The organism is Haloarcula limicola (assembly GCF_010119205.1).
GTDB lineage: Archaea > Halobacteriota > Halobacteria > Halobacteriales > Haloarculaceae > Haloarcula > Haloarcula limicola.
In genome coordinates this window covers 53,710-109,350 of sequence record NZ_WRXM01000004.1, presented here as the reverse complement: position 1 = coordinate 109,350, position 55,641 = coordinate 53,710, and the positions used below count along the sequence as shown (strand labels likewise).

Sequence of the window (55,641 nt, the reverse complement as noted above, 5' to 3'; positions counted from 1 at the left end):
CGGCTCGGGCGGGCCGGCCGACCAGTCCGAGTCGCCGACGGCGACTGACGCGACGAACGAAGCGAGCGACGATCCGGAGACCGGACGGAGATCCGGACCGGCGACCGGCGGGCCACCGGGATCGAAGGCGGCGGGTACCGACCAGGGAATCGCGGGTCCCGATGTGGAGAGACAGCGGTCGAATGCGGCGGCACAGCCGAACGAGCACGAGCAGGAGCAGACGGGCGAAGCCGAGGCGACCGAGACCGAGGGGTCGACGACCGGTGGCTCGATGGACTCGTCCGAGTCGGCACGGCAGTCCGCGCCGGAGACGGCCGAGACGACCGCGAGTGCAGAGCGAGCGTCCGGGCGGGACGCGCCCGCATCGCGGTCCTCGTCCGGCAGCGATTCGACGACGGCGGAACCGAGGGGGTCGACGGATCCGACGGAACCGCCACAGACGGCATTGGAGGCCGGTGAGACCGCTCAGTCGCCGACAGCGGCGAGCGGCACCGGTGGCGCGACCGGCGGCGCGCCCAGCGGCACGACGCCGATGGACCTCGAAACCCGGTCGATTCCCTCGCTGGACCCCGACCGCTCGACGGCTGCGAGCACCGAGACGGCAGCGACGGCGGCGACCGTTTCGAACGATGCCGAATCGATGACTACCCCCCAGGAGACGGGGACGGAGCGTTCGGCGGACGCGACGAGTTCGGCGGCACGGCCGCGGGCGACCGACGAACAGCGAGACCGGCCGGCCGCGGACCGGCAGCGCGAACGGGTCGAGGAAGTCGAGAGCGAGCTCGACGCCAAGGAGGCCGAGGTCGGTCGACTGCGCACCGAGCTGGACGACCTCTCGGCGACCAACGACGACCTCAGAGCCGAACGCGACCGGCTTCAGACCGAACTCGACGAGGCGAAGACGGAGATCCAACGGCTGGAGCGACGCCTCGGCGACGTGCAGGAGGACGCCCCGGACGCCGGCACGCGGCTGTCGCCGACCGAAGCCATCGACGGGACGAACCTCTTCGTCCGCTATCACTCGAAGGGCGAGGCGACCCTGGAGAAGGCTCACGCCGGCGACGCCGACCGCTCGCAGGTCGAGGAGAACCTCCGACTGGAGTACCACACGCAGTTCGACGGGGCCGACGCCGTCGTGGACGGCGAGGAGTTCGAGACGTTCCTCCAGGAGAGCATCCACTACCGGTTCGTCGACTGGCTCGTGCGGAACTTGCTGTACGAGATCAGAGACACCGGACACGCGAGCGCGATGCGCGACCTGTACGACGCGCTCCCCGAGATAGACCGCGCCGAACTCAACGGGAACGTCTCGATCACCTACACCGAGGACGGGAAGCAACACCGCTCACAGGAGCGCTTCGACGTGGTCGCTCGCGACCGAATGGGCAATCCGCTGGTAGTGGCGAACATCAACGACTCTCGCCAACCGGCGACGGACGGACAGATGACCGACATCGTCCGCGACGCCGAGCGAGTCGGCAACGCCTCGGAGTCGCTCGCGGCGGCGTTCCTGGTCACGAGCAGTTTCTTCGAACCCGGCGCGCTGGAGACCGCGGAAGAAGCGACTTCCAGCGGCCTGTTCAGCCGCGATAAGCGAAAGAGCTTCGTGAACCTCTCGCGGAAAGACGGCTACCACCTCTGTCTGCTCGAGGCGAGAAACCGGGAGTTCCACCTCGCGGTACCGGAGTTGTAGAGAACGGGGTTAGCCTTCTATCTCTGCCGCGTCTTCGATCTTCATTCCTTCGAGCTTCTCGATTATCTCGTCTATCTTTTCGTCCAGGTCGTCGACGAACTCGCCCGTCTGTTCGGTCGTGATGGCTCCTTGACTGGAGGGCTCGATGAGGTTCTCCTCTTCGAGGACGCGAAGCGAGTAGCGGACCTTGTGGTGGGGGTAGCCCGTCTCGTTGGACATCTTCACGATACCGATAGGCTCGTTCTCGATAACCATGCGAAGCACCTGCAAGTGGCGCTCCAGCATGTCGACTTCCTTCTCAAGCCTGTCTATCATGGCAATTGTTAACTTGTGTTTGGAGGGTTTAAAAGTTCCCCTCGGCTACCCGTCTTTGCCGGTTTCCGGCTTCGGAGAGCGGGGTATTAAAGCCGTCGTAACGTCTCACATGGGTGACGGTAGCGTTCTGATACTGGTTTCCAGCCGGCGAGGGACCGTAATCTGTTTATCACGGCCCCCGAAAGGTGCGGGCGATGACCGTAACCATCGTCGGCTCGCAGCTCGGCGACGAGGGGAAGGGCGGCATCGTCGACCTGTACGGCGACGACGCGGACGTCGTCGCGCGCTATCAGGGCGGCGACAACGCCGGCCACACCGTCGTCCACGAGGGCGAGGAGTACAAGCTCTCCCTGGTCCCGAGCGGAGCCATCCGCGGCAAGGTCGGCGTCCTCGGCAACGGGTGCGTCGTCAACCCGCGTACGCTGTTCGACGAGCTAGACACGCTGCAGGAGCGCGGCCTCGACCCCGACGTTCGCGTCGCGGAGCGCGCTCACGTCATTCTCCCCTATCACCGCGTGCTCGACGGCATCGAGGAGGAAGTCAAGAGCGAGTCCGGCGACGAAGTCGGGACGACCGGCCGCGGGATCGGCCCGACCTACGAGGACAAGGCCGGACGGCGCGGCGTTCGCGTCGGCGACCTACTTGACTCCGAGGTCCTCCGGGAGCGACTGGAGTACGTCGTCCCCCAGAAGCGCGCGCTCGCCGAGGACGTCTACGGCCTCGACGTCTCCGAGTTGGAGGACCCCGACGCCTTCGACGTCGACGCGCTCTACGAGGAGTTCCGCGAGGTCGGCCGCCGCTTCGAGGCGGAGGAGATGACCGTCAACGCGGGCGCGTTCCTCACCGACGCGATGGCCGACGGCCGGAACGTCATGTTCGAGGGCGCACAGGGGACCATCATCGACATCGACCACGGCAACTACCCCTACGTCACGTCCTCGAACCCGACGGCGGGCGGCGCGGCCGTCGGCACGGGCGTCAGCCCCGGCGTCGTCGGCGGCGGCGAAGTCATCGGCATCGTGAAGGGGTACCTCACGCGCGTGGGCAGCGGCCCGCTGCCGACCGAGCTCGGCGGCGTCGTCGGCGACACGCCCGGCTACGACGAGCAGGGCGAGGGCGACGACGAGGAACTGGCTCACTACATCCGCGAGGAGGGCGGCGAGTACGGCACCGTCACCGGCCGTCCGCGTCGAGTCGGCTGGCTGGACATGCCGATGCTCCGCCACGCGACCCGCGTCTCCGGCTTCACGGGGCTGGCGATAAACCACCTCGACGTGCTCGCCGGCCTCGACGAGGTGAGCGTCGGCCACACGTACACGCTCGACGGCGAGGAGCGCGAGTCGATGCCCGCGACGACGGAGCAGTGGGCGCGATGCGAGGCGAACCTTCGGACCTTCGACGGCTGGGAGGCGTTCGATCCCTCGGAAACCGCTGCGGAGGGGTACGAAGCGCTGCCCGAGAACGCGAGAGCGTACGTCGAGTACATCGAGGACGAACTCGATACGCCCGCCTACGCCATCGGCGTCGGACCGGGCCGCGGCGAGACGATCATCCGAGAACGTCCCTTCTGAGACGTGCGAGAGCGGCTTTTCCGAGCCGCCGACTCGGGGGACACGTGACTTCCGAGCGACGACTTGCAACCGACGGTACAACGCTCAAATGGCTCCGCCTCGAAGGGCGGGTTAGCCAGATGACCGCAGCACATACGCGCCGGGTGGTCCTCACGGGCATCGTCTTGCTCCTCGCGCTGGGGACGAGCGGCTGTCTCACGCTCCAACCGACGGTCGCGGGACCGAGCGACTCCGCCGTCTTCGACGACGTATCGACGAGCGAACCCTGGAGCAGCGGGCACGTGACCACGACGGTGACGCTCTCGGAGGCGGCGACGACCGACAAGGGCGTCACGAAGCTCACGGTCGTCGACGCGAGCGGCGACTCTTACGACACCGCGCTGCTCGACAGCGGACAGACCACGACGACGATGTTCTTCCCGACGAACCAGACCTCGACGCTGCTCGCGACGAACACCGTCAACGGTACCGTCGTCGAGAAGCGTCCGGTCACCGCCAGCGGGAACAAGCTCATCTGAAGTCGCTCGCGGAGCAGTCCGCCGCGGACCGTGGCGACGGTTGGCAGACAGTACGCTTTTAGGGACACCGGACCCACTCCCGGGTATGAAAGAGGACCTGATGGACATCATCTGCTGTCCGCTGGACAAGCACGACCTCGAACTGGAGGTCGAAGAGCGCGACGACGAGGATATCCTGTCCGGCCGACTGGTCTGTACGGAGTGCGGCGAGTCCTTCCCCATCGAGGACGGCATCCCGAACCTCCTCCCGCCGGACATGCGCGACGAAGCGCCGGCGTGACCCGGACGGACTCCTGAACCTTTTTCTCGGGTCCACGCGATTTCCGAACGTGCCCGACTCGTTGCCCGTCCACATCAACCGGAAGGAGCTCCACGGGCTGGAGGTCCCGGATACCTTCGAGACGAGCGATAGCTTCGACGTGCGCCTCATCAACCACGGCGAGTCGACGCACGTCCACTTGCACCTCGACGATTCGCTCTCGAAGCTGGCCGCCCTCGAAGCCACGAACTACCACGTCGACCGGGACAGCGAGCGGCGCGTCCGCGTGACGGTCGACGGCGACGGCGAGACCCGCGGGAACCTGAAGGTCGTCACGGCCTACGGGAGCACGACCCGCTACGTCGACGTTCGGATCGCTGAACCCGAACCCGAGGACGAACCCGTACAGGTCGACGAGGACCTCGCCAAGCCACAGCCGAAGCGCGACTCGAACACGGGGTTCGCGCTGGCCGACGTCCCCGACGAACAGGTTCTGGCGGTCGGCGGTGCCGTGCTGTTTTTCGCGGTGCTGGCCGCGTTCCTCTCACAGAACCTCCTCGTCGTCTTCCTCGCGCTACTGGTCGCCATCGGCACGCTCGTCGCCGTCTACGCGGCCGCCGCTCGGTGAGTCGCCTCGCTCGCGTCGTTCTCAGTCGTCGGTTTCGATCCCCGAGAGGTTGCCCTCGTCGTCGAACCGTTTCGCTCGGAGGAACCGCGTCCGATAGCGGTTCGCGCCGTCGTAGATGTCCGCCTCCCTGACGTCCGCCGTACGGCCGTCGGCCACGGCGTCGATGATCTCCTCGACCTGTTCCTTCTCGCTGGGCGTCAGTTCGAACTCGTAGGTCCGGGACTCCTCGCCTTCGAGTTTCGTCCACTTGCGCGCGGCGGAGATGACGAGCGAGCAGGGTTCGCGGCAGGGGAATTCGCCCTCGTCGGTCTGGTTGCCCCCGGGGTCGAGCGCCGTCTCCTCGTCGTACTCCCACTCGCGGCGCTTCAGGCACTGGGAGTCGTCACAGCAGGCCTCCGCGACCCAGTCGACGTGTTCGTGGCCCTCGCCGCGGTCCCACGTCTGTACCACGCCGTAGATGCCGGTCTGGCGCTCGACGGTCTCGTGCCAGTGGTTCACGTCGAACTCGCCCTCGCGCTCCCGATACCAGTTCTGGACCGTCGCCGGGTAGAAGGCGTGGACCGCCTCGACGAGGTCGGCTGGGCCGAGTGCGGCGAACTCCCATCCCGTCTGGAGGGTGGGCGCGGTCTTGAGCGGGCGGTACTGTCCGTCGTCGTCGTGCTTGGCGAGTTCGCGGGCGTCGAGCGGGTCCTCGTAGGTGTCGAGCGCGAGAGCTTCACCGCGGTCGATCTCGGCCTGGTCGTCCTCGTGACGGAGTTCGTAGACCCGGTCGCCGCCCCCGGTCAGCGAAACGGTGATCGCCAACTGACCCCACGTCGTCGTCAGCCCCTCCCGCAAGCGGTCGTATCGCTCGGGGACCGGCGTCGAGTCCGCCCCCTCGACCCACCGGAGGAACGCCCAGCGAGCCTGGGCCTGCGGAGCCGTCGCGTGCCAGAAGTACCAGTTCGTGACGTACTCGTCGTACTCCGCGGCCACGTCGGCGAACTCCTCGGTGGCGACGACCGTCGCCGACCCGTCGGCGGCCTCGACGGCGTAGCTGTCGCCCTCCACCCGCGCCTCGATGCCGTCGAACGCGACGCCGTCCGACGCGGCGTCGGCGAACGCCTCGACGTGAGACTCGTCCATGTCCGCGGGGTAGCAGTCGGAGCGCAAAAAGCCGCTCGTTCCGGCAGGACGGCGTGACAGCGGAGAATCCGAGTCGGATCAGTCGCCGCTCGCGACGCGCTCTCTGGTCTCCTCGCGGACTCGTTCGATGGCCGCGCGCACGTCGGCCCCGGCGTCGGCGGCCTGTTCGAGCAACACGTCGGCCATCAGCGGCTCGGTCCCGACGGCCCCCGAGTACCAGATGCGGTGGCCGTCGACCTCGGCGGGCGTCTCCCACCCGGTCCGGTAGTCGTCGGTGAGGCCCATGTCCTCGGGAATGTCTTCCTGCGTGTGGTAGCCGTCGGCGATGAACAGCGGGACGACGACGATATCGTCGCTCTCGAAGAACTCCGTCACGTCGTCGACCTCGGGGTCCTCGTCCATGAACAGCGCCTCCACCTCGTCGAAGCGGTCCATCCCGCGGATGCGGTCGGCGTGGTACTCGATGGCCTTCGCCGAGTTCTCGTTGCGCTCGGTGCCGTGGCCGACGACCGCGAGGCCGAACCCCTCGCCCACGTCGGGGTCGCCGGTGACCGACTCCGCCCGCTGGACGATGACGTCGCTCATCGAGTCGTGGGTACCGACCGGGCCGCAGTAGTGGACCGTCTGGCCGGTGTCCCCGGCGGTGAGCGTCGCGTGCGTGGCGCTGGTGCCGTCGGAGTCCCACAGCTCCGGGTCCCACTCCTCCAGGCGGAACTCCCGGGGGATGACCTGCTCGGTGAAGTACCCCTCCGAGACGAACAGCGGAACGAGATACACCTCCTCGGCGTCGACGGTGCGAAGCCCCTCGCGGAAGGACGGCTCCTCCTTCCAGAACGTCTCGCGGACCTCGTCGAACGCGCCCGTGGCGCGGATCGTGTCGGCGTGCGTGAACGTCGGCGCGCTCGACTCGGCGTTCAGATGCGAGCCGTGAGCCGCGATGACGAGTGCCTGTCTCATGCGATTCGCTTGGGACGACCCGCTCTTATGGGCTTCGCTGGCGGCGTCGGGTAGACTTTTGGTCCCGCGTCGCCCGCCACTTCGTATGTCACTCGCCGCCGCCACGCGCGACGCCGTCCGCGAGCGCCCGTTCCTCTACGACGCGCTCCGAGCGGGCGTCGTCAACTACACCGCCGCCGCTCGAACACTCGACGTGGCGGGGGAGACCGACGCCGTCGCCACCGCGTTGCGCCGCTTCGCCGAGGAGCTCCCCGACGACCCGGTTCACGACAGCGAGGCCCGCGTCGCGATGCGAAGCGGATTGGGACGAACTGACGACGCGGACGACGACGAGACCTCGCCGCTGCTCGTCGTCGGCGACGCGGCGTTCGCCGACGGAGCCGGGTCGCTGACGGGCATCGTCGCCAGCGGCGACCTCTCCCCGACCGCGCTGGCCGACGTTCTCGGGCGGCTGCGGGCCGCAGAGGTGCCCGTCGAGGCGGCCGCCGTCGGCGACGCCACGCTCGCCGTGGTCGTCGAACGCCGCCACGGTCCGGACGCGCTCAGAATCACCGAGGACGCCGTCGGTCGGTGAGCCGGTCCCAGCGGTCACGCGCCGGCTATCCGACGGCTTAAAGCGGCCAGGAGCAGTCCACTCCGACAATGACGCTGCGCGTGACGAACACGCTGACCGGCGAGACAGAGCCGTTCGAGCCGCGCGACCCCGACTCCGTCCTGCTCTACTACTGCGGCCTCACGACCTCTGACCCGCCGCATCTGGGCCACGCCCGCGGGTGGGTCCACGTCGACGTGATGTGTCGCTGGCTGGAGTGGCTGGGGTACGACGTCCACCACGTCGAGAACTTCACCGACGTCAACGAGAAGATCGTCGCCCGCGTCGGCGAGGACGGCGACAGCGAGGAGAGCGTCGCTCGACACTACGTCCGGCAGGTCATCGAGGACATGCGCTCGCTGAATCTCGACCGCGCGGAGGTCTACCCCCGCGTCTCTGAGCACATCCCCGAGATCATCGGCCTCGTCGAGCGACTCGTCGAGGGCGGCCACGCCTACGAGGCCGACGGCTCGGTGTACTTCGACGTGACGAGTTTCGAGGGGTACGGGAAGCTATCGAACCAGTCCGTCGACGAGATAGAGTCGCAGGGCGAAGACGCCGAATCGGAGAAGCGCCACCCCGCGGACTTCGCGCTCTGGAAGGGCGGCGGCGTCGCGCCGGAGGACATCGAGGAGCACCAGCACCCGGAGGCCGCGCCCGCCGAAGAGGCCTGCGAGACCGCTCAGACGTGGGACTCGCCGTGGGGCGAGGGCCGACCGGGCTGGCACATCGAGTGTTCGGCGATGTCGATGACGCACTTAGACGAGACCATCGACATTCACGTCGGCGGACAGGACCTCGTCTTCCCGCACCACGAGAACGAGGTGGCACAGAGCGAAGCGGCGACCGGCCAACGCTTCGCCGACTACTGGCTGCACGTTCGACTGCTGGAGACGAAAGGCGAGAAGATGTCCTCCTCGCTGGGGAACTTCTTCACCGTCGGCGCGGCCGTCGACGAGTTCGGTCCCGACGTGCTCCGGACCTTCCTCCTCTCGACGGCGTACACCTCGCGGGCGACCTACAGCGAGGAGACCATCGCCGAGGCCGAGGAGCGCTGGGACCGCCTCCGGCGCGGTTACGAGCGAGCGGTCGAGGCCTGCGACGACGTCGACGCCTACGCGAAAGTCGAAGACGAGGGGCTCCGCGACGCCGTCGACTCGGTCCGCGACGACTTCGAGGCGGCGATGAACGACGACTTCAACACGCGCGAGGCGACGACCGCGCTGCTGGACCTGACGAGCGCGGTCAACACGCACGTCGACGGGACCGACGAGTACGACTACCGCGCGCTTCGGGAGGCGATCGAGACGTTCGAGGAGTTCGGCGGGGGGATTCTCGGCCTCTCCTTCGGCGACGCGGGCGGGGAAAGCGACGTGACGCTCGCCGGCGATATCGTCGAACTCGTCCTCGACGTGCGCGAACGGGAACGGGACGCCGGCAACTACGAGCGGGCCGACGAGCTGCGCGACGAACTCGAAGCGCTCGGCGTGGAGGTACAGGACACCGACGACGGCCCGAGCTATCGACTCTGAGAGTAGCGGCGGCGGACTTATCACCCCCCACTCGTACAGTTCTCGTATGCGCAAACCGCTACTGGGTGTCCTCGTCGCCCTCCTCGTCGTCTCCTCCGGATGCGTCGGCCTCATCACGGGCGAGACCGTCGCGTTCGAGTCCGCGCCGACCAGCGTCGACGACAGCGTCCTGGAATCGACGGGGTACGAACTGACCAACTCGACCGAACAGAACGTCACTCGAACCGTCGAGTTCGCGGGACAGGAGCGGACGATCCGCGTCGTCAGCCACGTCGACCAGTACCGTCGCGGCATCGACTTCGGCCCGCTCGGGACGGTACAGCTATCCCGCTTTGTCGTCGTCTCGACGCCCAACGCCGAGGTGGCCGGGCAGAGCCTCAACCCCGCCGCTAGCTGGTCGAACCGAGAGGTCGTCGCACAGGTGGCCGCTCGCGCCGGCGGCGTCCGGGACATCCAGTTCGAGAGCAATCGCACTACGCAGTCGCTCGGCGAGGCCCGACAGGTCAGCACGTTCTCGGGAGTGATGACCGTCTTCGGGCAGGACGTCGACGTCCTGATGCACGCGGCCTCCTTCGAGCACGAGGGCGACGTCATCGTCGTGTTCGCGGTCCATCCAGACGAGATAGACGAGCAGGCCCGCGTCGATACGATGCTTCGGGGCCTGGAACACGAGGGGAACTGAGCCGGTCGGTCCGCGGCGTGGAGTACGCTTTTCATCCGTCACTGTGATTACCGCGCCATGAATTCCGTCTCCCTCGCGGGGGCGGCACTGACCGGTGCCGGTCTCGTGGGCTACGGCGCGGGCGTTCTCGTCCCCTATCCCGGCCGTGAGCTGTCGCTTCCGGCGCTCATGGTCGGACTGACAGCGGTCGCGGTCGGCCGGTCCGACGCGGAGGGACCGACGTGATCTCCGCGCTGGTCTACGCCGACCGGGAGGCCGTGGCCTACGACGACCTGACCGCCGCCCGCCGCGCCGTCGGGACGACGTGGGTCCACGTCGCCGACGCCGACGACGAGGAGATCGACGCCGTCGCCGCGGCCTTCGACCTCCACCGCCTCGCTATCGACGACCTCCGCAACGGCGTCAGGGCCAAGACCGAGGAGTTCGCCGACCACACGTTCGTCCTCCTCAAGAGCGTCACGCTCACGCCCGGCGAGACGACCTTCGAGAAGGAGGTCGCGACCAGCCCCGTCGGTATCTTCATCGGTCGGGACTGGGTCGTCACTCTCTCACCGGGCCGAGTCGCCGCGGTCCAGCGCGTGATGGACGCCGCCGAGCGCGGCGACGAACGCCTGCTCCATCGGGGGCCGGACTTCACCGCCTCCCGCGTCGCCGATGTCATCGTGGACGCTTACTTCGATCTACTCGACGACGTCGAGACCGACATCGAGGAGATAGAGGAGGAAGTGCTCGTCTCGACGGACATCGAGACGCTGGAGAAGATCAACGACGTGCGCCGGGACCTGCTCTCTTTCCGTAAGCAGGTCTGGCCGGCGCGCGAGGCCGTCGGGACCCTCGCTCGGGGGGACCCGCCACAGGTCCAGCAACAGACGGAGAAGTACTTCCGCGACATCCACGACCACCTCGTCCAGATCGTGGACCTGACCGAGACGTACCGCGATCTGGTCGCGGGCGCACGCGACATCTACCTCAACACGCTCTCGCAGTCGACCAACGAGGTGATGAAGGTCCTCACCGTCGTCGCCACGATATTCATCCCGCTGACCTTCGTCGTCGGCGTCTACGGGATGAACTTCGCCGGCGGTCCGTACAACATGCCGGAGTTGGGCTGGACGTACGCCTATCCGGCGACGATACTCGGGATGGCGCTGATGACCGCCCTCATGCTCGTTCACTTTCGCCGTCGGGGTTACCTATAAAGCGATGGGAACGAGGAGCACGCCCATCAGGGTCGCTCGCCGACAGCCAGAGCGCGGCGGCAGGTGACCGACGAGCGTCGCCGCGCCGAACGCGCCGACGCCGACCGCCCCGGCGAACACCGCCGAGAGGCAGACGAGGCCGGCGAGGACCGACACCGAGAGCCACGTCGGATCTAGCCGGCCGACCGTCCGCAGGTAGCGGTCACCGAGTACGGGCACCAGCAGTGCGCCGGCCACCCCCGCGACGGCGACGGCGGTCAACAACGAGGGGAGCGCGAGCGGGACCGCGGCGCGGTCCAGCGCGACCAGCACGCCCGTCCGAGGATCGCCGAAGGCGACCAGCGCGAACAGCGCGAACACCGCCGTCGCCGTGTTCACGCCGCTCGTGGTGACGACGAACGCTCGCGGCCCGCGACTGGTCGTCAGACCCAGCGCCAGCGTCGCCGCGACGGCGCTGGAGACGCCCGGGAGATAGCCGACGGCGGCCCCGCAGAGCGTCCCGACGGTGGCCAACAGCGCGATCGCCCGCGGTGGCGTCGTCACTCGCGCGTCGGCCTGCGGTGGCACGCCGTCGCCCTCGATCGCCGAGAGTAACACGGGCGCGCCGAACAACCCGGAGAACAGCGGGACGAGGACGTCCGAGACGGGCAACGCGCCCGACACCGGAGCGTCGAGCAGCGCGAGTCCGAGCGCACCGCTGGCCGCGAGCGAGAGCACCGCTCCGACCCGCCGCCCGAGTCCGCGTTCGGTGAGCACCAGTAGCGCCGCGATTCCGCCCAGCACCAGCGATAGGTTCGCCGAGACCAGCGGGTAGAGCCGCGTCATCACCGCGGTCACGGGAACGGCGAGTGGCACCGCCAGGAGGACCGCGCCGCCGCTCCCCAGCGCGGACAGGCGAAGCGCCTCGCGGCCGCGACCCTCGATGACCAATCGATGGCTCGGCAGCGCACCGGCGGCCATCGCCGGATCGGGGACGCCGAGCGCCAGCGCCGGAACCACGTCGAGAAACGTGTGTGTCACCCCGGCGGCGAGCATCGCCGCGCCGACGTAGAGGCGGGGACCGGGGACCTCTCCGGCTGTCGCCGCGAGCAACAGTGCGAGCGTGTTGGCGTGCAACCCCGGCACGAGCCCGCTCAGCGTGCCGAGGCAGACGCCGCCGACGACGGCGACCAGCAACCCGGCGACCGAGAGCGGGTCCGCCGTCAGCCTGACCGGGAGCATACGCCCGTTGGTCCCGTTCCGGTACTTGAACCTGCGGGCGACGGAGAGACAGCGCGGCGGCTACCCGGTCGCGCGAAAGAAAATGCGTATCTGAAGCGCCGAATTAGCCGAAGAGCTCGCCGAGGCCCTCGCCGCTGGCCTCGTCGTCCTCGTCGTCGTCGCCGTCGTCTTCGTCGGCGGCTTCCTCTTCTTCGGCCTCGTCGTCGGCCTCGTCGGCGTCCTCGTCGCCACCGGCAGGTGCGCCGCCGGCAGCGCCGCCAGCGGCGACGGGTGCGGCAGCGGCCTCCTCGACGGCCTCCTCGATGTCGACGTCCTCGAGGGCCGCGACGAGCGCCTTGACGCGGGACTCCTCGACGTCGACGCCGGCGGCGTCGAGCACGTCGGTGAGGTTGTCTTCGTTGATCTCTTCGCCCGATTCGTTCAGGATGAGTGCAGCGTAAACGTATTCCATTGGTCTGTCGTGTGAGTTGTGTTAGAACATCGCTCCGAGCGCGTCGCCGGCGTCTTCGTCGTCGTCATCGTCGTCCTCGGCCTCGTCGGCTTCGGACTCGGAATCGGCTTCGGCGTCGTCCTCAGAAGCGGTGTCGTCGTGGTCATCAGCCTGTTCTTCCGTCGCCGGGGCGGTCTCCAGCTCCTGGAGTTCCTCCGGCAGGGCCTCCTCGTCGTCGATCTGTGCGGCGAGCGCACGGACCTGCGCGTCGGCCTTGCTCACGAGGTCGGGGACGACCTCGGGGTCCTCGATGGCGGCCGCGAGCGCGAGGCTCTTGGCTTCGCCACGGGCCGTCTGCAGCATGGTCGTGACGGTCGTCGACGTGGGGTACTCGGCGTTGACCGAGAGGTTGAACGCCCCGCTGACGGCCGCCTTGATGTCGCTCTCGTACTCCTCGACGTCGAGTTCCAGTTCGTCCGGCTCGAAGCGGACGCCGTCGGCGTAGACGGCGCGCAGGTCGAGACCGACCTCCTTGGGTTCGATGCCCAGCTCGTTGAGGACGTTGGCGAGGTCCTGCGAGACCTCTTCGCCCGTCTCGAGGACGGTCGAATCGGAGAGGACCTGAATCGAGCCCTCCTGGATCCGAGCGTCCGCGCCGATGCTCTGGAGCTCGCCGACGAACGGGCCCGGGTCCACGCCGGTGTCACCCTCGGGGATGACGATGTCGTTCGGGGCGACCTCACCGGCACCGATGGGTGCGGGCGTCTTCGACGCTTCGAGTTCCTGGTACAGCGAGAACGGGTTGCTGTCCGTCCCGATGAGACCGACCTGTCCGGTGACGTACTCGGTCAGCTCTTCGAGGCCGTCGTCGACCTCCTCGAGCGCGCGCACGAGCAGCGTGTTTCGGGAGACGCGGAGCTCCGCGGTGCCGTGGAGGTCACGGCGCATGTCCTGGAGCTGTCGCGAGGGAATTCCGGTGATGTCGACGACGCCGACGCTCTCGTAGGACTCGAGCATCTCGGCGATCGCGTCGACTTCCTCTTCCTTCCACTGCGGGATGGTCTCGGTCTTTCGTTCGCTCTCGGCACTCATATCAGGCCACCTCCATGGCGGGGCCCATCGTCGTCTTCACGAAGACGGAGTCGATGTTGAGCGGCCCCTTCTCGAGGTCGGCGTGCAAGCGCCGCAGGATGACGTCGATGTTGTCGGCGATGTCCTCGGCCGACATGTCCTCGGCACCGACGCGGGTGTGGAACGTCCGTCGCTCCCCGCTGCGGAGCTGTACGGTGTTTTTCATGCGGTTGACGACCTCGACGACGTCGTCGTCGGGGTCGAGCGGTTCCGGCATCTTCCCGCGCGGTCCCAGCACGGTGCCGAGGTAGCGACCGATGTCCTGCATCAGGTCTGTCTCCGCGATGAAGAAGTCGGTGTCATCGGCGAGGTCCTTGGCGGCGTCGTCGTCGCCACCCAGTTCCTCGAGGTCGTTCTGGTCGAGTACGTCGTCTGCGACCTCCTCGGCACGGAGGGCGGTCTCGCCCTCTGCGAAGACCACGATGGTGGTCTCCTGTCCGGTGCCGGAAGGAAGGACGACAGACTCGTCGACACGATTCGACGGGTTGTTGAGGTCAAGGTCGCGCAAGTTGATAGCGAGGTCGACCGTCTCGCGGAAGTTCCGCTCAGGTGCGTCCTCGAGTGCGCGAGAGACTGCGTTCTCTATTTCCTGGTCTGCCATTGTTCACCTCCGTAGTGCGCCAAACGGCTTCTACGGGTCAGTGAAACAGGCGGATGCCTGTCTCGTACGGTGAGAGGCCAATGCGACACTTAAAGCCGTCGAACCGTCTTCCCACCGTTTCTTACACGGCGCTGTCGCTGTCACGCAGTCTCAAACAGGCGGGCGTGAGAAAGAAAGACCGCCGTCGAGAGAGTCAGATAACGCTCGTGCCGTCCGCTGGCACACCGCCAGAGCGACATCGAAAACTCGCTTCACTCGTTTCCGAGCCGTCGCCTCGTCAGTCGCTATGCTGCGGCTCTCTCGGCGAAGACAGCGACTCGCTCGCAAAACTCGCGTGTCGAGCGTTCGCGAAGCGTCCTCGCTACGCTGCGGCTTCTTCAGCAAACACGTCGTCGTACTCGCCCTCGTCGATTCGCTTCTTGAACTCGCGGGGGTTGTTCCCCTCGATGGTGACGCCGAGCGAGGTACAGGTACCGACGACTTCCTTCGCGGCGTTCTTCAGGTCGTAGGCCAGCAGGTCGGACTGCTTCTGCTCTGCGATCTGTCTGATCTGGTCGGCCGAGAGGTCGGCGACGAAGTTCTCCTGGGGTTCGCCGCTGCCCGTCTCGAAGCCGGCCTCGTCCTTGATGAGTTCGGCCGTCGGGGGGACGCCGACCTCGATGCTGAACGAGCCGTCGTCGTCGTAGTCGACGGTGACGGGGACTTCGGTGCCGTCGAACGCTTCGGTCTGGTCGTTGATCTCCTGAACGACTGCCTGCACGTCCACAGGCGTCGGTCCCAGTTCGGGACCGAGAGGCGGGCCAGGGTTGGCCTGCCCACCGGGGACGAGCACTTCGATAGTTCCAGCCATGTACGGTCAATCCTCCGCGGCAGTTTAAAGGATTGCGTTTCAGCACCGTCCGCGTGAGGGGGGCACACGGTCTAGGTGGGCTGATTCGTCGCTCGTCGCGTGGTAGGACGATAGCGTCGCGTGCGACTCGTCTTATTCTACTGCGTAGACGGTAATCCGACTGGTAAGTGTGCATGCAGAGTGAGCGGTCATCGGTGATGAGAGCATACGCCGAGCGAAGCGAGGCGTTTCACCGGCGGCGAGGCCAGCGGCCGAGCCGTCGGTTTTTGACGAACGGTTTTGCAAGCGGGGGTTCGCTTGCGAACCCCCTGCAGTAAAAAGGTTCAAGCGAAGGTAACGCCGTTCATCGCCAGGAAGTCACCGGCGTCCTTGATCTCGACAGGCGAGCCGATGATTCGGACGTGTTCGCCTTCGCGGCGAATCGTGACCGTGAACCGGTCTTCGAGTTCTTCGCGGATACCCTCTAGTGTTCCTACTGGCAACTGGATCTGCGTGCTGTCGCGGAACCGGTCAGCACTCGCCATTATCGATTTCTGTTCGCGGAAGTCGTATAGGTGTGTCGAAATCTCTAGCGCGGGCGTTCGACGCGTTCGAACCGTTGCTATCGACTGTTTTCGACGCAGAGGTGTTCTCGAACGCGATAGTGTGGCTTTCGCGCGGTGAGAAGCTTCCAACTGTCGACTGCCGTTCGGTGAGGGAAGAAAGTCTTATTCGGCGCGAGAGGCCGACGTACAACTGATGGGGCTCGACGAGGAGATACAGGAACTCGAGGAAGAAATCGCCAGTACGCCCTACAACAAGTCCACAGAGGCCCATATCGGCCGACTGAAGTCGAAGCTCGCGGAGAAGAAAGAGAAGTTGGAACAGCAGTCCGGATCCGGCGGTGGCGGCGGCTACGCCGTCGAAAAGCACGGCGACGCGACCGTCGCGCTGGTCGGGTTCCCGAGCGTCGGGAAGTCCACGCTGTTGAACGCGCTGACGAACGCCGAGTCCGAGACTGGGTCCTACGAGTTCACGACGCTCGACGTCCACCCCGGGATGTTGAAGTACAAAGGCGCGAACATCCAGCTTCTCGACGTTCCGGGGCTCATCGAAGGGGCGGCCGGCGGGCGCGGCGGCGGGAAGGAGGTGCTGTCGGTCGTCCGCACCGCCGACCTCGTCGTCTTCCTCGTCTCCGTCTTCGAGATCGAGCAGTACGACCGCCTGCGAGAGGAGCTGTACAAGAACGACATCCGCCTCGACACCGAGCCGCCACGCGTGACGATTCGGAAGAAAGCCAAAGACGGCATCTCGGTCAACAGCTCCGTCGACCTCGACCTCGATGACGAGACGATAAAGAGCGTCCTCCGCGAACACGGCTACGTCAACGCGAACGTCACCGTCGGCGAACAGGTGGATATAGACCGCCTCATCGACGGCGTGATGGACAACCGCGAGTACGTCCCGTCGATCGTCACCATCAATAAGGCCGACCTCATCGAGCCGGACTACCTCTCGACGGTAAACGCGGAGCTAGAGGAGAGAGACATCGACCCCGAGGAGGCCATCTTCATCAGCGCCGAAGAGGAGAAGGGTCTCGACGGGCTGACCGAGCGAATCTGGCAGGAACTCGGTCTCATCCGGATCTACATGGACAAGCCGGGCCGAGGCGTCGACAGAGAGGAACCGCTCATCCTCCGTCGAGGCGATACGGTCGACGACGCCTGCGAGAAGCTGGGTGGGAGCTTCGACGAGCGATTCCGCTTCGCCCGCGTCTCCGGTCCGAGCGCGAAGCACGACGAGCAACAGGTCGGCCGCGACCACGAACTGGCCGACGAGGACGTCCTCCGGATCGTCGCTCGGAAGTAGTTTCTCCGCCGCGTGCGTGCGCGAATAGAACCGCTCTTTTACGTTCAGTCCCGTGTCTCGATATGGTCGCCAGTCCCCGTCGCCGCTTTCTCGCCGTGGTCGTCGCCGGACTCGCGCCGTGGACCGTCCTGCTCGTCGGCGGCGAGCTGACGATACTGTTCACGTTCGGTCTCTTCACGACGAGCCCGCCGGAACTGCTCCCGATATACGACTACTTCTTCCGGTTCACCCGGCGGCTGCCGCGATTCATCGAGTCCTGGGGAACGGGCGTCTTATTGTATCTACTCGCCCTCGCCAGCGCGCTCTCGGGCGTCGTCTGGCGAGAGGACTCCCGCATCACGGCGCTCTCACTCGTCGGGGCGGCGCTCTCACAGATCGGGGTCGTCCTCGGGTTCAATCGCCGCATCGGCTACGTCGCGCTCCCCGTCGGAACGGTCGTCATGTTGGGCGTGGCGTGGTGGTACTACTGGCCGTTGTTCCGAGATTATCCGGACGGAGAATCTGTTTCGGAGTGACCCGTCGCTCGCCGCGTGCGGTACTCTTTTCGCTCGCCCGGCCCACCGACAGAGTATGCTGACACTTGACCACACGATGATGCGCGTCGAAGACCTCGAAGCGTCCATAGAGTGGTATCAGACCCATCTGGACTACGAGGAGAAGAGCCGCTGGGAGGCCGACACGTTCACGAACGTCTTCCTCGGCCCCGAAGACGTCCACGACGAGGGGGCGCTCCTCGAACTGACGTACAACCACGACGGGCGCGCGTACACGATGGGGGACTCGTGGGGGCACATCGCCGTCCGCGTCGAGGACGTCTACGACGCCTACGAGGAACTGATGGACGACGGCGTCGAGGACTACCGCGACCCCGACTCCTGTGGCGGCTCGTACGCCTTCGTCACTGACCCCGACGGCCACGAGATCGAGATCGTCGAGCGGGACCACGGCGCGAAGTGGTCGCTCGACCACACGATGCTCCGCGTCGAGGACGCCGACGAGGCCATCGGCTGGTACACCCGCAAGCTGGACTACGAGATGTTCCGCCGCTCGGAGCACGATAGCTTCGCACTCTACTTCCTCAAGCCGAGAGACGCGGCCGACGAGGCGATGTCGGTCGAACTCACCTACAACTACGACGGCCGGTCCTACGAGCTGGGCGACGCCTGGGGCCACGTCGCCGTCAGCACCGACGACCTCCACGAGACGTGGGACGAACTGCTGACGCGCGGCGCGGAGGACTACCGCGACCCCGAGAGCTGTGACGACCGCTACGCCTTCACGAAAGACCCCGACGGCCACGAGATCGAGATCGTCACCAACTAGCCCCAGAGTCGCAGTTCGACCGGCGGAGCCCGCTTTTTCTTCGAGCCGTTCTCGTCAATTCACCCCGTTTTCGACGCCGCGTCTGACGGGCGTATGACGGGATTTTGAAACGAACCACAAAGTGCTTATAATCCCACGATATCGCCTGTATCGGCCGAAAACGGGCGTGACATGTTCTCTCATCCCACATATCTGACCACAAAACATTTATAATGTCCCGCTTTGGTTAGAAGCGTACCCCTACCCAAGGCGCCAGAAGTGAGTACACGGGTTCGGTCTATGCGCGGTCGCGTGGACCGCGCACCGACCAAGTGGAAAACGGCTGACGCCGCCCGATAGCAACCAACAAACTATGACAGATACTAACGAAAAAATCCGTAGCCTGTTCCTGACAGCGCTGATGGTCTTCGGCGTATTCGCCGGGACCGTCGCGTTTGCGGGAGCCGGTACGGCAGCGAACCTCTCCACGGGGACTTTCTATAGCGGTCAGGAAGTCACGGTGGGCAATCTGGAAAGTGGCACTGACTACCAAGTTCGTACCGTCGATACCGACAACGCCAACGACATTGGCAACCTCCGTCGCGCTATCTCGACTGAATCCGGTGAAACGTCAATTACGTTCACCCTCGACGGCCGTCTGAGCGAAGGGAACTTCGTTCTCGTTGAGGCTGAATCACAGGACGTTGTCAATCCCTCGACTGGCACTGCCGACTCCAGCTACACCGGATCTGAGTACGGTTTCGAGGTTATCCCACAGGACCTCACGGCCGAGTTCGACGATGACACGGTCGGCACTACTGGCGCCAGCGCCAACGTCGACTTCGAGATCAGTTCCGACGTCCGAAACGGCTACGCGGTGAACGTCTCCGCCGACGGTCTGGACCAGGACGAACTCGAACAGATCTTCGGTTCGGAGAACGTCACTATCCCCTCTGAGTGGGACGATGACGTCGAGAAGGTCCAGATCGACAACGCCGAGGCCGAGGACTGGGAACTCAACTTCACCGAGATCGACACTGGCAACTACACGTTCGAGACGAATGTGACCGACACAGACGCGTCCGACTCTGACTCCATCGAAGTTGTCAGCACGGACGACGAGAACGCAGGCTTCGCACAGTCTGTCGTCGAGGAGAACCGTGGTGACGTCGCCGAAGTCACGGTTCAGCTCGAAAACACTGACACTGCACTCGTCCAAGTCGGTACCGAGGACGACGACGGTTACTTCATCACCGCAGAGGTCGAGGACGGTAACGACGACGGCGAGGTCACGCTGGAGTTCAACAGCTACCTCGCTGGCGCTGAACCGGCCACTGACGTCGTCTCTGTTGCTGACGACGACGACGAACTAGTGGACGCAACCCAGGGCGGTCCTTTCACCGACACGGACGACGATGCTGGTGAGGACGTCCTCGCAGCCACGGACTACGACCTCCTGGCTACTGCCGATACTGGTGCTACCTTCACCAACGGCAGCATCAACAACGAACAGGCCTTCGCAACGCTCTCGCTGAACGAACGGTCCACTGACGGCGTGCAGGTCTGGACCGCTCCCGAGAGCGCGCTCGGTGACGAACTTGACGACGCTGATGCCGACGAGATCTACAGCCTCGTCGAGAGCAACAACCTGACCCAGTCTGACACGATCGCTCAGGGCGACGCTGCTGTCATTCAGGTTCAGGCCTCCGGCCTCGAAGGGCCTGTTGCGGCTAACGACTACGCGGCTCTGAACGGCACTGCCTTCGTTCACAAGATCGAAGGCGAGCCAGCCTCCGCGAACGCGGACGCTGCCTTCGTCGGTATTCCGGAGATCACCGACGAGAGTGACATCATCTACGACGAGGCGAACGACACGCACTTCGTCGTCGTCGATAGCAGCGACATTACCTCGGAACTCAACTACGACGATGGTTCCGAGTACGAAGCCAACTTCACGATGCTGGACGAGACTGACCTCAGCGAAGATGATGTCGAGGTTAACGACACGTTCACCATCGAGGACCGCGACGCGACGCTGAACGACGGTGAGGACATCACCGTCGAGGCCGCTGACGACCAGCAGGTTACCGGTCAGACAAACGTTGCACCCGGCACGGAACTGACCGTCCGGATGCGCAGCACGACGTCCGGTAGCCCGTTCCTGGTCCAGCCGTCGACCTATGTCGACGCGAACGGTAGCTACACGGCTACCGCGGACTTCAGCGACTACAGCCCCGGCGCGAACTTCACCGCACAGACCAAGCTCGGCGGTGACAACCTCGGCGACGAGGTTGACGGCTCCATCGTGGAAGCCACCAACGACTCGGACAACGGTACCGCCACGCCGACCCCCGGCACCGAGACCGAGACCGGTACGGACATGACCGAGACCGAGACCGGCATGACCGAGACCGCGACCGAGGGTGGCGCGTCGCCGACCGACGGCGGCATGAGCCCGACTGAAGGTGGCGACGGTGGCGACGGTGGCGCTGCGACCGAGACGCCGACGTCCGGTGACGGACCCGGCTTCACGGCCGTCGTCGCTCTCGTCGCGCTCGTCGCCGCTGCGCTGCTCGCAGTCCGCCGCGACAACTAACGGGAACTTCCCGTCCCTGACTTTCGCCCTTTCTTTGGCGCGCTACTCCGAGTAGCGACGGCTCCGTCCCGCGTGGATTCGATCCGCACGCGTCGGCACAACGACAAAGCATATAGGCCGGATTGGCCAACGTAGGCACGAATGAGGCCTCCGCTCTTGCAGTCCACCGTGAGCTTCGGCGGACTGTCCTTCGACCCGCTCGTGTGGTCGGAACCGCTGATGTGGCTGGTGCTGGCGGCGTTTCTCGGCAGCGCCGTGCTCCTCCGCTACGACGAGTCGTGGGCGCGTCGCGTCGCGGTCGCGGGCTGGGGGCTGTTCGGCCTGTTCTGGCTGGTGCTCATCCCGCACTTCACGCTAACCCAGAAGAGCCTCGTCGAGGGGGTCGGCAGTCTCGCGGCGGTCCCGCTCTCGCTGTACGCGGGGTATCTCCTCTGGAACGGCCGCGACTCGCTGTTCGCGCTGACGCGCGCCGTCGGCGTGATGGGGATCGTCTATGTCCCTTTCCTCACCATCGGGCCGCTCAGACAGTGGTTGGTCGAGGTCGTGACCGACCAGACGGCGTTTCTGATGTCGCTGACGGGGATCGATCCGCTGGTCGTCGACGGCTATTCGCACAACGGCATCGAGATCGCGACGAAGCAGTACCCCTACGAGAGCACGTTCTGGTTCGATCACGAGGCCGGTCCGATCACGTACAACATCCTGCTGGCGTGTACGGGGATGGGGAGCATCTCCATCTTCGCGGGCGGCATCCTCGCGGTAGACGCGCCGTGGCGGCGGAAACTGCGCGCGCTGGCGCTGACCGTCTCGCTCATCTACGTCCTGAACCTGTTTCGGAACGTCTTCATCGCGATCATGTTCGGCCAGCAGCGGATGCAGTGGTTCGAGGGGACGATCATGTCGCTGTTCGGCCTGAGCGACCCGCGGATGGTGTCGTACTACATCGCCGACCGCATGCTGGCGCAGTTCGGCTCGGTCGTCGCGCTCGTCGTCATCACGTGGTTCCTCGTCCGTGAGCTGCCGGAGATAACCGTCCTCGTCGAGGACCTGCTGTATCTCGTGACCGGGACGGAGTACGACCTATCCAGCGCGTTCGACATCGAGCGCGAGACCGGCGAGGCCGTGACTCGGCCGAGCGACGACTAAGCGTCGGCGATCGCGTCTAACGTCTCTTCTTCGATCGGATGGAGCTCGGCCGGGATCACGAGCAGATGGAGGGGGTCACCGAACGAACTGTCCGCGAGTTCCGAGAGCGTTCCGGCGGCGACGACCGGGTCCGGACTCCCGGCGCGGGCGACCACGACAGCGAGCGTCTCCGGGAACTCCTCGGCGAGCAGCGTCGCCGCGTGGTCGGCGGTCATGTACGTGTCGTCGCCGTCGTCCCAGTGCGGGTCGTCGACCTTGATATCCAGATAGACGAGGGTGTGGAGGTCGCGCGAGCGGTTGTCTTCGATGGTCCGAACGACGCTGTCGGGGACGCCGTCGCCGCCGTGGGCGCGTTCGAAGGGAAGGGTCGTCGCCTTCCCGAAGCGGTAGTTCTGCAGGCCGGTCAGCGACGCCGCGGCGGTCTGTGCGGTCGTGCCGTGGACGACGCGCGTCTCTACGCCGCGTTCTTCGGCGCGAAGGCGGAGGTCCGTGTGGGTCGTCGAGACCATCGTGTCGCCGGCGGTCAGGAACGCCACGTCCTCGCGCTCGGCGGCGTCGAGGATCGGTTCGGGGTCCCGTTCGATGCCGGCGCGGTCGCGGACCTCGATGGCCGTCTCGTGGAAGGCTTCGAGCGATTCGAGGTCAGTGCCGACGAGGCGGCTCGTGTAGAACTCCGCGAACACGCGGTCCGCTTCCCGAATAGCGTCGCGTCCGGCGATGGTGACCGACCGCTCGTCGTAGAGACCGAGACCGACGAAGGTGAGCATACCGACCGTCGGACGGCGGCGGAGATAAAGGGCGCGAAGCGTCAGGCTTACCGCCCGCGCCGGGAGAGAGGCGGTATGGGCGTTCCAAGCGTTCGCGTCGCCCGCGAGGACGGCGAGGCGACCCGCACGCGACTCGCCGAAGCCGACCTCGTCGACGACGGCTACGACATCACGGTCGAGGACGGGTCGCTGTACATCCCGGTCACGGACCCGGCGGCCGTCCCCGACGTGTTCGACGTCGTGGAGTTCGACGCGCCGGTCCGGGAGGGACAGACGATGCCCGCGGATCTCCTCGGCTTCGACCCGAGCTACGAGCGGATCGGCGACATCGTCATCGTCGACGAGGACGACCCGGAGCGCGCGAGGGAGATCGCCGACGCCATCGTCGCCTCCGACTTGCCCGTCGAGGGCGTGTTGAACCGGGCCTCGAAGATCAAAGGCGAGACGCGCGTCCGCGACTGGGAGGTGCTAGCCGGCGACACCACCGAGGTCGTCCATCGGGAGTACGGTTGCACGTTCGCACTCGACCTCGCCGAGGTCTACTTCTCACCGCGGCTCGCGACGGAACGCCACCGCGTCGTCGAACGGGTCGCGGCGGGCGAGCGGGCCTTCGACATGTTCGCGGGCGTCGGCCCGTTCGTGATCCCGTTCGCCAAGGCGGGCGCGACGTGCGTCGGGACGGACATCAACGAGACGGCTATCGAGTACCTCCACGAGAATGCCGAGCGAAACGGCGTCACCGACCGGGTAACCGCCGTCTGTGGCGACGTCCGCGAGGTGGCGACCGACTACGAGGGGTGGGCCGACCGAGTGGTGATGAACCTCCCGCACAGCGCCGACGAGTTCGTCGAGACGGCGGTCTCGCTGGCCGGGGACGACTGCACGCTCCACTACTATGACATCCAGTCGGACGACGACCTGTACGGTCCCGGCGAGCGAGCGATACGCACGGCCGCCGAACCCGAGTACGAGGTCACTGTCGAGACCCGACGAGCAGTTCGGTCATACGCGCCGGGCGAACAGAACGTGGTGCTGGACGTTCGATTGCGTCGTTGACGGGGTCAGTCGTTCGCTGCTGGACGAACCGGGACCGAATTCGGCAGTCGAGCACGCGAGCACCGACGACGTTCGCGGCCATCTTCTGACCGTCGAGAGGCAATCGCTGCACGGACGTTCTTTTTACCGCCGCTCTCGCGGGAATTTCCTTAACGTTTAATAATGCCTGATGGCGTATCGAACATAGCGCGTGTGTCACTGGCACACCGTCGTGAACCAATTATGACCCAAGGGCACAACAGGCGGAACTTCATCAAGGCGGCGGGTAGCGCAGGAGTTATCGGACTGACCGGACTCGCGGGTTGTTCCGGTGATGGCGGCGACGGTGGCGGCGATGGCGGTGACGGAGGAAGCGGGAACGGGAGCGACGGCGGCTCGACCGGCGGCAGCGGGGGCGGTTCGGACGTGATCACGCTGGGCGGGTCGATGAGCCTCTCCGGTGACAACGCCGACCTCGGTAAGCTGTATAAGGACGCGTACGAACTCACCATCCAGCGTATCAACGAATCCGGTGGCGTCGAGGCCGGCGACGGGAACACGTACGAACTGGAGATGGTACTGCGGGACGACGGGACCGACGCCTCCACGTCGAAGTCCATCTATCAGGAACTCATCGACAGGGAGAACATCAACTACCTGCTGGGACCGTACTCCAGTACGGTGACGCTCCCGGCGAGCGCCGTCGCGGCCCAGAATCAGGTGCCGATGGTCGAGGGCGGCGGCGCGAGTCCGGAGATCTTCAGCCAGGGCAACGAGTGGATCTTCGGCCTGCTGCCGACGGCCAACAAGTACGCCAAGAGCTACCTCGACATGTGTATGGCCCAGCAACCGGCGCCGAAGTCGGTGGCTATCCTCGCCGAAGACGGGACCTTCAGCCAGGCCACCGCGGAGGGGGCCCGGCAGAAGATAGAGAGCTCCGACCTGTCGCTCGACGTCGACCAGACGTTCCCCTCCAGTACGTCCGACCTCTCGACGGCCCTCGGAAAGGTCCGCGATCAGGACGTCGACGTCCTCCTGCTGTGTGCCCACCAGAAGCACAACATCATCCTGGCCAACCAGATGCAAAGTCAGAACGTCAACGTCGACGCGGCGATGGGGACGGTCGGCAGCCTCAACGAGTCGTTCATCAACGAGGTCGGGAGCAACGGGAACTACCTCTACGGCCCCTCGTCGTGGGCGGTCAACGCCGACTTCGAGGACCCCGTGTTCGGGAGCACGTCCGAGTTCGTCTCGGCCATCGAGGAGAACTACGACTACACGCCGGACTACCACAGCGCGGCCGGCGAGGCGGTCATCCTGACGTTCATGAACGCGTTCAAGCAGGTCGACGAACTGGGTCCCAAGGCGGTCCGCGACCGGATCCGCAACTCCGACTTCATGTCGGCGTACGGTAACGTCGCCTTCGACGAGAACGGCGTCATCGACAAGAACATGCTCGTCTACCAGTGGAAACCGGAGAAGGACCTGCAGATCGTCTACCCCGACAACGTCGCACAGTCCGACCCGGTCTATCCGATGCCGGACTGGAGCGAACGGTAGCCGATGGCCGCGACTCAGTTCGTCGTCAACGGGCTGCTAGTCGGCGCGCTGTTCGCGGGGATAGCCGTCGGCTTCGCGCTCATCTGGGGCGTCGTCGACATCATCAACCTGGCCCACGGCGAGATGGTGATGCTCGGGGGATACACCTCCTACTGGACGCTGACGCTGATAACCGGCAACGCCGAGGGGTCGCCGCTGCTGTTTCTCGCGACCATCCCGGTCGCGATCGGCGCGATGTTCGTCGTCGGCTACGCGCTCCAGCGAGTGCTCGTCTCGCGAGTCATCGGCACGGACATCTTCCTGACGCTGCTGGTGACCTTCGGCGCGAGCATCGCCATCCAGCAGTTGGCGCTGCAGGCCTGGTCGGCCAATCCCCGCGCGATTCAGGTGTCCTTCGCGAACCCGTCGCTCACTATCGCCGGGATCGTCGTTCCGAAGATGAAGCTCGTGGCGTTCGTCGGCGCGATCGTCCTGACGGCCGCGCTCTACCTGTTTCTCCAGCGCACCCGCACCGGCCGGGCCATCCGAGCAGTCTCGCAGAATCCGGAGGCGGCCGCGCTGGTCGGCATCGACGTCGAGCGGACGCGAGCGATCACGTTCGGCGTCTCCTCGGCCATCGCCGGCGGCATCGGTGCGTTCGTCGCCACCATCCTCAACATCCAGCCGCAGATGGGGCTGATATACACGCTCAAGAGCTTCGTCATCGTGGTGTTCGGGGGCGTCGGTTCGATCCCCGGCGCGCTCGTCGGCGGCCTGCTGTTGGGGTCGGTCGAGGAGCTCGTCGCGGGGTTCATCTCCACGCGATGGACGCTCGCGGTGAGTTTCTCCCTGCTCATCGTCCTGCTGGTCGTCAAACCGAAGGGCCTGTTCGGTGAGGGGGTGAGCGAATGAGCGCCGAGACCGACGACTCCGGCGTGCTCCGCTCGATCCTTCCGCCCGAACAGGTCGATCGGGCCTTCGAAACCTGCGATAATCACGGGTGGAAGCTGTTGGTGGCAGGCGCCGTCGTCGGCGTGCTGCCGCCGCTACTCGGTCTGGAGGCCGGCTACTTCATGACGGTCCTCACCGAGATGTATCTGTTCGGCGTCCTCGCCCTGTCGTGGGACATCGTCGGCGGGCAGACGGGGTATCCGAGCTTCGGGAACATGGCCTTCTTCGGTATCGGCGCGTACACGACGGCGATACTGACGAAGGACTTCGCCGTCGCGTTCCCCCTCGCCTTCCTCAGCGCCGGGGTCGTGGCGACCGCGTTCGCGCTCATCATCGGACTCATCGTGCTGCGACTGCGCGGCCACTACTTCGCCATCGCGACGCTGGGAGTCCTGCTGGCCGCTCAGCAGGTGTCTCGGAACCTCAGCATCACCGGGGGCGCGAGCGGGAAGATCCTGCTCCAGACGCCGCCGGGAGAAGTCTTCTACTACGTGTTCCTCGGCATCCTCGTCCTCGAGGCGGCCGTCATCTACTACCTCTCGAGCACCCGGTTCGGCTTCGTGCTCAACGCGATTCGCGACGACGAGGCCAAGGCGACGGCGATGGGGTTCAACACCACGTACTACAAGACGGCCGCGTGGGGGCTGGCGGCGCTGTTCACCGGCGCTGCCGGCGGCGCGTACGGATTGTTCAACACGTTCATCAACCCACAGACGGCGTACAACGCGGCCTGGAACGTCGAGCTCATCGCGATGGCGCTGCTGGGTGGCTCCGGGACCGTCGTCGGCCCGATCATCGGCGCGTTCGGACTCCACACGGTCATCGAGATCGTCGAGTCCTACGCCGTCGGCTGGCAACTCGTCCTGCTTGGACTGGCGATAATCGGAACCGTCATCGCGATCCCGGAGGGGATCGTCGGCGCGCTCAGAGAGTACGCCAGCGAGATGGACTACTACGAGCGGGGCGGGATGGCCGCGACCGACGAGACCGACGCCGAGCCGTCCGACGACGGCGCGCCGACCGGGGGTGATCCCCAGTGAGCGAAGCCGCCGACGCCGCGACGACGGACCCGTCCGGCGAACGGGCAGTCCTTCGGACTGACGGCGTCACCAAGCGCTTCGGCGGGCTCACCGCCGTCGACGACGTCGACGTCGAAGTGTCCGAGGGAGAGATCGTCGGGCTCATCGGACCGAACGGAGCCGGCAAGTCCACGCTGTTCAACTGCATCACCGGCACGCTGGACGCCGACGAGGGCCACGTCTATCTGCGGGACGAGGAGGTCACCGACTGGCCGGAGTACAAGATCGCCCGCGCCGGTCTCGGACGCATGTTCCAGGAGACGCGCATCTTCGGCGATATGACCGTTCGGAAGAACCTGCTGTTGGCCGCACAGGAGGGCGGCGACGACGTGAGCAGCCTCCTTCGCCGTCCCGACGACTCGCTGGTCGGCCGGGCCGACGAACTGCTCGCGTACGTCGACTTAGACGGCCTCGCCGACGTGCGGGCCGGTCGCCTGAGCTTCGGCCAGCAGAAACTCATCGAGTTCTCGATGGCGCTGATGGCCGACCCGGAGATACTGCTGATGGACGAGCCGGCCGGCGGCATCAACCCCTCGATGATCGGGAACCTCATCGAGTACATCCGCACCGCGAACGTCGACGAAGAGGCGACGATCTTCCTCATCGAACACAACATGGACTTCGTGATGGAGATCGCCGACCGCATCTACGTGCTGGCCCATGGCGAGCGCATCGCCGAGGGCACGCCCGAAGAGATTCAGAACGACCAACGCGTCCTCGACGCATATCTCGGGAGGGAATGAGATGGCGACGTCAGACACCGATACCACGACGACTACGGACCCGATACTCTCGATGGACGACGTGACGTCGGGCTACGGCAACACGACCGTCCTCCACGACGTCAGCATCGCCATCGAAGAGGAGGACGTAGCGTGTCTCATCGGCCCCAACGGGTCGGGGAAGTCGACGCTGATGAAGAGCATCTACGGCTTCGCCGACGTGCAGTCGGGGACCGTCACCTTCCGCGACGAGGACATCACGGGCCGGTCGCCACAGGAGAACCTCAGGAACCGGATAAGCTACGTCCTGCAGGACGCCAGCGTGTTCCCGAACATGACCGTTCAGGAGAACATGCTGATGGGCGGTTACGTCTTCGACGACGACGAACAGGCCGCAGAGCGTGCCGAGACGCTGTACGACGAGTTCCCGGTGCTCGGCGACATCCGCCAGCAGAAGGCCGGGACGCTCTCGGGCGGCCAGCGCCGCTTGCTCGAACTCGCCCGCGCGCTCATGGTCGATCCGGATCTGATGCTGCTCGACGAACCGTCCATCGGTCTCGAACCGCGATTTATCGACGACGTGTTCGAGCGCATCGAGCAGCTGAACGACCTGGGGACCACGATCCTGCTGGTCGAACAGAACGCCGAGAAGGGGCTCTCGGTCGCCGACCGCGGGTTCGTCCTCGCCAGCGGCGAGATAAAGTTCACCGGTACGGGTACCGAACTCCTCAACAACGAGGAGGTCGGTCGGCTCTACCTCGGCGGCTGACACGGGCCGCATACTCGTTTTCGATCTCGACGCCATTGGGGTCGAACGCGCCCTTGAGGCGTGCGAACGCGTCTCTCGATGCCCCCGATTCGCAATCCTTATTGCGGCTATCGGCACAACGTACGAGTGCCGAGTGACACACCGACGACGTGCTGTTGGCACGCGAGACCGGTCGTCGTGTGTCTGTCGCGCCGGTGTAGCTCAGACTGGCAGAGCGAATCCTTCGTAAGGATTAGGCCGAGGGTTCAAATCCCTCCACCGGCTTCCGGAAAAAGGGTTCAGAACCTTTCTACACTCGATTCTCGTCTGATGACTCAGTCGGTCGGATTTCGTACTCGCCAGATTCGACGAGCGCTTTCAATTCTATGGGAGCCAAAGCTACTCCCCGTTCGAAGCGCTGCTTCGCAGATTCTACGTTCACGTTGTCGACAGTCTCGACCGAAAACGTTGCTGCCACGTCATTGTGCTGCATCCTTCCCCGCTTCCCGTGGCGAAACTCTCCTTCTGCGGCCTCGATACTGGCGGTGACAGAGCGTTCTAACTCGTCACACGACAGCCCTGCCTCGCGCTGGTCAAGCCAGAAGAACCGAACGAGGTCGAAGAACTCTCGCCAGACCCCAGCACCACCCCACAGGTCAACGTCGAGATCACCATCGGGATCTATAACGGGGTCAACGTCGGTGTTGTCAGGATACGGGTCCATCGCACGGTCGGCATCTCGCGGCTTCGGATGCGTTACCGTCCGAAGGTTCCGTCGATCGCCGTTACTGCTAATTGGCTCAACTTTATCTGAGCGTTTCATTCTATATTTAGTAACTAAGTATAAAAATACCTACACTTATTCAGGCTACCTTTTCTGGTTTTGCTTATGGGTCGGCAAAACCACGAAGATAGTGGAAACGATTCTCCTGTTAGTACCTCTCTGGATGATTTTACGGCCGATTCAGAGAAGACCGATAGCGAACTCCGTCACGACGGGGGGTTCTCCGGGAAAGATATGACCCGTGTAATGGAGGAGTCAAACCTCACAGGTAGCCATCTTGAAAAAGAGATTCTGCCCGTTATTCTGGCATCCGAATTTGACGTTGATCCGGAAACGATGAACGACGGGATGATTCCAGATCGCGAGACTGGAATCCAATATGATGCATATGCGCCTAATGAAAGTGATCCGTGGATCGTAGCCTGGGCGACGCAGGTGAAGCAAGGTCATTTCAATAAAAACTTTCAGAAGAATCTCGGCGAACTACTATTTTTGAAATCTCACTTCCCCGATGCCACAACGGTCATGGTGTTCGGTACGTATGCAACCAAAGACTCTGACGTCAGCCGAGCGGAGGATTATCTTGAGACCTACTCTCTGTTCTGGGATACGGTCATCAATGTTACTCAAGAGGAGCCGATTGAATACAAAGAGGTTAATCCGAGCGACCAAGCGAGGAAAGCGGGGCAGAATGCGTTAGAAAAGGAACTAGATCAAATACAATCGCGTGCTGGGTATGCAGGTGATAAGCCGATTACTTTGCCAGCAATCACCGGCTTCGCGGACAACTACACTTCATTGGCGAAGCTGGTGCTGCAACGGGACGACTGGCTGAACAACTTCGACGAAGATTGGTTCTTAGCGGAGCTTGATGACTTACGAGATGAATACGAATTACACGACGTCTTCAAGCGATTTGACCATGGACTCACACCTTCTTTAGTTCGTGATGGCCTCCGTGAGGCGTACTACTCCCTAACGAATCTATCTCGTGGGTCAAAAATGCGGCAACTGGTTGAGAATGGTGACTTAGAAGAATTCTACTACGAGATGTTTGAACACGGAAATCCGGCCAAACGATGGGACTATTTCAATCCCACAGAAGGGACCGTGTACGCGATTCTTGATCAGAAATTGGATGACGACATTACAATTGAATGGAGTTCGAATGGCATAACCTCAGATGGATTCGTCCACCAGCTGGGTATTCTTAGTAAAAAATACGAGTGGGATATCAAATTGAACGGAGAGACTGATATCTATATTGAGGTGAAATCTCTCTCAGGCGGGAAGGGAGGATCTGGACCGAAGCAGGCAGGTTACGAGGCACATCGTGTCGCTGGAAGGTCTTTCCTCACTCGCTATGCGCTAAAGGGAGACAATGTCTCTGAAAAAGACCGGCATCATATAATAGTGCTTGACGGGTACTGGCGAGGGCCTTCCTCGTATGAGAATAAGTCTCTCGACTTCTTCAAACAGATCGCAGGGTTCGACGGAGTTTATATGATTGATGATGTGGATCGGATGCTCAACGATATAGAAAGCCTACTCGACTACTGATCCAGATTCTGTATCTGGTTCAATAACTCGACTGCGCGCTCTCCTTTCTCAGTGAGGGTATAATACGTCCGGGGGGGCCTTTCGTCGGAACTTCTACGCTCGATTAAATTCAATTCTTCCAATTCATTTAGGCGGTTTGATAGAGTAGAATGGCTGATTTCACTCCTGCAAGATTCCTCTAATTGGTTGAATCCAACTTCTGGCTCTTCCGCGAGAAGATGCAAGACGAGGATTGCCCCCTTTCCTTGCAGGACACGGAGAATACCGTCCTCTGCTGGTGCAGGCATTATTACAAATGTCGAACCACCGCTGGCATGAAACATCAGTAAAGTATTTATTAGTAGCTCAGATTAATCTGAGTTGCAATGGTAGAATACTTCATCGAATGGGCCCCCAATCCAGATCCCTTGTACCATGATCCTAGTCAGAGCCCTCAGGAGATGACGATTGACCCGCCACTGCTTGATACACCTATCTCTGTTAACGGGTATATGATATCACTCGAACACTTAGTCGGCGGAAGAGCGAAAAAGAGCTTCAGACGCGCAGCTGAAGAGAACGGGATCAACGCGGTCTTAGATTATCCAGGGCCAATTATCATCGATAGCGGTGGATTTCAGGGAACTGGTGACCCTCCAGAAAAGGTTCTGGAGCTACAGAGTTCCTTCTCGCCCGATATCGTAATCCAGAAAGATACCGTCGGCGATGCTGCTCAAACGATATCGGATGCCGAGCGAACCTATGAGTTAGCGGGACAGTACGACTTTGAGGTGTGGTATGTTGTACAGGGGTCTTCAGTCGAGGAGTATCTTGATTGTGCGACTCAACTGAAGGAGATCGGTTGCGAAAAATTCTGTCTCGGCAATCTCGTCGGTCGGTCTTTCTTACGGAAAACCGATGAAGTATCGGAGATCGTAGAAGCAGTAGCTGAGGTTGTAGACGGAGGGAATCTTCACTTACTTGGGGTATCGAATCCAGGTATTCTACAACGGATCTCCGAAAAAATCGATTCATTTGATTCCTCCTCAGCGATCCGCAACGCCACGATGCTCAGAGAAGTGTATGAATGGAAAAACAGTGGAATCGAATATCATGAAAAATGCGATTCTCGTCCTCAGGAGTTCTACTGCAGTTGTCCTGTCTGTGACAAATTCGACGTATTCACGAATGAATTCGAGCTCGAAAAGTACACTGGAGCAAGGCGTAGAGTTCGGCAGCTAAGAGCAATCCACAATGCGTGGGTGATAGACCAGTTGGCTAAATCGGTGTCTTGAGTTAGTTGGAAGGATTCATTTCCCCCCGAGCTCAACCATAATCTATTCATGCGATTCTACGTTCCCGAATGGGACGACGCCGTCGATACTGACTATGACTTCGTAAACGACGAACTCTCTAATCTGGTTAAAGTCGACCGGGACCGAGATTTCATATGGGATATCTTTGATTCTGAAACGACACCAGTTGACGGCGTCCTTATTTCCCGCGAACAAGTTGAATCCAGCAAATCCAAGTTTACCCGTTTCACCTCAGAAGGCGTCTACGACGACCCTAATCTGTCAGTCCCTGATTGGATGCCCACGATCAGTGACTGCGGTGCTTGGGGATACAAATCGCTCCCATTCCCACCATATGACAACGACGAGATGCTGGAATTCTACACTGATATCGGAGTTACGACGGGAGTTACTATCGACCACCTCATAATGGGGGAAGGAAAAGAGCGAGGACGTCTCTATCTAAACGAAGAATGTTTTTCGAAGGCATTCTCGGAAAGCGATATTCCCTCTAAAGTACGCGAGAAGGTCGACTTGATGATCGAGGAATGGCCCGAAACATGGCCAGATTGCGTTAGAGAATATGAACCTTCTATTTATAACGAAAGCACGAAAGAGAAGTTCACACTGAGCGATTTCGAGGGATCTATCGACGATATTCTTGACCACCTGAATAACGATCCACGGGCCGTTCATCGAGAGAACGACCGGGAGTTCAGATATAATCTCACGTTAGATAACGCCCAACATATGTTCGAGGAGTATCAGAATGGGAATTACTCGTTCCGTCTGATGGGGGCATTTCAGGGATGGGACCCAGACTCGTATGCAGAAGCGGCTGATCTCCTATTAGATACTGGTTTCCGATATATCGGAATTGGCGGTGTAGCCAGCAGTCACGTATCGACTATCAAAGATATCGTAACAGTTGTAGGAGAAACCATACGAGAATTCGAGAGAGAACACCAGGAACGGGTCGACAGCCACGTGTTCGGCTTCGCGAAGCCGAAAGCTTTCGATACGGTTGGTCGCGCTGGCATGAGTTCCTTCGACAGCGCCAGTATGCTCCGTTCGGCGTGGACTGGTGGGAGCAATTACCACATGGCGGGGGATCAGAAGTACACAGCGGTACGGGTCCGGTATGCGACAGCCCGAGATGGATTCGAGACGGCAATAGAAAAATCGCTAAGGGGACAGGAGGTGCTTCGGTCGCTTCGAGCCTACGACCAAGATAAATCAATTTCGGATACACTTCGATCCTGGGCCGCACAAGCAGAGGAGACTCTGGATGCGCTCGAAGAATACGTCCGTGAACATCGACACGACGACCAGTATAATCAGTCTCGAATACGAGATTTGAATGAAGCCTTCCGAACCGATTTCGAGTTCGGTCGAGAAACGCAAGCGCATTTCAGCGATGTATTCCGTAAGAAAATTCTCAAGCGTATGCGGGATGACGATGACGAAGATCCCATCGATATCGACGCGTATCTCGCGGATATCGATACTGCCCGAGAGATTCTAAGTCAATCACCGTGGTGTCTGGACGCAGTAAATACACTTGAAAAACGCCAAGGAGAAGTGAGTACGTTCGACCAGCTGTGGCACGTCGTTGAGGAGTATGCACGCTGGGTCGGAGACGAAAAATATCTCGATGATTATGAATTGACACTGCGTGCTGAACCTTGGAAAGACTGTGACTGTACAATCTGCGAAGAACTCGGTATTGAGGTAGTCGTTTTCAGAGGGAACAACAGAAATCGACGACGAGGATTCCACAATATGCATCAGTTCTATAAGGATTTTAACCGTCAACTTCCTCGAATTCTCGTCGGAATTCCCACTGAAGACGAAATCGAAGCAGATGAGACAGTCATGGAGTATCTTACTTCAGAATATAACGAGGTATGGAGGGAGGTATTTGATATTCCGGTAGTTGAGATTGGATTGATCACTCCTCAAGGGGTATACGAATGGTGGGAGACCTCTGCTACCGAGTCAGACTCAAATTCCGATACTCAAGCGGCAGCAATTCAGAAAGCTTCACAGCGATACGAAGAAATCCATCTACTTAACGCAGAATCCATATTGGGGAGAGAGACGACTACACGAGAGAGCGTTTTCACATATAGTGACCCTGAGGAAATCAGAGAGGCTGTTCTAACCAAACTTGGATACGATGATACAGAAACACCGAAACGCCACACTCAGAAAGGGCTAGGTGAGTTCTAAAATGAAAATTCTCGTCATTGACCAGTGCTCTGGATCAAAAAACTATCCTGAAGCGCTCCACGAATTGACGCAAGAAGAAGTCGATTCAGGCCCGGTAGAGCAGCTGCTGGAACGTCCTGACACAGCAGGTATTCCAGCTAACGAACTTTACTCAGGACGTCAGCAGCAGCGGATTAACGAGGCCGTTGAAGTTCTTCGTTCGAAAGGCCACAAAGTTGATCGAAAGTTCGTGAGTGCGGGTTTCGGACTTATTGATGAGAGGGAAGAACTTCCGCCGTACGAGATTACGTTCAGTGGTATGAATCATGGCGAAATTGACCAGCGCGCGGAAAGATTGCAAATTGCCGAAGAAGTCTGTGAGCTGCTTACCGAGACATCTGACGATCCATTCGACATAATATTCTTCGCCCTCGGTTCTGACTATTATCATGCTATTGACCTTGATCAAACGTTAGCAAGCATACCCGATTCGACGCTAGTAATTTTATTCAATCAAGAAGAGAGAGCTGGTGGTAACGACAGAGTGATTTCCATATCTGCACGGACAGATGATGCCAAACGTTACAGCACGATCGTAGTCGCGCTGAAAGGCGTCTACGTGAAGAATTTCGCTCAACAAGTGGGGAGGGAAGAGTCCATCTCTAATATAGAAAAAATTCGAGAGGGGTGCTTGGCTACCGAAACGACCCAGTCTGGATTTGATGAGTTCGCTTGATGATAGCTATTCAGCCTCATTATCACTTAGACCGACAGAATTAGCGCTATCTTCGCCGCTACTGCTGAATACAATCTCTCCATCTTTCACAATGTTGCTTTCGAAGTACGTTCTACCGTAGAGGATTGTTGGTGAGCTCGTAGCATGTGCTGAAATCACAGCGGGAAAGGGACGCACGACCGCGCCACCGACGAACTATCGTATGGGTGTTCGACCCCCTCGGAGAGCGTCTTAGACCTCCGTCTATTCGGCAGTACCCATCCGTTCGAGGAGCGCGGTCTTCACATCCGGGTCGTCAAGGAGGTTGTCGATAGTGTCAATTTTCTCTTGTGTACTCGTGTCCTCGGGGCCCGTTTCGGCGTAGTCCTGTTTCACGTCGTCTTCGACCTCCGCCTCGAAGTCGGCCGCCGACTCGCCTTTCAGCGCGTAGCCACAGCGCATACAGAAAGCCGCTTCGGGTTCGTTGAGTTCCTGACAGCGCCCGCACTCGCGGATTTCTGGTTCGTCGCTGTCTTCCTCCGGAACGTACAGCCCGTGCATCTCGTCGTAGGCGTTGTCGATGTCACGTCCTGAGAGGTGGACGTATCGGGCCGGGACGTCCGATCCCTGCACCCACCCAAACCACGCGCATAGTTGCGCCTCTTTCAGGTGGTTCGCCAAGTACGACGCGCGGGAGTGACGGTAGTGGTGTGGATTCGACGGCTTGTCGATGTCGGCCTCCTTCATCGTCTTCCGTAGGATCTTGTCCCGGATGTATCGGTAGCCGAGTTGGTCGTCCGGGCCGCCCTGCTGAATCTTACACCACAGCGGCGCGTCTTTCGTGGGGTTCGGGTGGTCGTTCAGCCACTTGTTGATGTGGGGGACGGATTCCACCAGTGGGAGGCGACGCGCGCCGGTTTTACCCTCGATGACGACCTTCTTCCCGTGTTTGCGGTCCTCGATGTCGCCTACGGTCAAGTCGATGAGTTCGCCGATGCGAGCGCCGGTCTCGTATAGCATCCAGATGAGCGCCCTGTCGCGTGGGTTGTTAGCGGCCTCCGCCTGTGCTTCGATGTCGTCCTTCGACAGCAGGTCCTTCGGAAGTTTGTCGCTCCCCGTGGAGTTGTTGAGTTTAATCCAGGCGACAGTCTCGGGTGCGTCCCCGTCCTCGTCGGGATCCAGCCACTTCCAGAAGCTCCGGATAACGTTCTTGTACGTGTCGATCGTTTCCTCGTTGTCGTACTCGGAGTGGACCCACGCGACGAGGTCCTTCACGTCGCCCTTGTCCATCTCGTCGAGTTGCTGGTCCTCCAGGTGCTCGGCCATCACCTTCAGTCGGGTGAGGTTCTTCAGGAGTGTGGCCTCGCTCAGACCGTCAAGAACTTTGTCACGTTTGTACTCCTGGAGCAGTTCCTTGTTCCGGGTACAAATGACCTCGGACTGCTGGATGTTCTCCAGCGTCTCGTTGAGCCGCTTCTCGTAGTTCTCCGTGGGCATGAATTACATACGCGCCGCACCGCTGTAACTGTTTGTAACCCTTATTCAGTAAGCCCTCCACCGGCTTTCTGCTGCGAACCATTCGTGAGCAGCGAAAGTCGTCGTGGGATTTGAATCAGGGAGTGACGCGAAGCAGAACGACTGTGGTTCATAATCCCTCCACCGGATCGCTTCTGTCCGAACGATCGCACGGACGAGTGACCTCGCTACGTTGAGAGGCGCGCCGCTCGGCGTCTCGACCCTTACTCGACGCTGGGTGCGTCTGCCCGTTGCTAACCTGTAGGCGGATACTCTCTGTCGGCGAGAAAAATCGTTACTACCCTTCGCAACCGCAACGGCGTACTCAGTCGGCGCTGTGGGCCGGCAGGAAACCGCAGCTCGAACAGCCCGTGTGTTTCGTGCGCTGATAGCTCAACTCGGTGCCGCAGTTCGTACAGTCGTACCGAACGTGTTCCATCGAGACACAATCACTTCCGTTTACACATATACTTTGCGTGAGTCCAGTTCACGTTCGTCGTGGCGCGGTCTTCACGCGGTTCCGTTAGTCGCCGTCGCGTTCGACGTGGCTCCGGATTCCGCTTCGACGGCCCCCGTCGGCTTGATCGGAACCGTGGTTCCGGATTCGCTGATGACCGGCTTGAGGACGTACTTCCCGCTGTTGCCGGCTTTCACGACCGTGATGTCGAAGACGAAGTCCACTTCGGTGCCGTCGCGGACGGTGAACTCGTCGTTCAGTTGCAGTTTCTCGCTCGGGAGTTTCACGCGGACGCGCTCGCCGTCTTCGAGCGTCGCGTTCACCTCGCTGACGTGGACGAAGACCTTCCCGTAGGTCGCGTTCGGGAGTCTGTAGGCGTCGACGAGCGTGGCGTTTTCCCCCTGAAGCGTGGTCAGATCGAGCGTGGTGTTACCGCCGGAGAACTCGACCCAGCCGCCGCTTCCGTTCCCCGTTCGCTCGAAGCCGACCCGCGAGACCGTCACGTTGAGGTATCGAAAGTCACCGATAGCGTTCTTCTCGTCGCTGATGTAGAACGCGACCGTCCCGCCGGTGGTCGCGGTCGTCGTCGCCGTCGTCCCCGACGTTCCGGATCGGTCCGCCGCGGTCGGTGAACCGGGTGCATCGGAGACGCCGCCGGCGCATCCGGCGAGGAGGACGGCGGCGACGAGCAGTACCTGAAGTGAGCGGCGTGGCATACGACTCCGATGGCGGTCCCGGAACCTAAACCACCCCGACCGTTCGCCGGTCTTCAATCGGTTCAGAACCGTTCATTCGGCGGCTGCAGCGCATCTACGTTCGGTATCAGTCCGCCAATTCACTCGCCGAGGTCGAACTCGAACTCGGTGATACGCCCGCGCCAGTACGGGAGGTCGCCGCTCGGGAGGTTCCACTCGACTTCGCCGCGAGTCGGGACCAGCATCCCGTCTCGCCGCTCGTAGTCCGCGAAGCGGCCGGTCCACTTCGCTCGTTCGAAGCCGTCGCCGACCGCGCGAAAGCGGTCCTCGGCGACGACGCGGTCGACCAGATTCGCCTCGTCGAAGCGGAAGACGAGCGAGACCGTCGTCCCGTCGTGGGTGAGCGTCGCTCGCGCGGCGTCGTCGTCGATCGGTTCCCACTCGATGCCGTTCGCGGGGAGGAGTGCCGTTGGAAACCAGACGGCTTCGGCGAGGTAGCGGCTCAGTTCGCCCGCGGCCAGTTCCGGCGTGGGGGCGGCGTCGGCGACCGGCACCGTCCAGAGCAGGCGGGCGGCGAGCGCGGGGGTGCCGTCGACGTAGCTATCGACCACCTGCGTCGGGAGAACCGACCCCAGGCGTATCGTCGCGTCCCAGACGAAGCCCGGCGGCGAAGCCGTGTAGCGTTGGGTCGCTCTCAGCGGGTGCCACGACGATTCGCTGTCGCCGAGGCGAAACTCGCCGCGCTGTTTCAGTCGAGCGGTCCGGACGCGAGACTGACCGGGTTCGAGCACCGTCTCGAAGTATCGGCGCACCGGGTCGGGAAGGTCGGCGTAGTCTTCGGACGTGATGGGTCTCTCTGACCGCTCGCTGGCAGTCTCCCGTAACTCCTCGACCAACTGCGCGCGCTGGCGTCCGGTCCGTCGCCTGCCGGCGAGGACGCTCCCGAGCGACAGACCGAGGAGCCCGAAGAGGGCGGTTCGAGCGGCGAGTCGGGGGAGCCGGCGGTCGCCTTTCGAGGTGGGGGGTTCGTCCGACATCGGAATCCGATACGTCGCCCGGGCAAAAATAGCTGGCTGGCGGCCGTGGAGACCGCTGGTCTCGTTGAGCGGCGATATATAAATGGCCCTCACGGCTGGCGCAGTAGAGCGAGTAGCTACCGGAGCGAATCGTCGAACGAACACCATGACGCGAAGACACCAGCGACGATTCGACTCGGCGACCGGCTCCGCGTTCCGGGGGGGTCACTGACGTGTCTTACCGGAACGCGTGGCAGCGCGAGGACTCGACGGTCGTCTGTGTCGCCTGTGGCGAGGCAGTCTCGCGCGACGACGCCAGAGAGTACGACAAATTCGGCGACCGCTGGGACAGGGACGAAAAGGAGTTCGAGTACCTCTGCACGCCCTGTGACCGCGCGCGCTCTCACAGTCCGCGACGGGGGTTAGAGGACCGCCTCGTCGAGGCCGGTGCGGGCGCGGTCGATCGCGCGACCTTCCTGCGGCGGTACTGTGCGCTTTCGAGCGAGGACGACGCGCCCCCCGAGAACCGTCGCCGATAGGCGACGCCCCTACGGCGTGATGACGGCCCGGCCGTCGATCTCGCGGTGTTCCAGTTTCTCGGCGACGGTGTTGATCTCGTCTAAGCCGTACTGCGTCGTGTGCAACTCGACGGCGTCGCGTTCGACCAGCGCGACTAGTTCCTGGAGTTCGGTGTAGCGGCCGACGATGTTCCCCTGGTAGGCGAACTCGCCGTTGACCAGCGACTGTGCGGGTTCGTGGATGTGGCCGCCGTAGCCGATGATGTGGTGGTCGCCTCCGGCCGCGCAGATGTCGGGGGCCAGTCGCGTCGTCTCGTCGGCTCCGACGAAGTCAAGCACCTGAGCCGCGCCGACGCCGTCGGTGATGTCCTCGACCTCGCTCGCCACGTCCTCGCTGTCGGGGTCGAGCGTGTAGTGCGCGCCGAGGTCCGACGCGAGGTCGCGCGCGGACTGCTTGAGGTCTACCGCGACGATGTCGGCGGCGCTCATCGCGTCGAGGCACTGCAGCCCGATGTGACCGAGCCCGCCGACCCCGATGACGACGGCGGTGTCACCGGGATTGAGGCCGTCTTCGGCCTTCTTCACGGCGTGGTAGGCGGTGATGCCCGCGTCGGCGTGGGGCGCGATGGTCGTGGGGTCCACGCCGTCGGGAAGCGGGATGACCGACCGCTCGTTCGTGAGCAGTTCGTCGGCGAAACCGCCGTCAGTCGTCAGGCCGTTGAACGACTGGTTCTCGCAGTACATCGTCTCGCCCTGCCGACAGGGCCGACAGGTCCCGCAGGTCTGGACCGGGTGACAGATCACTTGATCTCCCTCCGAGACCAGTGTCACTTCCTCGCCGACGGCGACCACCGTCCCGGCGTTCTCGTGGCCCAACGTCATCGGGAGCGTCTGCTCGACGTAGTCGGTCCACATCCCCTCGATGATGTGGTTGTCAGTCTGGCACCAGCCGGCTCCCTCGACTTCGACCACCACGTCGTCGCTGTTCGACACCTGTGGCTCGTCCACTTCGTCGATGGAGAGGCCGTTCGCCATGTCGTCGGTGTACTCGTGGAGTCTGGCGGCGTGCATCGAGTGGCAGTACGTAGCACACGAACAAAAGCGTCCGGCGTGGTCTCCTCGATGCGTCGCAGCCGTCGTCAGTGGGTGAGCAACAGTAACCGCTCGTCGGTCCGGACGAGACAGATCGGGCTGCTGGGTTTCCCGAAGGTGTTTTCGCGGTTCTCGCTGACGAACAGGCGGTCGAAGCGCTCGCCACAGGCCGGGCAGGCGAAGCCGTGCCGATTCTCCAGGGTCATCGACCCGCGGTCCTGTTTGAGTAGCTTCAGGCCGTGGCGATAGTCGTGGACGTCGAAGCCGTCGCTGACGTCGAGCCGTTCCATGGGGAGAAGAGAGCCGCGGGTCGCTTAAGGCTTAGACCAGGTTCGCGCCGACGTAGAGGACGATGACGAGGAAGATCCAGACGACGTCCACGAAGTGCCAGTACATCGAGGCCGTCGAGACGGAGGTGTGGCGTTCGGCGGAGTACTGCCCGTAGTACGCTCGGACGAAGACGATGCCGAGCAGGACCGCACCCATCGTGACGTGGAGGCCGTGCAGGCCGGTCAGGCCGTAGAACGCGGAGCCGTAGATTCCTCCCGTGATAGTGAAGCCCTCGTGGACGATGAACTCGTAGTACTCGTAGACCTGTCCGGCGATGAAGACGATTCCGAGCAGCAGCGTCACGCCGAGGAGTTTGAGGAAGCGCGAGCGCTTACCGTTCAGCAGGGCGACGTGGCTATAGTGCAGCGTCACCGAGCTGGCGACCAGGATGACGGTGTTGACGACGACGAGCGATCCCCACACTTCGGGGATGGCAGCGTCGAGCCAGACGTCGGCCCCTCGGATCATGAAGTAGTAGACGAAGCCGGCACCGAACGTCGCGAGCTCCGATCCGAGGAACAACAGCATGGCGAACTTCAGCGTGCGCGCGGAGTGGTGGTCCGACCCGCGCTCCCAGAAGTTCGAGACGAAGGCGTGGTACAGCCAGCCGTAGATGCCGACCAGGAACAGGCCGACGCTGGAGACGGTGGCGGCGGCACCGACGGTCATGCTCACGAGCCCCGAATCGCCCAGCGCGAGGACGAAGAGCGCCGCGCCGACGTAGATTCCCGACGCGCCGATGGCCGTGACGAAGGGCCACCAGCTCGCCTCGCCGAACCCCTGGGGCCAGTCCTCCGTGGCCGGGAGGTGGTGCTCCCCGTGTCCGCTGTCCGTGTGTTCTTCCGGCAGACTCATATCGGCCCCTTATGGAGCGATTACTAAAAGCCCATCCAATTACTCGCGCGGGCCGCGCGTCGATGTCGGAAGCTACTCGGCAGCGAGTGACCTAGCGCCCTCGATGACAACGCGTCGACGCGCCGCGGGGACGCTGGCGGGGACGGTCTGCCTGCTCGTCGCCGTCGGCACCGCGAGCGCGCACGGCGGCGCGCTGGCCGCCGGCGGGCGCGAACCGCTGACGATCCCGACGTGGCTCTTTCTCACCACCGGCGGGGCGGCCGTGGGCGCGTCGTTTCTGCTGGCCTCCTTCGTCACCGACCGCTCGTTCGTCGAGCGCATCCACGACTGGGGTCGCCCCCTCCTCGACGGCGGGGCGCGCGTCCCGGCGCTTGCGGGTCGAGCCATCGGCCTGGTGGGACTGGCCGCCGTCCTCGTCGTCGGTTTCGTCGGGCCGGACACCCCTCGAACGAACCTCGCCATCCTGCTGGTCTGGGTCGGCTGGTGGGCCGGACTGGCGATGACGACGTATCTGATCGGGAACGCCTGGCGCGTCCTCAACCCGCTGACGACCATCGCCGCGATGCTCCCCTCGCTGGACCGCGACTACCCCGAGCGACTCGGCGCGTGGCCCAGCGTCGTCGGCCTCCTCGCGCTCGTCTGGCTGGAGGTGGTGAGCCCGCTGGCCGACGACGCCGAGTTGCTGGCGACGGCGGTGCTGGGCTACTCCCTGCTGACGCTCCTCGGCGCGGTGGTGTTCGGCCGCGAGACGTGGTTCGCCGAGGCCGACCCGGTCGAGCGCGTCTTCCGGTACTACGGCCGCGTCGCGCCGATCGGCCGCGACGAGACCGGCCTCCGACTTCGATTGCCGGGGATGGACCTCTCGACGCCACGCCTGGTCGACGGGGCCGACGAGGTGGCGTTCGTCGTCGCCCTGCTGTGGGTGACGACCTACGACGGCCTCGTGACCACGCCCGCCTGGCGCGACCTGACGACACCGCTGGTGGCGGCGGGACTCCCCCCGCATCTGCTCTACCCGATCGCGCTGCTCGCCGGCTTCGGGCTCTTCCTGGGCGTCTATCGGCTGGCCGTGCGCGCGAGTACGCGGATCGCCGAGACCTACCTCGCGCCCGCCGAACTCGCCGAGCGGTTCGCGCCGCCGCTGTTGGCGATCGCCGCCGGCTACCACTTCGCGCACTATCTGGGCTACTTCCTCTTTCTCGCACCGGCGCTCGGAACGGCCGCCCTCTCGCCGCTTTCGAGTCCCGCGACGGTGCCCGTCTACCAACTGCCGGGCTGGTTCGGCGGGACCGCCATCGCCGCCGTCGTCGTCGGCCATCTGGTCGCCATCTGGGTCGCCCACGCCGCCGCCTACGACCTCTTTCCCAGCCGCCTGCAGGCCATCCGCTCGCAGTACCCATTCATCGCCGTGATGGTGTTCTACACGATGACCAGTCTCTGGGTCGTCTCGCAACCGGAGGTGCCGCTCCCACACCTATGAACTCGGAACGCCTCGACCACGACCGCGACTACGAGTACGACGCGCCCGCCGACGCCCCGACCTACGACTGCCCCTACTGCGGCCGCCCGTTCGCCCGCGAGGAGTGGCGCACGCTCCACTACGGGCTGGAACATCCGGCCGAACTGGATGACGAGGAAGTGCAGGCGTTTCGAGAGACCTACGAGGACGAGGAGGAGGACCTCGGGACTTTCCGCCTGCAGGCGCTCGCGGTGTTGGTAGCGATCTACTTCTGTCTGCTCATGATCTACGCTCTCGTTTAGAATGCTGAGTGCGAAGCTACTACGGGCTGTCAGCACGACAGGTCCTCGAAAGCCCTCACCCGCTCACGGGTCGTTCCTCCCCGTTCGTTACCGAGGGCTGCTCCTTCCAGTCGCACCCCTCGCTGCTCGACGGTCGCTGGCCGACATATCCTCGCTGCGCTCGGATAGGGGTCGCCCAGACGACCACGGCGAGCGCGAGCGGGTTCGCCCTTTCAATCCGCCGAGGACAGCACCGCTCCGCCCCGCTCCGCCCCGCCGCCACACACCACCCCAGCCGACTCCGTCGCTCCCGTTGGTCGCTCCGTCATCCACCGAAAGACTCGCGTTGCTCGTCTTTCGAGCCTTCAGTCGCTACGCTCCCGAAGACCTCGCGCAGTTTCGTCGCTCGGCGGAGCGAGCGACAGCGCGCGCCGGGCCAAGAGCGCGTTTCATCGCGCGAAGGCGGGGAAGGGCAGGCCTGCTGTAGCGGTTTCCTTGGCGGACTGAAAGGGCGAGACCGGTGGCGGGCGCTGCGCGGGCCCTATTCGAGCGGAGCGAGAATATCCCGCACAGCGCCCGCGAGCGGTCGAGGGCTTTCGAGATCACGGTAGTCTGCGTAGACACTGCTAGCGAGCGGTCGAGGGCTTTCGAGGGTACGTCCCTCCGTCGAAGTACAGCAGTCTCGACAGAATCGAAACCACACAAAAAAGAAAGCTAGAAGCGACACGTTGATGGGTCGGAGACGCGCACTGAGGGGTATGGACCTGCGCGTCATCGACAAATCTGATACGGAGCTTTCTCTCGAGATCGCGGGCGAAGACCACACGTTCATGAACGTCATCAAAGGTGCGTTGCTGGAGACCGAGGGCGTCACGGCGGCGACCTACGACGTGAACCCCGAGCAGTCCGGCGGCCAGACCGACCCGGTCCTGACGATCAAGACCGAGGAGTCGGTCGACGCGCTCGACGCCTTGGAGGACGGCACCGACCGCGTCATCGAGAAGGCCGACGACTTCACCGCGGCGTTCGAGTCGGCGGCGTAAGTCTCGGCGGACCGCGCGGACGTCTTTTCAGCAGACGACGTAGGTGACGAAGACGGTGCCGCCCGGCGCGACGTGGACGTCGACGCCGACGGTGCCCGCCTCCGCGGTGCGGAACGGCGTCCCGCGCTCGACGTAGCTATCGACCAGCGAGGCCGCCAGCGCGCTCTCGTTCTCGAAGTCGCTCACCGAGCGGCCGGTCCGCTCGTAGGCGACCTGATAGGCGACGACGGACGGTCGTTCGCAGGCGAGTCCGAACCTCTCTACGGCCTCGCGGTCGGGGCCGGAGCCGTCGCCGACGCGGGCGTCGACGAGGGCCTTGTTGTAGTAGGCCGCCGCGGCGTCGGCCGTCCCGTTGCGGGTCAGCGCGCTCGCGCCCTCGTTCGCCCGGCGGTCGTTCAGCGCGTCGACGTAGGCGTCCTCGACGGCGGAAAGCGAGAGACCGTCGGCGGTGTCGGCGCTGCCGGGTGCGCTCGGGATCTCGGGCGGTCCCGAGGGGCCGCCGAGAGTGGGCAGGGAGACGACGCCGAGGAGGCCGAGGAGGACGACCCCGAGCACGACGGCGACGGCGGCGTAGCCGAGGACGTACTTCGCTTCGAGGACGTCCAGCCAGCCGGTGCCGATCTCGTCCAGCGGGTCGGTCTCGGGCGGGCCGATGCGGCGCTCGAAGTCGGAGCCGCCGCAGCGACTGCAGGGCGGCGAGTGCTTCTGATGCTCGCGGCCGCAGTCCTGACACACCCACACCGGCCCGCCCTCGACCACTTCGTGGCTGACCTGTTCGACCGCCCGCTCGAAGGTGCCGTGGCCGCAGTTGTCGCAGGGAGGGTCGTTCTCCTCGTGTGGCTTCCCGCACCACTTACACCGCCATTCCATTGGGTTACCGTAGGTGACCGAGCTACAAAGAGTGCGCGGACGCGGTTCTCTGGGCGCTCTCGGCGCTATCGGTCTCTAGCTGTCGAGGGTCCCGCTCGGCTTCACAGCCGCACGGGGATGCCCTTGCTATCCAGATACTCCTTCGTCTCCTCAATGGAGTACTCGCCGAAGTGGAAGATCGAAGCCGCCAGCCCGGCGTCGGCACCGGCCTCGACGAACACCTCTTCCATGTCGGCGGGGCTACCACACCCCGAGGAGGCGATGACGGGCGTCGAGACGGCGTCGCAGACGGCTTTCATCAGCGGGATGTCGTAGCCGTCCTTGGTGCCGTCGGCGTCGATCGAGTTGACGAAGATCTCGCCCGCGCCGCGCTCCTCGGCCTCCATCGCCCACTCGACGGCGTCGAGCCCGGTGCCCTCGCGGCCGCCCTTGACCGTGCACTCGAACCAGCAGGACTCCCCGTCGACCTCGGCGTAGTGTTCGCCCTCCTCGTCGAAGCGTCGGCGGGCGTCGAGTGAGATGACGATGCACTGGCTGCCGAAGGCGGCCGCGCCCTCGCCGATGAGGTCCGGTTCGGCGATCGCGCCGGAGTTGATCGAGACCTTGTCCGCGCCCGCCCGCAGCGTCTCCTTGATGTCCTCGCGGGTGCGGATGCCGCCGCCGACGGTCAGCGGGATGAACACCTCGTCGGCCACCGACGAGACGGTTTCGAGCATCGTTTCGCGGCCGTCGGCGGAGGCGGTGATGTCGAGGAAGACGAACTCGTCGGCCCCCGACTCGTTGTAGGCCTTCGCCATCTCCACCGGGTCGCCGGTGTACTCTAAGTCCTCGAAGTTGACGCCGGTGTAGACGGCGGCGTCCCCGTTCTCGTCGACGTCCACGTCGATACAGGGGATGATGCGTTTCGTGAGCGTCATTCAGTACCCGGGAGTTCGCTACAGGGCCGTTTGACGGTTTCGGCTGGTGCAATTGCGCGCGCCGGGATTCCGACAGCTACACGTGCCCGCTCCCGGTAGACGCGAACATGGCAGACGAACACGCCGAGGAAAACCGTCCGAACTACGACCCCGAACACGTCGAGCTACCGGACAAACAGGCCCCGCTGCGCTCCACGTCGCCACAGAGCCCGTTTACGATGGGACAGGTCGGACAGGGATTCGCCGTCATGCTCGTCGGCCTGGTTCTCACGTTCGGCATCGCGCTGGTGCTCGTGTAGAAACGACTGTCTCTGTTGCACCCCTCAGCACCGGATAAAATCCGCGTGCGAGATATAGAGGGCTGTATTTAACCCGACTATTGACCTTTGTCACCGATTGAGGGAGATTTCAATGCCTATTGAAGGTATTGTCGTAGTGATATCCAACTACTAAATGCCGATCAACAGAAATTCTGCGTAGCGTATATTCGAGTTGCTCCGTCGACCTCCGCAACGGAGATTCCAATACCCTCTGACTGAAATCGCTCTCTGAGGATGTTCTCTCGATGACCGGTCGAATTCATCCACTGATTAACGAGTCCAATCGCCACATCCTGTTCTGAGTCATAGTATAGCAGCCTACCTTCCGATTGAATATTCTCTTCCCAATAGGTGTAGGCGATGTTTTCGCCACCAGCACAGTTGATACCGAATCGTTGATAGCGGTCTCCGAGGGATTCACCATTCGGTGAGTCGTGTGAGAAGTATCCCTTACTGGCCATATCCTTCGAATGATAGCGAGCGACCTCTACAAGGTCAGAGCGATACTCTAATTGACCAAGCCCGTTTGCGGTCCGTCGCTGGTTGACTTCCTCATGAATCGCCATCTCAACGGCCGAAATGTCAATTTCATTGGAACCACTATTCGTCGTCTGGTCTTCGGGATCGGCTGTAGTGTACGTGGCTTTAGTGGAGCTACTAGATGCCGTCGATACATTCGCTGATTCATTCGTAGACAGGTTAGCAACAAATGCCGAGAGAGGCTGGTAGACACCAGCCTGTTTAGCGATCTCCGTCGACACCCTATCTACTGGTTCAATACCTGTCCCAACAGTTGACCCCACGAGACCAGCGACAAGTGCGAGGATCAGTGAGGCGATTAACAGCCGCTTCGTCCACCGAATTCCGCGTCGTCTCCACAGCAGCCAGTTGGGCCAATGGGTGGCGATACGGAGTAGTGGTAGCCCTGACTTCCAGCCACAGCGGTGGCAGGTTGTGAATCGATCTGTTCGCCGTCGTGAGACCCACTTCCCACAGTATGGACAATCGCCGCTGTATCGTGGACCTGCGGTAGCACCAGCAAAGAGTATCTGAATTGGCGTAGCAAGATTGTTTACTGTTTGGGATGTAGATTCCGCTGCTTCTCTCCCTACAATACTCCCGTCGGTAGCTACATCAGGACTGCTCTCGTATTCTGCTTCTCTCGAAGGGGAGTTTGGAGCGGTCTTTGGTTGCGTTGGTTCTCGAACTTCACTCTCCTCATCTTTGATTCCAAAATCGTCGGTATCTGGTTTCTTCGGTTGTTCAGATGAATTCCTTAATTGGCTATCATCGTCTTCCCCAAGAACAACATCCCGCTTTGCTTGGCGAAATTCAGGGCCCAAGGTCTCTGCTGAACGAAGAGCAGGACAATCGTGCCTTTCAGGAAGAACGTGCTCAGAACAGAATGTTCCTTCACAGTACGTGCAATTATTGGAGAGTCCGCTATCTTCCCCACAGATATTACATTTAGACATCCATTATTCCGAATATGTACGCCGAATTGATATCAATATTATGACTGACTCGAAGGAACGTGTAGTGTCAGTAGAGAACGATATATGACGACCGTTCGTTGAAGAGATTGTACTAGTGGGAGGAATAATCGCACATAGTAACGAACCTATCCCTTCCTGCCGAAACACGTCGTTTCCATGAAAGCTAGAGCAGGTAAAGAATGAGTGCGACGAAAATCACGAGCAGTAGGACTCCAGCATAGAGGCCGAGATTGCTATCATCGGACCCCGGCTGGACTGGAGAACTCGTGGCCTCACGGACATTTGAGATCGTCTCGACATCATCGTCAGGGCGTGTGTATTGGTGGTTTTCATCGGGTTCAACGTATTTCCCGCCAACCTTTTTGAACTCCTCTGTACCACAGACTTTGCATTGTTTTGGATCGTCTATGTGTTTCTGCTTGCACTTATCACAGTACCAGACAACCTTCTGTGATTCTTGGTCCGATACAGGTTTCGTTTTCCAACTCTTCGACGGCTTCCCCTCGCCTTCGTGATATTGGGTGAGGACAGTATAACCACACTCAGAACATTCGGATGGATTTGACCGATAAGTCTCCCCGCAACGATAACATTCCCACTTGTCACTTCGAAATATTCCCATTCGTGCCCTCTGTGTTTGTGAGATGAGGTAACTATATCGGCTATTTCAGCCGACCGGTCTTCAATACAAAATACTAACCGTTCTGGGTATTTCCGATAGATCCGCGCCTTGTATGCAGTACTGCTGAAACCTATCGAATTGAAAGGGGCCTAATAAGGCCAAACGACGCTGCTTTCCGCGTTATCAGGCCAGTTCGTCGGTGATCGTCGAGCGCAGCGCGGCGATCTCCTCGGCGTCGTACCGCAGCGTGTCGTCGTTGACCGTGATATCGAGGTGGTTCGACCCGTTCGCCTCGCCCAGTTCCGTCACCGGCGCGACGCCGTCGAACGTCTCGTAGAGGGCGTCGGGGTCGGTCGTCTCGAAGACGACGCGGCCGGGCTGTTCGTTGAAGAAGAGGCGCTTTCGCGTGCCGCGGTCGACGGTCTCTATCTCGACGTCGGCACCGGCGTCCTCGTGGACCATCTCCGCGAGCGCCACCGCGAGGCCGCCGTGGCTCACGTCGTGGCTCGCCAGCACGTGGTCGGCGTCGGCCACGTCGGCGATCGTCTCGATCAGGCTCGCGGGGTCCGCGGGCAGTTTCGGGAAGGCGTCGGTGCCGCCGAACTGCGCGGTGTACTCCGAACCGCCGAGACACGGGTCGGCCTCGCCTTCCAGCGCCCGGTCGCCGACGACGACGAGCGTCCCTTCGCCGGAGAGCTTCGCCGGCGGCGCGTCGTAGCCCTCCTTGACGCCGACCAGCGCGAGCGTCGGCGTCGGCGGGATGGGACCCGCGTTCGAGTCGTTGTACAGCGAGACGTTGCCGCCGACGACGGGCACGTCGAGTTCGGTGCACATGTCGGCCAGCCCGTCCACGATCCCCTTGAAGCCGCCGTAGACGTCGGGCTTCTCGGGGTTGCCGCCGTTCAGGCAGTCGACGGCGGCGTGGGGGAGCGCCCCCTTCGCCGCGACGTTGGTGGCGTTCTCAAGGGCGACGGCCCGCGCGCCCTCGTAGGGCGCGGCGTCGGTCCAGTTGGGGTCCGCGCCCGCGGAGAAGGCCAGTCCCGTGCCCGCCTCCCGTATCGCGAGCAGGGAGGCGTCGTCGCCGGGCAGGACGCTCGTCCGGACCTGCACCTCGTGGTCGTACTGGCGGTAGACCCACCGCTTCGAGGCGGTGTTGGGGCTGGCGACGATGCGCTCGAAGGCCTCTTCGAGATCGACCGTCGGCAGGTCCCGCTCCCGTTCGGGCGGGTCCTCGGCGGGCAGGTCGTTCATCGGCGCGCCGTCGCCGAGGAACTCGGCGTCCACGTCGACGACGATCTCGCCGTCGAACGTGCAGATGTAGTTGGTCCCCGCCTCGGTGAGTTCGCCGATGACGGAGCAGCCGAGGTCGTAGCGCTCGGCGAGTTCGGCGACGCGGTCGACGTTCTCGGGTGCGACCTCGTAGACCATCCGCTCCTGGCTCTCGGCCAGCAGGTACTCCATCGCGTTCATGTTCGGTTCGCGCTCGTGGACGCGATCGAGTTCGATGCGCGCGCCGAGCCCGCCTTTGGCGACGAGTTCGGAGGAGGCACCGCCCAGCCCCGCCGCGCCGAGGTCGCGGGCCGACTCGACGAGTTCCTCGTCCAGCAGGGCCTCGTTGCACTCGATGAGGAGTTTCTCCGTGTAGGGGTCGCCGACCTGCACCGCGGGGCGGTCCTCGGTCTCCGCGTCTTCGGCGAGGTCCTCGCTGGCGAAGGAGGCTCCGCCGAGGCCGTCGCGCCCGGTCGAGTTGCCGACGAGGACGAGCTTGTTGCCCGGCTCCTGTGCCTCGGCGGTGATGGTCCGATCGGGTTCCAGCAGGCCGATACAGGAGACGTTGACGAGCGGGTTCCCCTCGTAGCGGTCGTGGAACGCGACCGACCCCGTGACCGTCGGGACGCCGATGCAGTTGCCGTAGTGCGAGATGCCCTCGACGACGCCCTCGAAGAGATAGCGGGAGTGCTCGCGCTCGAAGTCGCCGAAGTACAGCGAGTCCGCGAGCGCGATGGGGTAGGCTCCCATCGAGAGGGTGTCGCGGACGATGCCGCCGACGCCGGTGGCTGCCCCGTCGAAGGGGTCGACGTAAGAGGGGTGGTTGTGGGACTCGACGCCCATCGTGATGTACATCTCCTCGCCGTCGTGGCTCGGGAGCGAGACGACGGCGGCGTCGTCGCCGGGGCCGATGACGACCTGGTCTCCGTCGGAGTCGAACGCCGAGAGCAGCGGCCGCGAGGAGCGATAGGCGCAGTGCTCGCTCCAGAGGTTCTCGAAGAGAGCGGCCTCCGCTCGCGTCGGCTCCCGACCGATCTCCTCGACCACGATATCGCGGTCAGCGTCGGACAGGCTCATTAGGTGGTGGTGGCCCCCGGCCGGCTAAATCGCTTTCCATGCGCCCGCGTCGCGGCTCGCCGCGCGGAGACGGCCCTCTCCGCCTCGCCGGCGCTGTCGCCGCCGAGCAACGGGGACGACAGCGGCGCGTCGATAAACGTCATACCGAGATACCGAACCGTGATCGACCCGACGTGGACCGGCGGCTCGAAACCGATTCGGAACCGACAAAACGGGAGATCGAGACGGGAAGACGGTCCGCGTTCAGCGGACGTACAGCGAGTAGAGGATGATGCCGAGACCGATGGCGGTCAGGGAACTGGAGACGAAGACGCTCGTGTAGATGAGGTCGCCGGCCGTGTATCGCTCGACGCCGAGGTCGAGGACGCCGCCGAGCACCGCGCCGAGCGTGACGATGCCGAACCCGGCGGTGAGCCACTTGTGTTCCGGCGAGCCGGTCCTGCTGTAGGCCTTGTACGAGTAGTACGTGATGAGACCGCCGATGACGAGGATGAGGGTCTGTGCGACGACGACGCCGATTTGCGAGCTTGGGATGTGTGGCATGGTTACGTCTCCTTTCGGACCTCCGACCAGATGTTCTCGAGGCGCTGGTCCGGGGTCCGCGCCCGGTGGGCGATCTCGACGTCGAAGGCGTTGTTCTCGTCGAGGAGGATGACGACTTCCTCGAAGTCGATGTCGTAGCGACTGGCGTGTTGGCCGTCCGGGCGGACCTCCACGCCCTCGTAGAGCAGCGAGGACTCGGTGAGCAGTTCTAGCTTCCGATAGGTCGTCGAGAGGGGGACGCCGCTCTCGTCGGATATCTCGCTCGCCGTCATCGGTTCGTCGAGGACGCTGACGATGTCGCGACAGTCCTCGTCGTCCAAGGCGTCGAGAACTGTCGTTAACTCGGGTGAGTCGTCGTCACCGAACGGGTTCCGGACCATCCTTGTCTGAAAGTCGACAGTCCCCGCTTTTAATGTCACCGACTCGTGGCATACGAGTCCGTCGGGGATATCGACCGGTTAGTGCCGAAGCGTTCGAGAGAGCGGATTACTAAACGGCCGGGCCATTCTCAGTTTCTGGGAACGGTTCTACCGGCGCGAGAACGCCCCTCTGGGGGTTTATGGGTGGCTCGTCTACGTCCACCTGTAATGAGTGAACGCATCGGTGCACCCGGTTCAGGTATCTCGCGTCGCGACTTCGTGAAGGCGTCCGGTCTCGGCGGCACGCTCGCGCTCGCGGGCTGTACGGCCCCCGGCTCGCCGAAGGAATCGGTCGGCACGGCGACGAACGCCAACGCCGCCAGCAGCGACCTGCCGACCACGTCGCCGCCGGAGGTCGTCGACGTCGACGAGCGGGGCGGCGAGGTGACGCTCTCGTCGGTCCCCGCCCGTCACGACGCCCATCCCGGCGACTCGATGGGCGGCCCCGTCGAACTCCCGCAGGTGTGGGCGTTCAAGGCCGACGACGGGAACCCGAGCGTTCCCGGTCCCATCCTCCGGACGACGGAGGGCGAGGACATGGAAGTGACCCTCGACAACACGGACGGGATGCGCCCGCACACGATCCACTTCCACGCCGTCTCGAAGAAGTGGGAGGACGACGGCGTCCCGACGACGACGGGCGTCCGCGTCGACCCCGGCGACAGCCACACCTACACCATCCCCGCGGACGTGCCCGGGACGCACCTCTATCACTGCCACTACCAGACTCACCGACACATCGACATGGGGATGTACGGCATCTTCCGAGTCGACCCGAAGGGGTACGAACCCGCCGACAAGGAGTACTTCATGACGCTGAAGGAGTGGGACTCCCGGCTCAACCGCCAGATGGCGGGGATGGACGCCACCTACAACCCGCGTAACCGCAACCCGGACACCTTCACCATCAACGGGAAGTCCGCTCCCCATACCCTCCACCCCGAACAGGGGTCGCCCGTCATCGTCGAACAGGGCGATACGGTCCGCATCCACATGGTCAACGCGGGCTACATGGACCACCCGATGCACATCCACAACCACCGCTATCAGGTGACCCACAAGGACGGCGGCGAGATCCCCGACGTCGCCCGCCACGAGCAGGACGTCTGTTCGGTCCCGCCCGCGGGCCGCCGGACCATCGAGTTCACGGCCGACGCCGACCCCGGCATCTACCTCATGCACTGCCACAAGGTCAACCACGCCATGAACGGAACGGCGTACCCCGGCGGGATGGTGACCGGCCTCGTCTACAAGGAAGCGATGGGCACGGACATCTTCAAGCAGTTGATGGAGTACGCGGGGTACGAAGGCTGAGTGAAACGAAGCCTTCGGAACGAGCGAGCGGGGAGAGCGAGGCGCTTCGCGCCTCGACGACGAGCGGTGGAACCGCGAGTCCGACCCGCGAGCAGCGAGGGTTGATCGAAGCGAAACCCTCGTTACAGACGAACGGGGAGCGAAGCGACCCGTGAGTCACGAAGGATGACCGTAGGGAAGCCCTCAGACCAAACGAGCGGCCCAGCCGCGAGCAGCGACGGCGGTGCGGAGAGACGGACCCGTGGTAAACGGGGACCGAGTTGCTTTTGGCCCGTCCCCCAGTAGAGAGGAGCGTGCTGTCGGTCGAGCTACACACGCATTCCGCGCTCTCTCACGACGGCCGGGACTCCGTCGAGCTGCTGTTAGAGCAAGCGAGCGGTATCGGCTTGGACGCGCTCGCCATCACCGACCACGACGAGATCGGGGCGAGTCAGCGGGCGGCCGAACTCGCGCCGGAGTACGGCATCGTCGGGATCACCGGGATGGAGGTCACGTCCACCGCGGGCCACGTCCTCGCGCTGGGGATCGACGAGGCGGTTCCGGCCGGGCTCTCCTTCGCCGAGACGCTCGACCACATCCGCGAACAGGGCGGCCTCGCCGTCGTCCCTCATCCCTTTCAGGAGTCCCGCCACGGCGTCCTCGAACACATCTCGAAGGACGAACTCGCCGAGGCTGACGCCATCGAGGTGTACAACTCCCGGCTGCTGACCGGCCGATCGAACCGACAGGCAGAGCGGTTCGCGCGCCGCCGGGGGCTGCCGATGACCGCCGGGAGCGACGCCCACATCGCCGAGATGGTCGGTCAGGCGGTGACGAAAGTCGACGCCGACGAGCAGTCCGTCGGCGCGATCCTCGACGCCATCCGCGAGGGGCAGACGACCGTCGAGGGCGAGCGAACGCCGTGGCGCATCAGCTTCCGGCAGGCCGCCGGCGGGGCCAAGCGCCGCGTCCAGAGCCGCATCGGGAGTTTTCTGGGCTGAGCGATGCGGGGAGCCGACGAGCGCGTCGTCCGGGAAGCCGTCGAGAGCGGCGACGCGCTTCCGGGCACGGGCGGTTTCGCCGGAGAACTGGACGGGGCGCTCGTCCGTGACGTGCTGGGACGGTATCCGCTGTACGCCGAGCGAGGGGTTTCGGACCCGGCCGACGCGTGGACCCACGACCCGGCGGCGCTCGACGACCCGGTACCGGTTCCGGCGGGCCACGCGTGGGACGCCGACGGTCGACGCAGACTCTGGACGCTTCCCGACCCCGATCCCTTCGCCGACCGCGAGCGCGCGGTCGACGCGGTCCGAGAAGCCGTCGAGACGAGTATCGACGCCGTGGACGCCGACGGTCTCGCTATCGCCTTCTCCGGGGGGCTCGACTCGGCGCTGTTGGCCGCTCGACTCGACACCCCGCTGTACGTCGCCGGCTTCCCGGAGAGCCACGACGTCGAGGCCGCTCGGTCGGCCGCCGACCTGCTGGACCGAGAGCTACGGGTCGTGGAGTTGACCCACGACGCCATCGAGCGAGCGGTCCCCGAGATCGCCGCCGCGACGGGGCGGACGAACGCGATGGCCGTCCAGATCGCCCTGCCGCTGTATTTGACCGCCGAGCGGGTCGCCGCGGACGGCTTCGACCGGCTCGCGCTCGGACAGGGCGCGGACGAGCTGTTCGGCGGGTACGCGAAGGTCGCGAAAGCGCCCGAAGACCCCCGGGTCGAGGCCGAGACGGTTCGGGGCGCACAGCGAGAGGTGCTCGAAACGCTCCCCGAGCAACTCCCACGGGACGTGTCGGCGTTGCGGGCCGCGGGCGTCGAACCAGTCACGCCGCTGCTCCGCGACCAGGTGGTGTCGGCGGCGCTCCGCCTCGATGACGACATGCTGGTCGACGGCGAGACGCGCAAGTGGACGCTCCGGCAGGCGGCGCGTCGCTCCCTGCCGGACGCGATCGCGACCCGGGAGAAGAAAGCC

At 63.4% G+C, this 55,641-nt stretch carries 57 protein-coding genes, 1 tRNA gene and 1 pseudogene (2 of these 59 cut by a window edge); 34 read left to right on the top strand and 25 right to left on the bottom strand.

The window, feature by feature from the left end:
• Positions 1–1,693: the 3' portion of a DUF7527 domain-containing protein gene (locus GO488_RS17425; protein ID WP_162319126.1), read on the top strand. The gene continues 674 nt to the left of window position 1, outside the view; only the last 1,693 of its 2,367 coding nucleotides appear in the window; the start codon falls outside the window, past its left edge; it ends in the stop codon at positions 1,691–1,693.
• A gap of 9 nt (positions 1,694–1,702) precedes the next feature.
• Here the strand turns inward: GO488_RS17425 and GO488_RS17420 are convergent, their stop codons facing one another.
• Positions 1,703–2,008 carry a hypothetical protein gene (locus GO488_RS17420; protein WP_135304560.1) on the bottom strand — a complete coding sequence of 102 codons (306 nt, stop codon included), beginning with the start codon at positions 2,006–2,008 and terminating at the stop codon, positions 1,703–1,705.
• Between the two features lie 194 nt (positions 2,009–2,202).
• On the opposite strand from GO488_RS17420, the gene GO488_RS17415 reads away from it, so the two are divergent.
• The 4 genes from GO488_RS17415 to GO488_RS17400 all read left to right on the top strand — a co-directional run bounded on the left by GO488_RS17415 (position 2,203) and on the right by GO488_RS17400 (position 4,984).
• Positions 2,203–3,579 (top strand): adenylosuccinate synthase, encoded by a 1,377-nt coding sequence (locus tag GO488_RS17415; protein ID WP_162319125.1) that lies wholly within the window; start codon positions 2,203–2,205, stop codon positions 3,577–3,579.
• 119 nt (positions 3,580–3,698) lie between these two features.
• On the top strand, positions 3,699–4,097 hold the full coding sequence (locus GO488_RS17410; RefSeq protein ID WP_162319124.1) for a hypothetical protein: 399 nt from the start codon (positions 3,699–3,701) through the stop codon (positions 4,095–4,097).
• Positions 4,098–4,182: 85 nt separating this feature from the next.
• Complete coding sequence (locus GO488_RS17405; RefSeq protein ID WP_162319123.1) at positions 4,183–4,377, top strand: methytransferase partner Trm112; 195 nt, start codon at positions 4,183–4,185, stop codon at positions 4,375–4,377.
• Positions 4,378–4,426: 49 nt separating this feature from the next.
• Entirely contained in the window at positions 4,427–4,984 is a 558-nt protein-coding gene (locus GO488_RS17400) for a DUF7524 family protein (RefSeq protein WP_162319122.1), read from the top strand.
• Positions 4,985–5,005: 21 nt separating this feature from the next.
• Here GO488_RS17400 and GO488_RS17395 read toward each other — a convergent pair whose 3' ends face one another.
• Together GO488_RS17395 and GO488_RS17390 are read right to left on the bottom strand one after the other, a co-directional pair.
• The gene (locus GO488_RS17395) at positions 5,006–6,109 is read right to left on the bottom strand and encodes a DR2241 family protein (RefSeq protein ID WP_162319121.1); all 1,104 of its coding nucleotides are present in this window, start codon (positions 6,107–6,109) and stop codon (positions 5,006–5,008) included.
• Positions 6,110–6,187: 78 nt separating this feature from the next.
• A complete protein-coding gene (locus tag GO488_RS17390; RefSeq protein ID WP_162319120.1) occupies positions 6,188–7,066 on the bottom strand; it encodes a CbiX/SirB N-terminal domain-containing protein in 879 nt (292 codons plus the stop codon).
• Between the two features lie 85 nt (positions 7,067–7,151).
• Here GO488_RS17390 and GO488_RS17385 point away from each other — a divergent pair, with 85 nt between their 5' ends.
• The 5 genes from GO488_RS17385 to corA all read left to right on the top strand — a co-directional run bounded on the left by GO488_RS17385 (position 7,152) and on the right by corA (position 11,071).
• The gene (locus tag GO488_RS17385) at positions 7,152–7,640 is read left to right on the top strand and encodes a DUF7523 family protein (RefSeq protein WP_162319119.1); all 489 of its coding nucleotides are present in this window, start codon (positions 7,152–7,154) and stop codon (positions 7,638–7,640) included.
• A gap of 68 nt (positions 7,641–7,708) precedes the next feature.
• Entirely contained in the window at positions 7,709–9,190 is a 1,482-nt protein-coding gene (gene cysS, locus GO488_RS17380) for a cysteine--tRNA ligase (protein WP_162319118.1), read from the top strand.
• A 46-nt stretch (positions 9,191–9,236) separates the two neighbouring features.
• A complete protein-coding gene (locus GO488_RS17375; RefSeq protein ID WP_162319117.1) occupies positions 9,237–9,872 on the top strand; it encodes a DUF6517 family protein in 636 nt (211 codons plus the stop codon).
• Between the two features lie 57 nt (positions 9,873–9,929).
• Complete coding sequence (locus GO488_RS19735) at positions 9,930–10,097, top strand: hypothetical protein (protein WP_164509657.1); 168 nt, start codon at positions 9,930–9,932, stop codon at positions 10,095–10,097.
• Positions 10,094–11,071 carry a magnesium/cobalt transporter CorA gene (gene corA, locus GO488_RS17370; RefSeq protein ID WP_162319116.1) on the top strand — a complete coding sequence of 326 codons (978 nt, stop codon included), beginning with the start codon at positions 10,094–10,096 and terminating at the stop codon, positions 11,069–11,071. The genes GO488_RS19735 and corA overlap by 4 nt, the downstream gene beginning before the upstream one ends.
• Here the strand turns inward: corA and GO488_RS17365 are convergent.
• The 6 genes from GO488_RS17365 to GO488_RS17340 all read right to left on the bottom strand — a co-directional run bounded on the left by GO488_RS17365 (position 11,066) and on the right by GO488_RS17340 (position 15,828).
• On the bottom strand, positions 11,066–12,292 hold the full coding sequence (locus tag GO488_RS17365; protein ID WP_162319115.1) for a tripartite tricarboxylate transporter permease: 1,227 nt from the start codon (positions 12,290–12,292) through the stop codon (positions 11,066–11,068). The two genes, corA and GO488_RS17365, sit on opposite strands and share 6 nt — an antisense overlap.
• A gap of 103 nt (positions 12,293–12,395) precedes the next feature.
• On the bottom strand, positions 12,396–12,743 hold the full coding sequence (rpl12p, locus tag GO488_RS17360) for a 50S ribosomal protein P1 (RefSeq protein WP_162319114.1): 348 nt from the start codon (positions 12,741–12,743) through the stop codon (positions 12,396–12,398).
• A 21-nt stretch (positions 12,744–12,764) separates the two neighbouring features.
• A complete protein-coding gene (locus GO488_RS17355) occupies positions 12,765–13,814 on the bottom strand; it encodes a 50S ribosomal protein L10 (protein WP_162319113.1) in 1,050 nt (349 codons plus the stop codon).
• Between the two features lies 1 nt (position 13,815).
• Complete coding sequence (locus GO488_RS17350; RefSeq protein WP_162319112.1) at positions 13,816–14,454, bottom strand: 50S ribosomal protein L1; 639 nt, start codon at positions 14,452–14,454, stop codon at positions 13,816–13,818.
• Between the two features lie 361 nt (positions 14,455–14,815).
• On the bottom strand, positions 14,816–15,304 hold the full coding sequence (locus tag GO488_RS17345) for a 50S ribosomal protein L11 (RefSeq protein ID WP_162319111.1): 489 nt from the start codon (positions 15,302–15,304) through the stop codon (positions 14,816–14,818).
• Positions 15,305–15,627: 323 nt separating this feature from the next.
• Positions 15,628–15,828 carry a VNG_1110C family protein gene (locus GO488_RS17340; protein WP_162319110.1) on the bottom strand — a complete coding sequence of 67 codons (201 nt, stop codon included), beginning with the start codon at positions 15,826–15,828 and terminating at the stop codon, positions 15,628–15,630.
• Between the two features lie 214 nt (positions 15,829–16,042).
• Between GO488_RS17340 and GO488_RS17335 the strand changes: the two genes are divergently transcribed.
• The 5 genes from GO488_RS17335 to artA all read left to right on the top strand — a co-directional run bounded on the left by GO488_RS17335 (position 16,043) and on the right by artA (position 22,196).
• A complete protein-coding gene (locus GO488_RS17335; RefSeq protein WP_162319109.1) occupies positions 16,043–17,152 on the top strand; it encodes an OBG GTPase family GTP-binding protein in 1,110 nt (369 codons plus the stop codon).
• 62 nt (positions 17,153–17,214) lie between these two features.
• Positions 17,215–17,667: a TIGR04206 family protein gene (locus GO488_RS17330; RefSeq protein ID WP_162319108.1), complete on the top strand. Its 453-nt coding sequence runs from the start codon at positions 17,215–17,217 to the stop codon at positions 17,665–17,667.
• Positions 17,668–17,722: 55 nt separating this feature from the next.
• The gene (locus GO488_RS17325; RefSeq protein ID WP_162319107.1) at positions 17,723–18,475 is read left to right on the top strand and encodes a VOC family protein; all 753 of its coding nucleotides are present in this window, start codon (positions 17,723–17,725) and stop codon (positions 18,473–18,475) included.
• Between the two features lie 352 nt (positions 18,476–18,827).
• Complete coding sequence (locus GO488_RS17320; protein ID WP_162319106.1) at positions 18,828–21,050, top strand: DUF7827 domain-containing protein; 2,223 nt, start codon at positions 18,828–18,830, stop codon at positions 21,048–21,050.
• Positions 21,051–21,191: 141 nt separating this feature from the next.
• A complete protein-coding gene (artA, locus tag GO488_RS17315) occupies positions 21,192–22,196 on the top strand; it encodes an archaeosortase A (protein WP_162319105.1) in 1,005 nt (334 codons plus the stop codon).
• Here the strand turns inward: artA and dph5 are convergent.
• Complete coding sequence (gene dph5, locus GO488_RS17310; RefSeq protein ID WP_162319104.1) at positions 22,193–22,963, bottom strand: diphthine synthase; 771 nt, start codon at positions 22,961–22,963, stop codon at positions 22,193–22,195. The two genes, artA and dph5, sit on opposite strands and share 4 nt — an antisense overlap.
• A gap of 75 nt (positions 22,964–23,038) precedes the next feature.
• Here dph5 and GO488_RS17305 point away from each other — a divergent pair, with 75 nt between their 5' ends.
• From GO488_RS17305 to GO488_RS17275, 7 genes are all read left to right on the top strand, one after another.
• A complete protein-coding gene (locus GO488_RS17305) occupies positions 23,039–24,019 on the top strand; it encodes a class I SAM-dependent methyltransferase (protein ID WP_162319103.1) in 981 nt (326 codons plus the stop codon).
• Positions 24,020–24,241: 222 nt separating this feature from the next.
• Entirely contained in the window at positions 24,242–25,558 is a 1,317-nt protein-coding gene (locus GO488_RS17300) for an amino acid ABC transporter substrate-binding protein (protein ID WP_162319102.1), read from the top strand.
• Between the two features lie 3 nt (positions 25,559–25,561).
• The gene (locus tag GO488_RS17295) at positions 25,562–26,449 is read left to right on the top strand and encodes a branched-chain amino acid ABC transporter permease (protein WP_162319101.1); all 888 of its coding nucleotides are present in this window, start codon (positions 25,562–25,564) and stop codon (positions 26,447–26,449) included.
• The gene (locus tag GO488_RS17290) at positions 26,446–27,528 is read left to right on the top strand and encodes a branched-chain amino acid ABC transporter permease (RefSeq protein ID WP_162319100.1); all 1,083 of its coding nucleotides are present in this window, start codon (positions 26,446–26,448) and stop codon (positions 27,526–27,528) included. Before GO488_RS17295 ends, GO488_RS17290 begins: the two co-directional genes overlap by 4 nt.
• Positions 27,525–28,310: an ABC transporter ATP-binding protein gene (locus GO488_RS17285; protein WP_162319099.1), complete on the top strand. Its 786-nt coding sequence runs from the start codon at positions 27,525–27,527 to the stop codon at positions 28,308–28,310. Before GO488_RS17290 ends, GO488_RS17285 begins: the two co-directional genes overlap by 4 nt.
• Before the next feature lies 1 nt (position 28,311).
• Complete coding sequence (locus GO488_RS17280) at positions 28,312–29,058, top strand: ABC transporter ATP-binding protein (protein WP_162319098.1); 747 nt, start codon at positions 28,312–28,314, stop codon at positions 29,056–29,058.
• A gap of 190 nt (positions 29,059–29,248) precedes the next feature.
• Positions 29,249–29,322: transfer RNA gene (locus GO488_RS17275), tRNA-Thr, on the top strand.
• A gap of 25 nt (positions 29,323–29,347) precedes the next feature.
• On the opposite strand, the gene GO488_RS17270 is transcribed toward GO488_RS17275, so the two are convergent.
• Positions 29,348–29,860 (bottom strand): hypothetical protein, encoded by a 513-nt coding sequence (locus GO488_RS17270; protein WP_162319097.1) that lies wholly within the window; start codon positions 29,858–29,860, stop codon positions 29,348–29,350.
• A gap of 66 nt (positions 29,861–29,926) precedes the next feature.
• Between GO488_RS17270 and GO488_RS17265 the strand changes: the two genes are divergently transcribed.
• On the top strand, positions 29,927–31,381 hold the full coding sequence (locus tag GO488_RS17265; protein WP_162319096.1) for a hypothetical protein: 1,455 nt from the start codon (positions 29,927–29,929) through the stop codon (positions 31,379–31,381).
• On the opposite strand, the gene GO488_RS20255 is transcribed toward GO488_RS17265, so the two are convergent.
• The gene (locus tag GO488_RS20255; protein WP_367398182.1) at positions 31,375–31,668 is read right to left on the bottom strand and encodes a winged helix-turn-helix transcriptional regulator; all 294 of its coding nucleotides are present in this window, start codon (positions 31,666–31,668) and stop codon (positions 31,375–31,377) included. The two genes, GO488_RS17265 and GO488_RS20255, sit on opposite strands and share 7 nt — an antisense overlap.
• A 78-nt stretch (positions 31,669–31,746) precedes the next feature.
• On the opposite strand from GO488_RS20255, the gene GO488_RS17255 reads away from it, so the two are divergent.
• Genes GO488_RS17255 through GO488_RS17245 form a run of 3 tightly spaced genes read left to right on the top strand, consistent with a single transcriptional unit; the run spans position 31,747 to position 35,602 of the window.
• Complete coding sequence (locus GO488_RS17255) at positions 31,747–32,655, top strand: tRNA-guanine transglycosylase (RefSeq protein ID WP_162319094.1); 909 nt, start codon at positions 31,747–31,749, stop codon at positions 32,653–32,655.
• A gap of 48 nt (positions 32,656–32,703) precedes the next feature.
• Positions 32,704–34,887 (top strand): queuine tRNA-ribosyltransferase tRNA-guanine transglycosylase, encoded by a 2,184-nt coding sequence (locus tag GO488_RS17250; protein ID WP_162319093.1) that lies wholly within the window; start codon positions 32,704–32,706, stop codon positions 34,885–34,887.
• Position 34,888: 1 nt separating this feature from the next.
• Positions 34,889–35,602: a hypothetical protein gene (locus GO488_RS17245; RefSeq protein ID WP_162319092.1), complete on the top strand. Its 714-nt coding sequence runs from the start codon at positions 34,889–34,891 to the stop codon at positions 35,600–35,602.
• Between the two features lie 243 nt (positions 35,603–35,845).
• Here GO488_RS17245 and GO488_RS17240 read toward each other — a convergent pair whose 3' ends face one another.
• The 3 genes from GO488_RS17240 to GO488_RS17230 form a co-directional block, all read right to left on the bottom strand.
• Positions 35,846–37,078 carry a tyrosine-type recombinase/integrase gene (locus GO488_RS17240; protein ID WP_162319091.1) on the bottom strand — a complete coding sequence of 411 codons (1,233 nt, stop codon included), beginning with the start codon at positions 37,076–37,078 and terminating at the stop codon, positions 35,846–35,848.
• Between the two features lie 528 nt (positions 37,079–37,606).
• Complete coding sequence (locus GO488_RS17235) at positions 37,607–38,269, bottom strand: DUF4382 domain-containing protein (RefSeq protein ID WP_162319090.1); 663 nt, start codon at positions 38,267–38,269, stop codon at positions 37,607–37,609.
• 119 nt (positions 38,270–38,388) lie between these two features.
• Positions 38,389–39,285 (bottom strand): DUF6920 family protein, encoded by an 897-nt coding sequence (locus GO488_RS17230; RefSeq protein ID WP_206674434.1) that lies wholly within the window; start codon positions 39,283–39,285, stop codon positions 38,389–38,391.
• A 212-nt stretch (positions 39,286–39,497) separates the two neighbouring features.
• Here GO488_RS17230 and GO488_RS17225 point away from each other — a divergent pair, with 212 nt between their 5' ends.
• Positions 39,498–39,803 (top strand): DUF7562 family protein, encoded by a 306-nt coding sequence (locus GO488_RS17225; protein WP_162319089.1) that lies wholly within the window; start codon positions 39,498–39,500, stop codon positions 39,801–39,803.
• Between the two features lie 9 nt (positions 39,804–39,812).
• Here GO488_RS17225 and GO488_RS17220 read toward each other — a convergent pair whose 3' ends face one another.
• The 3 genes from GO488_RS17220 to GO488_RS17210 all read right to left on the bottom strand — a co-directional run bounded on the left by GO488_RS17220 (position 39,813) and on the right by GO488_RS17210 (position 42,059).
• Complete coding sequence (locus GO488_RS17220; RefSeq protein ID WP_162319088.1) at positions 39,813–40,853, bottom strand: NAD(P)-dependent alcohol dehydrogenase; 1,041 nt, start codon at positions 40,851–40,853, stop codon at positions 39,813–39,815.
• A 68-nt stretch (positions 40,854–40,921) separates the two neighbouring features.
• The gene (locus GO488_RS17215) at positions 40,922–41,164 is read right to left on the bottom strand and encodes a DUF7385 family protein (protein WP_162319087.1); all 243 of its coding nucleotides are present in this window, start codon (positions 41,162–41,164) and stop codon (positions 40,922–40,924) included.
• Positions 41,165–41,195: 31 nt separating this feature from the next.
• Complete coding sequence (locus GO488_RS17210; protein ID WP_162319086.1) at positions 41,196–42,059, bottom strand: cytochrome c oxidase subunit 3; 864 nt, start codon at positions 42,057–42,059, stop codon at positions 41,196–41,198.
• Positions 42,060–42,162: 103 nt separating this feature from the next.
• Here GO488_RS17210 and GO488_RS17205 point away from each other — a divergent pair, with 103 nt between their 5' ends.
• The 3 genes from GO488_RS17205 (at position 42,163) to GO488_RS17195 (ending at position 44,842) form a co-directional block, all read left to right on the top strand.
• The gene (locus tag GO488_RS17205; protein ID WP_241692968.1) at positions 42,163–43,539 is read left to right on the top strand and encodes a hypothetical protein; all 1,377 of its coding nucleotides are present in this window, start codon (positions 42,163–42,165) and stop codon (positions 43,537–43,539) included.
• The gene (locus GO488_RS17200; protein ID WP_162319085.1) at positions 43,536–43,820 is read left to right on the top strand and encodes a DUF2256 domain-containing protein; all 285 of its coding nucleotides are present in this window, start codon (positions 43,536–43,538) and stop codon (positions 43,818–43,820) included. Before GO488_RS17205 ends, GO488_RS17200 begins: the two co-directional genes overlap by 4 nt.
• A 737-nt stretch (positions 43,821–44,557) precedes the next feature.
• Positions 44,558–44,842, top strand: a complete 285-nt coding sequence (locus GO488_RS17195) for a DNA-directed RNA polymerase subunit L (RefSeq protein WP_162319084.1) — start codon at positions 44,558–44,560, stop codon at positions 44,840–44,842.
• A gap of 27 nt (positions 44,843–44,869) precedes the next feature.
• On the opposite strand, the gene GO488_RS17190 is transcribed toward GO488_RS17195, so the two are convergent.
• Together GO488_RS17190 and hisF are read right to left on the bottom strand one after the other, a co-directional pair.
• Complete coding sequence (locus GO488_RS17190) at positions 44,870–45,712, bottom strand: zinc ribbon-containing protein (protein WP_162319083.1); 843 nt, start codon at positions 45,710–45,712, stop codon at positions 44,870–44,872.
• A 101-nt stretch (positions 45,713–45,813) separates the two neighbouring features.
• Positions 45,814–46,629, bottom strand: coding sequence for an imidazole glycerol phosphate synthase subunit HisF (gene hisF / locus GO488_RS17185; protein ID WP_162319082.1), 816 nt, complete (start codon positions 46,627–46,629; stop codon positions 45,814–45,816).
• Positions 46,630–46,736: 107 nt separating this feature from the next.
• Between hisF and GO488_RS17180 the strand changes: the two genes are divergently transcribed.
• Positions 46,737–46,928, top strand: a complete 192-nt coding sequence (locus GO488_RS17180) for a DUF7550 family protein (RefSeq protein WP_162319081.1) — start codon at positions 46,737–46,739, stop codon at positions 46,926–46,928.
• A 161-nt stretch (positions 46,929–47,089) separates the two neighbouring features.
• On the opposite strand, the gene GO488_RS19980 is transcribed toward GO488_RS17180, so the two are convergent.
• From GO488_RS19980 to GO488_RS17160, 5 genes and pseudogenes are all read right to left on the bottom strand, one after another.
• A complete protein-coding gene (locus GO488_RS19980; protein WP_241692967.1) occupies positions 47,090–47,710 on the bottom strand; it encodes a CAP domain-containing protein in 621 nt (206 codons plus the stop codon).
• 609 nt (positions 47,711–48,319) lie between these two features.
• A pseudogene (locus GO488_RS20250) lies at positions 48,320–48,424 on the bottom strand (AN1-type zinc finger domain-containing protein); the annotation flags it as partial.
• Positions 48,425–49,250: 826 nt separating this feature from the next.
• A complete protein-coding gene (gene purL, locus GO488_RS17170; RefSeq protein WP_162319079.1) occupies positions 49,251–51,413 on the bottom strand; it encodes a phosphoribosylformylglycinamidine synthase subunit PurL in 2,163 nt (720 codons plus the stop codon).
• Positions 51,414–51,656: 243 nt separating this feature from the next.
• On the bottom strand, positions 51,657–51,956 hold the full coding sequence (locus tag GO488_RS17165) for a DUF7521 family protein (protein ID WP_162319078.1): 300 nt from the start codon (positions 51,954–51,956) through the stop codon (positions 51,657–51,659).
• Positions 51,957–51,958: 2 nt separating this feature from the next.
• Positions 51,959–52,336: a winged helix-turn-helix domain-containing protein gene (locus GO488_RS17160; protein WP_162319077.1), complete on the bottom strand. Its 378-nt coding sequence runs from the start codon at positions 52,334–52,336 to the stop codon at positions 51,959–51,961.
• 207 nt (positions 52,337–52,543) lie between these two features.
• Here GO488_RS17160 and GO488_RS17155 point away from each other — a divergent pair, with 207 nt between their 5' ends.
• From GO488_RS17155 to GO488_RS17145, 3 genes are all read left to right on the top strand, one after another.
• A complete protein-coding gene (locus tag GO488_RS17155) occupies positions 52,544–53,689 on the top strand; it encodes a multicopper oxidase domain-containing protein (protein ID WP_162319076.1) in 1,146 nt (381 codons plus the stop codon).
• Positions 53,690–53,982: 293 nt separating this feature from the next.
• The gene (locus tag GO488_RS17150; protein WP_162319075.1) at positions 53,983–54,669 is read left to right on the top strand and encodes a PHP domain-containing protein; all 687 of its coding nucleotides are present in this window, start codon (positions 53,983–53,985) and stop codon (positions 54,667–54,669) included.
• Between the two features lie 3 nt (positions 54,670–54,672).
• Positions 54,673–55,641, top strand: the 5' portion of a protein-coding gene (locus GO488_RS17145; protein WP_162319074.1) for an asparagine synthase C-terminal domain-containing protein. The gene runs 114 nt beyond the window's last position; 969 of the gene's 1,083 nt are visible here — the first part of the coding sequence; its start codon is at positions 54,673–54,675; its stop codon lies beyond the right edge, outside the window.

Bases quoted from the DNA above. Each gene is read 5' to 3' on its own strand.
- GO488_RS17160 (WP_162319077.1), bottom strand. From the start codon at position 52,336: ATGGTCCGGAACCCGTTCGGTGACGACGACTCACCCGAGTTAACGACA.
- GO488_RS17200 (WP_162319085.1), top strand. From the start codon at position 43,536: ATGAACTCGGAACGCCTCGACCACGACCGCGACTACGAGTACGACGCG.
- GO488_RS17395 (WP_162319121.1), bottom strand. From the start codon at position 6,109: ATGGACGAGTCTCACGTCGAGGCGTTCGCCGACGCCGCGTCGGACGGC.
- artA (WP_162319105.1), top strand. From the start codon at position 21,192: ATGAGGCCTCCGCTCTTGCAGTCCACCGTGAGCTTCGGCGGACTGTCC.
- GO488_RS17205 (WP_241692968.1), top strand. From the start codon at position 42,163: ATGACAACGCGTCGACGCGCCGCGGGGACGCTGGCGGGGACGGTCTGC.
- GO488_RS17330 (WP_162319108.1), top strand. From the start codon at position 17,215: ATGGTCGCCAGTCCCCGTCGCCGCTTTCTCGCCGTGGTCGTCGCCGGA.
- GO488_RS17385 (WP_162319119.1), top strand. From the start codon at position 7,152: ATGTCACTCGCCGCCGCCACGCGCGACGCCGTCCGCGAGCGCCCGTTC.
- GO488_RS17325 (WP_162319107.1), top strand. From the start codon at position 17,723: ATGCTGACACTTGACCACACGATGATGCGCGTCGAAGACCTCGAAGCG.
- GO488_RS17355 (WP_162319113.1), bottom strand. From the start codon at position 13,814: ATGAGTGCCGAGAGCGAACGAAAGACCGAGACCATCCCGCAGTGGAAG.
- GO488_RS17420 (WP_135304560.1), bottom strand. From the start codon at position 2,008: ATGATAGACAGGCTTGAGAAGGAAGTCGACATGCTGGAGCGCCACTTG.
- GO488_RS17240 (WP_162319091.1), bottom strand. From the start codon at position 37,078: ATGCCCACGGAGAACTACGAGAAGCGGCTCAACGAGACGCTGGAGAAC.
- GO488_RS17245 (WP_162319092.1), top strand. From the start codon at position 34,889: ATGAAAATTCTCGTCATTGACCAGTGCTCTGGATCAAAAAACTATCCT.
- GO488_RS17230 (WP_206674434.1), bottom strand. From the start codon at position 39,285: ATGTCGGACGAACCCCCCACCTCGAAAGGCGACCGCCGGCTCCCCCGA.
- GO488_RS17265 (WP_162319096.1), top strand. From the start codon at position 29,927: ATGGGTCGGCAAAACCACGAAGATAGTGGAAACGATTCTCCTGTTAGT.
- GO488_RS19735 (WP_164509657.1), top strand. From the start codon at position 9,930: ATGAATTCCGTCTCCCTCGCGGGGGCGGCACTGACCGGTGCCGGTCTC.
- GO488_RS17270 (WP_162319097.1), bottom strand. From the start codon at position 29,860: ATGAAACGCTCAGATAAAGTTGAGCCAATTAGCAGTAACGGCGATCGA.
- GO488_RS17410 (WP_162319124.1), top strand. From the start codon at position 3,699: ATGACCGCAGCACATACGCGCCGGGTGGTCCTCACGGGCATCGTCTTG.
- dph5 (WP_162319104.1), bottom strand. From the start codon at position 22,963: ATGCTCACCTTCGTCGGTCTCGGTCTCTACGACGAGCGGTCGGTCACC.
- GO488_RS17390 (WP_162319120.1), bottom strand. From the start codon at position 7,066: ATGAGACAGGCACTCGTCATCGCGGCTCACGGCTCGCATCTGAACGCC.
- GO488_RS17345 (WP_162319111.1), bottom strand. From the start codon at position 15,304: ATGGCTGGAACTATCGAAGTGCTCGTCCCCGGTGGGCAGGCCAACCCT.
- GO488_RS17320 (WP_162319106.1), top strand. From the start codon at position 18,828: ATGACAGATACTAACGAAAAAATCCGTAGCCTGTTCCTGACAGCGCTG.
- GO488_RS17295 (WP_162319101.1), top strand. From the start codon at position 25,562: ATGGCCGCGACTCAGTTCGTCGTCAACGGGCTGCTAGTCGGCGCGCTG.
- GO488_RS17255 (WP_162319094.1), top strand. From the start codon at position 31,747: ATGGTAGAATACTTCATCGAATGGGCCCCCAATCCAGATCCCTTGTAC.
- GO488_RS17350 (WP_162319112.1), bottom strand. From the start codon at position 14,454: ATGGCAGACCAGGAAATAGAGAACGCAGTCTCTCGCGCACTCGAGGAC.
- GO488_RS17180 (WP_162319081.1), top strand. From the start codon at position 46,737: ATGGCAGACGAACACGCCGAGGAAAACCGTCCGAACTACGACCCCGAA.
- cysS (WP_162319118.1), top strand. From the start codon at position 7,709: ATGACGCTGCGCGTGACGAACACGCTGACCGGCGAGACAGAGCCGTTC.
- GO488_RS17290 (WP_162319100.1), top strand. From the start codon at position 26,446: ATGAGCGCCGAGACCGACGACTCCGGCGTGCTCCGCTCGATCCTTCCG.
- GO488_RS17415 (WP_162319125.1), top strand. From the start codon at position 2,203: ATGACCGTAACCATCGTCGGCTCGCAGCTCGGCGACGAGGGGAAGGGC.
- GO488_RS17210 (WP_162319086.1), bottom strand. From the start codon at position 42,059: ATGAGTCTGCCGGAAGAACACACGGACAGCGGACACGGGGAGCACCAC.
- GO488_RS17340 (WP_162319110.1), bottom strand. From the start codon at position 15,828: ATGGCGAGTGCTGACCGGTTCCGCGACAGCACGCAGATCCAGTTGCCA.
- purL (WP_162319079.1), bottom strand. From the start codon at position 51,413: ATGAGCCTGTCCGACGCTGACCGCGATATCGTGGTCGAGGAGATCGGT.
- hisF (WP_162319082.1), bottom strand. From the start codon at position 46,629: ATGACGCTCACGAAACGCATCATCCCCTGTATCGACGTGGACGTCGAC.
- GO488_RS17300 (WP_162319102.1), top strand. From the start codon at position 24,242: ATGACCCAAGGGCACAACAGGCGGAACTTCATCAAGGCGGCGGGTAGC.
- GO488_RS17155 (WP_162319076.1), top strand. From the start codon at position 52,544: ATGAGTGAACGCATCGGTGCACCCGGTTCAGGTATCTCGCGTCGCGAC.
- GO488_RS17165 (WP_162319078.1), bottom strand. From the start codon at position 51,956: ATGCCACACATCCCAAGCTCGCAAATCGGCGTCGTCGTCGCACAGACC.
- GO488_RS20255 (WP_367398182.1), bottom strand. From the start codon at position 31,668: ATGCCTGCACCAGCAGAGGACGGTATTCTCCGTGTCCTGCAAGGAAAG.
- GO488_RS17305 (WP_162319103.1), top strand. From the start codon at position 23,039: ATGGGCGTTCCAAGCGTTCGCGTCGCCCGCGAGGACGGCGAGGCGACC.
- GO488_RS17405 (WP_162319123.1), top strand. From the start codon at position 4,183: ATGAAAGAGGACCTGATGGACATCATCTGCTGTCCGCTGGACAAGCAC.
- GO488_RS17280 (WP_162319098.1), top strand. From the start codon at position 28,312: ATGGCGACGTCAGACACCGATACCACGACGACTACGGACCCGATACTC.
- GO488_RS17215 (WP_162319087.1), bottom strand. From the start codon at position 41,164: ATGGAACGGCTCGACGTCAGCGACGGCTTCGACGTCCACGACTATCGC.
- GO488_RS17375 (WP_162319117.1), top strand. From the start codon at position 9,237: ATGCGCAAACCGCTACTGGGTGTCCTCGTCGCCCTCCTCGTCGTCTCC.
- GO488_RS17190 (WP_162319083.1), bottom strand. From the start codon at position 45,712: ATGGAATGGCGGTGTAAGTGGTGCGGGAAGCCACACGAGGAGAACGAC.
- GO488_RS17365 (WP_162319115.1), bottom strand. From the start codon at position 12,292: ATGCTCCCGGTCAGGCTGACGGCGGACCCGCTCTCGGTCGCCGGGTTG.
- GO488_RS17235 (WP_162319090.1), bottom strand. From the start codon at position 38,269: ATGCCACGCCGCTCACTTCAGGTACTGCTCGTCGCCGCCGTCCTCCTC.
- GO488_RS17250 (WP_162319093.1), top strand. From the start codon at position 32,704: ATGCGATTCTACGTTCCCGAATGGGACGACGCCGTCGATACTGACTAT.
- GO488_RS17335 (WP_162319109.1), top strand. From the start codon at position 16,043: ATGGGGCTCGACGAGGAGATACAGGAACTCGAGGAAGAAATCGCCAGT.
- GO488_RS17220 (WP_162319088.1), bottom strand. From the start codon at position 40,853: ATGCACGCCGCCAGACTCCACGAGTACACCGACGACATGGCGAACGGC.
- rpl12p (WP_162319114.1), bottom strand. From the start codon at position 12,743: ATGGAATACGTTTACGCTGCACTCATCCTGAACGAATCGGGCGAAGAG.
- GO488_RS17195 (WP_162319084.1), top strand. From the start codon at position 44,558: ATGGACCTGCGCGTCATCGACAAATCTGATACGGAGCTTTCTCTCGAG.